This window comes from Variovorax boronicumulans (assembly GCF_030812215.1).
Taxonomy (GTDB): Bacteria; Pseudomonadota; Gammaproteobacteria; order Burkholderiales; family Burkholderiaceae_C; genus Variovorax; species Variovorax boronicumulans_C.
In genome coordinates this window covers 388,507-443,568 of record NZ_JAUSSG010000002.1, presented here as the reverse complement: position 1 = coordinate 443,568, position 55,062 = coordinate 388,507, and the positions used below count along the sequence as shown (strand labels likewise).

Here is a 55,062-nt window from a genome sequence, read left to right as displayed (position 1 = left end):
CAGCCGGTCATTTCGACACGAAAGGTCCGTGTCGCGCAGATTATTTTTTACGTGATTGCCGTTTGGCGCAACGGTTGCGCTACCTACGTCTTTTGGCTGGTACGCCTTTAGGCTGCCTTCGTTCGGACGGACGCCGAGAACATGTTTTCCATCTCGCTGCGCAGCTTGTAGGCCGCGGTCGAGGTGTCGATCGCCACGTCGGCCCAGCTCAGGCTCTGGCCCTTCTTCACGGGGCGCACGAGCTTGACGTTGTGCGCCAACCCGAGGGGCAGGCCGCCCAGTCGCAGCGACCGCTCGGCCGGCAAGAGCTTGCCCCACACGGTGTAGCCGCCTTCGCCATCGAGCATCTCGCCCGCGGCGAGGTCGCGCTTGGCGGTGGCGACGACATCGGCGTTCCAGCAGGTGGCCACGCCGGTGGCTTCGCCCCGCAGCGCGACGCTGGCGACCGACATGCCGACCTCCAGGCCGATGAGATGCCAGCGCTTGTAGAGCGTGAAGTAGCGCCCGCTCGGGTCGGTGTGGGCGTTGTATTCCTCGAAGCAGTTCTTGATGTAGTCGGTCTCGGCCTCGACGGTGACCCACACGCCCATGCGGATGTCGTAGGGGATTTTTCGGCCGTCGGCTTCGAGCGAGGAGATCACCTCGACCATGCCCTTGCGTTCCAGCACGCCGCCTTCGCTCTTGGGGCGGGTGACGAAGGGAATGTCTTCCACGCTCGCGGGCGGGTAGAGGAGGCCGTCCGACGGCACGGTGAGCCCGGTGGCGTTGGCCACCGCCGAGCTTTCTATCGACGGCTTGGAGCCGTCGAGAAAACTGTTGAACATCTTCGGGTTGAGCCCGCCGCGCAGCGCCTGCTCGGGCGTGAGGCCGTAGTTGCCCCACACGGTCTCGGGCGTCGATTCGGTGAAGTGCGGCAGCCACTTGTGGCCGCGCCCGGCCGCCACCACCGGAAAACCGCAGGTGCGCGCCCAGTCGACCAGGTCGCAGATGAGCGCGGGCTGGTCGCCGAAAGCCAGCGAATAGATCACGCCCGCCTGCTGCGCCTTGTGCGCCAGCAGCGGGCCGCAGAAGGCGTCGGCCTCGACCGTCACGTTGACCACGTGCTTGCCGTGCGCGAAGGCATCGAGGCAGTGATCGACGGCGGCGACCGGGTGGCCGGTGCACTCGACCACGATGTCGATGGCGGGCTCGCGCGTCACGGCCTGCCAATCGTCGGTGATCCAGGTGTTGCCGGTCTTCAGGGCCTCCTGCACCGAGCCCGCGGCGGTGCGCTCGGGCTTCCAGCCGACGCGCCCGAGGTTGACGCGCGCCGCATCGGGCGAGAGGTCGGCAATCGCCACCAATTGCACGCCGGGCGTGCGCGGAATCTGCGCGAGGTACATCGAGCCGAACTTGCCGGCGCCGATCAGGCCGATGCGGATGGGGCGGCCTTCGGCGGCGCGCTGCTGCAGGCGGGTGTGAAGGCTCATGGGGTCAGGCCTCCGCGGTGTCCAGCACTTCGAGCGAGGTCTTCAGCGCGCTTTCGGGCAGGCCGTTCTTCCATGGCAGGTCCACGGGGTAGGGCTTCCGCAGACAGTCGTCGGGCAGCATTTCGATGGGCGTGAAGTCGCGATGCGCGATGTACTCGGGCCGCTTGTGGCGGCGGATGTGGTTGCTGACGGCGCACAGGCTCAGGTACACCGCCACGCGGTTGAAGGGCGAGAGGTTGCTGCCCGAGGCATGCACAAGGCAGCTGTGGAAGAGGATCATCGAACCGGCCGGCCCCTTGGGAGAGACGATGCCGCCATCCTTGCCGCCGGCGCGCTCGACCAGTTGCGCGATCAGGTCGTTGTCCACGGTCCAGAGCGGGTAGCTGGTGGTCGTGAGGTCGTGCTTGGCATCGACCACGCCCTTGCGGTGGCTGCCCGGAATGAACATCAGCGGGCCGTTGTGCTCGTTCACGTCATCCAGAAAGATCGCGACGTTCATCGCGCGCTCGGTCGGCATCAGGTCGTCGTTGAGCCAGGTGCCATAGTCCTGGTGCCACTGCCACACCTGGCCTTCGAAGGCCATCTTTCCGTTGATCTTGAACTGGTGCATGTAGACCTCTTCCTCGAAGAGGTCCATCACCGGGCCGACCATGCGCGGGTGGCGCGCGAGCTTGGCGAAGGGCTCGCTGATGAGATGCGCGGCGAAGTTCGTGCGCACGGCGTCCGAGCCTTTCTCGCGCACGTTGAAGGCTTCGCGCTTGCTGTAGAGATCGGGCACGGCATCGGTCAGTGCCTTCGTTTCTTCGGGCGAGAAATGGCCGGGGAAGAACAGGTAGCCGTCGCGCTCGAATTGCGCGCGTTGCTCGGGGGGCAGCTTCATGCCTTGTCTCCTTTGTGGATGCGGGTGGGTGCGTTGCGGGCCTGCTGTTCGGTGAGGCGCCGGGCCAGTGCTTCGCTGGCCTGTGCGACATGCTCTTCGCTCAAACGCGCGGCGCGGTCGGCATTGCCTGCGGCAATTGCGTTGGCGATGGCTTCGTGCTCGTCCCACAGCGACTCGCGCTGGGGCTCGGCCTGGAGCACCGCACCCATCGCGCGGCGCAGGTGGCGCCAGTGCGGGTCGGCGCTCTGGCCGATCAGCGGATTGCCCGAGGCGTCGTAGATGGCGCGGTGAAAGGCCACGTCGGCATCGATCATGGCTTCGACATTGCGCCCGCGCGCCGCACGCCGGCCGCGTTCGATGAGCTTGGGGTCGATGCGAAAACGCTGCTGCGCGGCGAGCCGCGCGGCCAGCACGTCGAGCACGCCGCGCACCTGGTAAATCTGGCGCATGCCCTCGGCATCGAGCGGCGCCACCAGCACGCCGCGGCCGGGCGCGTCGTGCACGAAGCCGTCTTTCTTCAAAAGGCGAAGCGCCTGCAGCACCGGCTGGCGCGACACCGAGAGGCGCTGCGCGATGTCTTCCTGCGTGATGCGTTCGCCCGGTGCGAGCGAGCCGCTGCTGATGGCGCCGAGCAGGGCGCGGTAGACCTGGTCGACGAGGTCCGGGGCGACTTCGATGCTGACGAGCTGGGCGGGCATGGGCGGCTTTCTTTGAACTCTGTATACAGAGTACGAATTTCCGGGCCGACGTACATACCGGGTTTTTACCGACGAGGGCTGCAAAAGAACGTAAGCCTTCGCTAAGCTCGACCCATGCAACTCCCTACCTACGACGACGTCACCGCCGCGGCCGCGCGGCTCGAAGGCCATGCCCACCGCACGCCGGTGCTGCAATCGACCACCGCCAACGCGCGCTGGGGCGCGCAGTTCTTCTTCAAGTGCGAGAACTTCCAGCGCATGGGCGCGTTCAAGTTCCGCGGTGCGTTCAACGCGCTCTCCAGGTTCGATGCGGCGCAGCGCAAGGGCGGCGTGATCGCCTTTTCGTCGGGCAACCATGCGCAGGCCATCGCGTTGTCGGCGCGGCTCCTGTCGATGCCTGCCGTGATCGTCATGCCCAAGGACGCGCCCGCCGCCAAGGTCGCGGCCACGAAGGGCTACGGCGCCGAAGTGGTGATGTACGACCGCTTCACCGAAGACCGCGAGGCGGTGACGAAGCAGCTCGCGCAGGAGCGCGGCATGACGATGATTCCGCCGTACGACCACTCGGACGTGCTCTCGGGGCAGGGCACGGCGGTGAAGGAACTGATCGAGGAGACCGGGCCGCTCGATCACCTGTTCGTGTGTCTTGGCGGCGGCGGGCTGCTGTCGGGTTCGGCGCTGTCGGCGCGTGCGCTGTCGCCCGATTGCAGGATCTACGGCGTGGAGCCCGAGGCGGGCAACGACGGGCAGCAGTCGTTCCGCAGCGGGAAGATCGTGCACATCGAAACGCCCAAGACCATCGCCGATGGCGCGCAGACGCAGCACCTGGGCCAGTACACGTTCGGGATCATCCAGCGCGATGTGAACGACATCTTCACCGTGACCGACGATCAGCTCGTCGAGGCGATGCGCTTCTTCGCCGAGCGCATGAAGATGGTGGTGGAGCCGACGGGTTGCCTCGCGTTCGCGGGCGCCATTGCGGCGGGCAAGGCTATCGCGGGCCAGCGCGTGGGCATCGTGATCAGCGGCGGCAACGTCGATCTGTCGCGCTACGCAGCGCTGCTCGCGTAGGCCGCTTTCAGGCGCGGATGCCTGCTGCCGTCAGATGCAGCAGGCGATCCGCACGGGCGGCCGCGCTTTCAGAATGCGTCACCAGCACCAGCGAGGCGCCGTGCTCGCGTGTCTGGCCGACCAGCAGTTCCATCACCTTCGCCGCCGTGGTCGGGTCGAGGTTGCCGGTGGGCTCGTCGGCGAGCAGCAGGGCGGGCCGGTGCACCAGCGCGCGTGCAATCGCCACGCGCTGCAACTGGCCGCCCGAGAGCGTCTGCGGCAGCCGCGCACCCATGCCGGGCAGTCCGACCGCATCGAGCATGTGCGCGACGCGGCCGTCGTCTTTTTTCTTCTCGCCCAGCAGCATCAGCGGCAGCGACACGTTCTGCGCCACGTCCAGGTGCGGCAGAACGTGGAAGGCCTGGAACACGAAGCCGACGTGCTTGCGACGCCAGAGCGCGCAGGCTTCGCCGTCGAGCGCGCCGATGTCGGTGCCGTCGTGCGTCACCGTGCCCTGGTCCCAGCTGTCGAGCCCGGCCATGCAGTTGAGCAGCGTCGACTTGCCGACGCCCGATTCGCCCACGATGGCGACGAACTCGCCGGGCTGGACTTCCAGCGTCACGTGCTCGAAGACCGGCGCTTCACCGTAATGCTTGCCGAGGTTGGAAATGCGCAGCGTCATCCGGCTTGGGTGGTCTTTGAAATCAGTTGGACAGCGGTCTGCACCGCGTCGGGCGCGTCGCAGGCGATCACGGTGCGCTGCGGCATGCTGCGCAGCCAGGTGATCTGCCGCTTGGCGAGTTGGCGCGTGGCGGCGATGCCGCGCTCGCGCAGGTCTTGCATGGCCCTGGCGTCGGGTGCGGCGGTGCCGCAGGCGTCGAGCATTTCCCACGCCTGCCGGTAGCCGACGCAGCGCATCGAAGGCAGTTCGGTCGAGAGATCGCCGCGCGCGCGCAGCGCCTTCACCTCATCGAGAAAGCCCGCGGCGAGCATCGCGTCGAAGCGATCGGCGATGCGCGCATGCAGCCAGGCGCGGTCATTGGGTTCGAGCGAGAAGAGCACACCGCCGTCCACGGCCTTCGCGGTCTTGTTGTCGCTGGCGTGAAAGCTGGAGAGCGGCTGGCCGCTGCTCTCCCACACTTCGAGCGCGCGCTGGATGCGCTGGCTGTCTTGCGGGGCGAGGCGCGCGGCTGTCACGGGGTCGACCTCGGCGAGCCGTGCATGCATCGCGGGCCAGCCCAACGCGGCGGCTTGCGCGTCGATGCGCGCGCGCACCGTGGCGTCGGCTGCGGGCATGGCGTCGATGCCATCGAACAGCGCCTTGAAATACAACATCGTGCCGCCCACCAGCAGCGGCAATGCGCCGCGCGCGCGAATCTCGTCGATGAGCCGCGTCGCATCGGCCACGAAGGCGGCGGCGCTGTAGCTTTCGCGCGCATCGAGGATGTCGATCAGGTGGTGCGGCACGGCGGCCTGCTCGGCCGCGGTGGGCTTGGCCGTGCCGATGTCCATGCCGCGGTAGACCAGCGCGGAATCGACCGAGATGATTTCCACCGGCTGCACCCGCGCGAGCGCCAGCGCGGCGGCCGTCTTGCCCGATGCGGTGGGGCCTGCGAGCGCCACGTAGCGGGGCGAATCGGGAAGCGCAGCGGCAGGCGATGCCGAAGGAGCCGGAGTTGGGGCCTCGGCGGCCGGTGCGGAACGGGGAAACATGGTGCGCCGAGGGTAGCAAATGGCGCGTGCCGGCCTGGCGTACGGGGCGAATCGGCCCCGGCGGCTCAAGTCGTTTCGCGCATCCGCCGGATGTCGCGCAGCGGCGGCGCCCCGAACAGCCGCGCGTATTCGCGGCTGAACTGCGAGGCGCTCTCGTAGCCCACGCGTACGCCCGCGGTGCCGGCGTCGATGCCCTGGTTCAGCATCAGCTGCCGCGCCTCCTGCAGGCGCAACTGCTTCAGGTACTGCATCGGGCTCATGCCCGCCACGGCACGAAAGTGCTGCCTGAAGGTCGAGGGGCTCATGTGCACGGAGGCGGCCAGGTCGTCCGCCAGCACGGGCTGCGTGAAATTCATCTTGAGCCAGGCCATGCTCTGCACCACCTGCTGGCTCGGCGAGCCGACCGCCACGAGGCGCTGCAACTGCGGGCCATGGCGTCCGGCCAGCAGCCGCACGAGGATTTCGCGCTGCAAGAGCGGCGCGAGTTGCGGCAGCAGCAGGGGCTCCTCGAGCAGTTCGACGAGCCGCGTCACCGCGCCCAGCAGCGTCGTATCGAGGGCGCCGAGCGACATGGCGCGGTAGCTGGAGTCCTTGCCCGGCGGCGGCAAGGCCATTTCGGTGGCCACCTGCACCACGGTGCGCGGGTCGAGCCGGAGCATGAGGCCCATGAAAGGCTGCGCGGGGCTCGCGTGGGTGATATGCGTCACCACGGGCAGGTCGGCGGTCGTCAGCAGCGATTGGCCCGCCGAAAAATCGAACACCTCCTCGCCGAGCGCCACGCGCTTCTGTCCGCTCACGGTGATGCCCACGCCGAAGCCGTAGAGGCAATGCATCGGATCGGTCGTGGCGCTGCGGCGGTGCAGCGAGAGCTCGGGAATGGCCGTGAGGCAGTCGCCGTCGCTTTGCGCAATTCGTGCGACCGCCCGGGTCAGGTCGCCAAGGACGCCCGATCCTTCCGTTTGCCTCGCCGGCTGTGCCGCTTCCATCTGAATCCTTTCGAATGACTCCAGCGAAAAAGTCTAGCTGGCGCATCTCGTGCGCCACGCGTTTTCGGTGCAGTTTCGTTGTTTCAGGCAAGAACACGCGCGGATTGGGCAAACGGCGGACGGGTCTTCCCCCGACACTGGCCCGCGATGTGCCTGCGTGCGTGCGGTGTCATGCGCCGAGAGCCATCCGTTGATTCAGACAACTCTCTTTCTCACGAAGCCACGATGAAAACAGAAACGAACCACTCCCCGCGAAACCAGCCGCGCTCTCTCGTCGCCTCCCTGGCCATGGTCCTGGGGCTTGGCGCGAGCGCCATGTGGCCCCTGCACGCCGGCGCGAGCCTGGCGCTGGCACAGAAGTATTCATGCGTCGCCTGCCACCAGCCCGCCACCAAGGTGGTGGGCCCGTCGTGGAAGGACATCGGCGCGAAGTACGGCGACGGCAAGGGCACGGCCGCGCAGCTCGCCGCCAGCATCAAGGCCGGCAGCTCGGGCAAATGGGGCGCGATGCCGATGCCCCCGCAGGCCCAGGTCCCCGATGCCGACCTGCAGGCGCTCGCGCAGTGGCTGCTCGACGGCGCCAAGTAAACAGAGAGACAGAGATAGATCCCATCCAACTCACCCACCCACGGAGAAAAAGAAGATGACTGCGCTCCACGTCAATGGCCGTGACCACACGGTCGATGCCGATCCCGGCACCCCCATCCTCTGGGCCCTGCGCGACACGCTGGGCATGACCGGCACCAAGTTCGGCTGCGGCGCCGCGCTGTGCGGCGCCTGCACCGTGCACCTGGACGGCCAGGCGATCCGCTCGTGCATCACGCCGATTTCCGCCGCAGAGGGCAAGAAGATCACCACCATCGAAGCCGCCACCGATGGCAGCGACCCCGTCGGCGCATCCGTGCACGCCGCGTGGGTCAAGCATGACGTCGCGCAGTGCGGCTATTGCCAGAGCGGCCAGATCATGAGCGCGACCGCGTTCCTGAAGTCGCTGCCCAAGGGCAAGCAGCCGAGCGTGGACGAGATCGATTCGGCCATGGCCGGCAACATCTGCCGCTGCGGCACCTACGTGCGCATCCGCGCCGCCGTGGCCGATGCGGCCCGGAACCTCGCTTAAGGAGCCGCCACCATGTTGCCCAACATCGACTACAACGACCTGCCGCGTGCGCTGCAGCGCCTGATGGTCCAGCCTTCGACCGACGAGGCGAACGAAGCCGCCACGCTGCCCCGCCGCAGCTTCCTGAAGATGGCCGGCGCCGGGGGCCTCGTGCTCGGCGCCTTTCCCCATCTGGCCATGGCACAGGCCGATGGCGCGAAGCCGGCGGCCGGCGGCCTGAAGCCGACGCAGCAGCCCTCGGCCTTCGTGCAGATCGCGCCCAATGGCGAGGTCACGGTGACCATCAACCGCCTGGAGTTCGGCCAGGGCGTGCAGACCGGCCTGCCGATGATCCTGGCCGAGGAACTGGACGCCGACTGGGCGCTGGTGCGCAGCCGCAGCGGCACCAACGATGCCGCGTATGCCGACCCGCTCTTCGGCATTCACCTGACCGGCGGCTCCAACACGATCAAGAACAGCTTCACGCAGTACCGCGAGCTGGGCGCGCGCGCCCGGGCCATGCTGATGTCGGCCGCGGCGGCGCGTTGGAAGGTCGACGTGGCCACGCTGCGCACGCAGGCAGGCACGGTGATCGGCCCTGGTGGCCGCAAGCTGGGCTACGGCGAGCTGGCCGAGGCGGCCATGGCCCTGCCGGTGCCCGAGAAGGTCGTGCTGAAAGACCCGAAGAACTTCCGGATCATCGGCCGCGCAACCACGCGCCTGGACGCGCGCGCCAAGAGCAGCGGGCGGCAGGACTTCGGCATCGACGTGAAGCATCCCGGCCAGTTGACGGCGGTGGTCGCGCACCCACCGGTGTTCGGCGCGCGCCTGTCCTCGGTGGACGACAGCGCCGCGCGCGCCGTCAAGGGCGTGAAGGCCGTGGTACGCATCCCGCTGGACCGCGGCGCCGAAGGCGTGGCGGTGGTGGCCGATGGCTACTGGCCGGCCAAGCTGGGCCGCGATGCGCTGAAGCTGCAATGGAACACGGCCGCGGTGGAAAAGGTGGACAGCGACAAGCAGCTGGTCCAGTACCGCGAGCTGGCCGGCCGCCCCGGCAACCGCAAGTTCGACGCCGACATGGCACCGCTGGCCAATGCGCCGCGCAAGCTCGAGGCCGAGTTCGTGTTTCCGTACCTGGCGCATGCGCCGATGGAGCCGATGAACTGCACAGTGAAGCTGTCGGACGGCCGCGCCGAGCTGTGGATCGGCACCCAGTCCGCCGACTCCGACGGGCAGGCTGCGGCGCGCACGCTGAAGCTCGATCCCGCCCAGGTGAAGGTGAACGTGCAGATGGCGGGTGGCGGCTTCGGCCGGCGCTTCGCACCCAGCAGCGACTTCGTGGTCGAGGCCTGCGAGATCGCCAAGGCCACGCGCGCCGCCGGCCTCGATGCACCCGTGCGCCTGCTGTGGAGCCGCGAGGACGACATGAAGGGCGGCTACTACCGTCCGATGCACCTGCACCGCGCAAGCATCGGCTTCGACGAGCGCGGCAAGATCCTCGCGTGGGACCACGTCATCGTCGGCCAGTCGATCACCGCGGGCACGGTGTTCGCCGGCATGATGGTGAAGGACGGCATCGACGCCACGGCGGTGGAGGGCATGCGCGACCCGTACCCGGTGCCGATGCGCCTGACGGTGCATCACCCGCAGGTCAACGTGCCGGTGTTGTGGTGGCGCAGCGTGGGCTCGACCCACACCGCCTTCGTGATGGAGACGCTGATCGACGAGATCGCCCGCAGCACGAAGCAGGACCCGGTGGCCTACCGCATGCAGCTCTTCGGCGACAAGCACCCGCGCCATCGCGCCGCGCTGCAACTGGCCGTGGACAAGAGCGGCTACGGCAAGAAGAAGCTGGCGGACGGCCGCGCCTGGGGCGTGGCGGTGCACGAGTCCTTCGAGTCGGTGGTGGCCTATGTGGTGGAAGCCTCGGTCAAGGACGGCCAGCCGGTGCTGCACCGCGTGACCAGCGGCGTGCACTGCAACCTGGCCGTCAATCCGCGCAGCGTGGAAGCGCAGGTGCAGGGCGCGGCGGTGATGGGGCTGTCGACCTGCCTTTCCGGCAGTGCGATCACGCTGAAGGACGGCGTTGTGCAGCAGGGCAACTTCGGCGATTTCACGGTCGCCCGCATCACGCAGGTGCCGGAGTTCGACATCCACATCGTGCCCAGCGCCGATGCGCCCAAGGGGATGGGGGAGCCGGGGCTGCCGCCGCTGGCGCCCGCGTTCGCCAATGCGGTGGCGCAGATCACCGGCAAGCCTTTGCGGCAGTTGCCTTTCAACCTCGCTTGAACAACCGTTCGGGCCGAGCTCGTCGAAGCCTCGCGCAGCGCTTCGACAGGCTCAGCCCGAACGGATCGGGTTTCAGATCGCCGCGGGCACGCTGTTCGCGCGCGCCTCGTCGCGCACGTCCTGCGGTGCCATCGCAGGCGGCAGCGGCAGGGCCAGCGTGGGCGGCGACAGCTTCGGCTGGTTGCGCGCCACCATGTTGTCGGGCTTCATGCGGAACAGCTGCGTCAGCGCCGCGCGGTACTGCGCCTCGCCCACCGAGTTGGTGTTGTGGTGCGAGCCGCCCTCGACCAGCACGAACAGCTTGGGCACCGTGGCCGCGTCATAGAGCTTGCGGCCCAGCGTCGGATTGATCAGGCTGTCGGCCGTGCCATGCACCACCAGCAGCGGTGCGCCGATGTCCTTGACGGTGTTGATGGCCTCGAAGCGCTGTGTGATGAAGGGGCCCAGCGGCAGCCAGCCCCACTTGAAGCTGCTGACCACGTCGGCGATGGAGCTGAAGGTGCTCTCCACGATGGTGCCGCTCTCGTCGTTCACATGCGCCGCCAGGTCGATGCCGATGGCGCCGCCCAGCGAGTGGCCGAAGATGTAACGGTGTTGCCTGGGGTGGCGCGCGGCCAGCCAGGTCCAGGCGGCGCGGGCGTCTTCACGGGCCGATTCTTCCGAGGGCAGGCCCTTGGAGCTCTTGCCGAAGCCGCGGTAGTCGATGGCCAGCACCGAGAAGCCCAACTCGTGCATGCGCTGGATGCGCGGCGCCGAGCCGGCCACGTTGTAGCGCGCGCCGTGCAGGTACAGCAGCACGGGGGTTTCGGTGGTCTCGGGGGCACCGCCCAGCCACAGGCCGTGCAGTCGCGCGGGTTCGCCGGTGATGGAGGATTGGAAATCGATCCAGACGTCCTCCATGCCCTGCGTCATGGTGGCGGTGTTGCCCCAGCTGCGGTCGCTGGGCTGAAAGATCCATTCGCGCTGTTGTTCGTCGAACGTGGAGCAACCGGCGGCGAGCAGAGCGCAAAGCGAGAGGACAGACGCGAGGAGGGTCCAGCGTTTCATCATGGGGTTGAGGGACAGCGATACCGGCCGAAAGTTTCATCCGCTTTCACCACGGCGCGCCGGCGTTGCGCCCTGGTAACCCCCTGAAACAGCGCTCGACGGCGCTTTGGCTAGACCATGCAACGTGCGTGCCCGGTCCCCGGATGACCCCCGGAAACCCTCGAAAACCCTGAAAAAAGTGCCGATTCGGCTATCGGCCGCGCATGAACAGCGTGTCGAGCTCGCGGATCGACAGCTGCCGCCAGGTCGGCCGGCCGTGGTTGCACTGGTCCGAACGCTCGGTGGCTTCCATCTGGCGTAACAGTGCGTTCATCTCGTCGATGGTGAGCTTGCGGTTCGCCCGCACGGCGCCGTGGCAGGCCATGGTGGACAGCAATTCGTTCTGTGCGCGCTGCACCACGGTGCTGGCGTCGTGCTGGCCCAGTTCGGCCAGCACGCTGCGCGCCAGCTCGACCGGATCGCCATCGGCCAGCGTTCCGGGCACGGCGCGCACCGCGAGCGTGCGTGCCGAGAACGCGGTGATTTCCAGCCCCAGCGTGGGCAGCACCTCGGCGCAGGCCTCGGCCGTGGCCACTTCCTGCGGCGTGGCCGCGAAGGTCGCGGGAATCAAGAGCGGTTGGCTGGTGATGGCGGCGCCGTCGAGCTGCGTCTTGAGCCGTTCGTAGACGATGCGCTCGTGGGCCGCATGCATGTCGACCACCACCAGGCCCTGGGTGTTCTCGGCCAGGATGTAGATGCCTTGCAGCTGAGCCAGCGCGCGGCCGAGGGGCCAGGCTTGCTCGTTGGTGGCGGCGGAGGAAGCGGGATCTTCTTCGGGGCTCGAGGGCAGCCCCACGGGTGCCCTGAAGGTCATCGGCGCCGCGTCGGTCAGGGGCCAGTGCGAGGGCGTGGAATCGGGTGCATGCCCGAGTTCGTCGGTGCGGCGCGGCCACATCGCCTCGAAATCGCCGGCACCGCGCTCCCGTGCCACGAAGTTCATGGCCGGCTGCGACCAGCTCGCGCTCTCAGGCAGCGGGGTCTCCTTGAAGAAGGGCTGCGGCGCACCGCTGGGGGCCACTGCATCGCCAGCGCGCGGCGCGGCCAGTGCGTCCTCGATGGCGTGGCGCACCGCCTGGTGCACCTCGCGGCCATCGCGAAAGCGCACCTCGATCTTGGTCGGGTGCACGTTCACGTCGACGCGCGACGGATCGATCTCCAGGTACAGCGCATAGATCGGCTGGCGCTGGCCGTGCAGCACGTCTTCATAGGCGCTGCGCACCGCGTGCGAGAGCACCTTGTCGCGCACGAAGCGGCCGTTGACATAGAAGAACTGCTGGTCGCCGCGCGAGCGCGCCGCATCGGGAATGCCGGCGCGGCCGACCACGCGCACCACGCCGCCCACGTGCTCGACGGCCACGCTCTTGGCCACGAAGTCGTCGCTGAGCGCATCGGCCAGCCGCTGCTCGCGTGCGTCGGCCGCGCGCCATTGCTCGACCAGCTTGCCGTCGTGCCAGACCGAGAAGCCGACCTCGGGCCGGGCCAGCGCGTGGCGGCGCACCGCCTCGATGCAATGGGCCAGCTCGGTGGCATCGGTCTTGAGGAACTTGCGGCGCGCGGGCGTCGCAAAAAAGAGTTCGCGCACTTCGACCGTGGTGCCGACCGAACGCGCCACCGGGCGCAGTTCGCCGGTGCGGCCGTCGAGCGCGAAGGCGCTGTCGGCACCGGTGAAGCGCGAGAGGATGCTGAGCTCGGCAATCGCATTGATCGCCGCGAGCGCCTCGCCGCGAAAGCCCATGGTGCCGACCGTCTCCAGGTCGTCCAGGCTCGCGATCTTGCTGGTGGCATGGCGGCGCAGGGCCACCGTGAGTTCTTCGCGCGGAATGCCCAGGCCGTCGTCTTCCACAGAGATCAACCGCACGCCGCCCGAGGCAAGCCGCACCGTGATCTGGCTCGCGCCCGCATCGAGGGCGTTGTCGAGCAGTTCGCGCACCACCGAGGCCGGCCGCTCGACCACTTCGCCGGCGGCGATCTGGCTGATCAGCTCATCGGGAAGCTCGCGGATCGGGCGGCGGGGGGAGGGGGGAATGGAGGAGGGTAGTGCGCTCACCGGAAACATTCTAAAAGCGGGCCCAAAACCCGGTCTTGCATGGGTACGCCGGTGTGCCGGTGTATTTGCCGCGCTTATACAGCCCCTCAACCGATCTCATTGGCGCCCGCGAAGGCCTTTGCCTAAGCTTGCGCCGCACCACAAGAACGCACCGGAGACACCCGAACGAATCGCGATGGCGAAGCCATCTCGCGAGGGGTCGTCTCGCGCGCTCTTTCCGCTCACCCCACTGAACAGAGACGCCATGACAACAACCCGCCCCCTCCGCTCCGCCGCGTGGTTCAACAACCCCGAGCACAGCGAACTCTCGGTCCTGCACCTGGCCTGGTACCTGAACTACGGCCTCACGCGCGAAGAACTGCAATCCGGCAAGCCCATCATCGGCATCGCGCAGAGCGGCTCCGACCTCACGCCCTGCAACCGCCACCACCGCGAGCTGGCGCAGCGCGTGCGCGACGGCATCCGCGAGATGGGCGGCATCGCGATGGAGTTCCCGATGCACCCGATCCAGGAGAACGGCCGCCGCCCCACCGCCGCGCTGGACCGCAACCTCGCATACCTGGGGCTTGTGGAAATCCTCACGGGCTATCCGATCGACGGCGTCGTGCTCACCACCGGCTGCGACAAGACCACGCCCGCCGCGCTCATGGCCGCGGCCACCGCCAACATTCCCGCGATCATCCTGTCGGGCGGGCCGATGCTCAACGGCTGGCACGACGGGCAGCGCACGGGCACCGGCACCACGCTGTTCAAGGCGCGCGAACTGTTCGCCAAGGGCAGCATCGACTTTCCCGGCTACATCGACCTGGTCGCCTCCACGGTGCCCTCTGCCGGCCATTGCAACGTGATGGGCACGGCCTCGACGATGAATGCGCTGGCCGAAGCCCTCGGCATGAGCCTGCCCGGCTGCGCGGCCATTCCGGCGCCTTACCGCGAGCGTGGGCAGATGGCCTACGAAACGGGGCGCCGCATCGTCGAGATGGTGCGCGAGGACCTGAAGCCCTCGGACATCCTCACGCGCTCTGCCTTCGAGAACGCGATCGTCGTCAACTCGGCCATCGGCGGCTCGACCAACGCGCCGATCCACCTGGTGGCCGTTGCCAAGCACGCGGGTGTCGACCTGACTGTGCAGGACTGGGAGACGGTCGGGCTCGAGGTGCCGCTCATCCTCGATATGCAACCGGCCGGCAAATACCTCGGCGAGGAGTTCTACCGCGCGGGCGGCGTGCCCGCTGTGGTCGCGGAGCTGCATCGCCACGGCCTCATCCGCGAAGACGCGCTCACCGTCAACGGCAAGACCCTGGCCGTCAACTGCGTCGATGCGCCGGTGAAGGACGCCGATGTGATCCGCTCCTTCGGCAATGCGCTGAAGGAGAACGCGGGCTTCCTCGTCATGTCGGGCAACCTGTTCGACAGCGCGATCATGAAGACCAGCGTGATCTCCGACGAGTTCAGGGCGCGCTACCTCAGCACGCCGGGCGATACCGACGCCTTCGTCGGGCGCGCCATCGTGTTTGACGGGCCGGAGGATTTCGAGCGCCGCATCGAAGACCCGACGCTCGACATCGACGCGCGCTGCATCCTGTTCATGCGCGGCGTCGGGCCCATCGGGCATCCGGGCTCGTCCGAGGTGGTCAACATGCGGGCGCCCGCGCACCTGCTCAAGAGCGGCGTGTCGGCACTGCCGTGCATCGGCGACGGGCGGCAGTCGGGCACCTCGGGGTCGCCCTCGATCCTGAATGCCTCGCCGGAGGCGGCCGCGGGCGCGGGTCTCGCGCTGCTGCAGACCGGCGATGCGGTGCGCGTCGATCTCAAGCACCGCACGGTGAACATGCTCGTGAGCGACGAGGTGCTGCAGGCGCGTGCGCGCGCGCTCGAGGCGAGCGGCGGCTACCCGATTCCCGCGAGCCAGACGCCCTGGCAGGAAATCCAGCGCGCCATGGTGGACACCCTCTCCGAAGGGATGGTGCTCAAGCCCGCCACCAAGTACCAGCGCGTGGCGCAGACCGCGGGCATTCCCCGCCGCAACCACTGACGCAATCACCGGCACGAACAAGCCAGATTTTTTCAACCATCGGAGTCGAGCAATGAAGTGGATGACGGTTCGAGCGCAGGACGGCCTGCGCGTGGGGTATGTGAAGGAGGGCGCGCTGCAACTCGTGGATGCGCGCGACATGCAGGCCATCGTGGAGGGCGCGGCCTGGCGCGATGACGGCGAGCCCGTGCCGCTCGCGAGCCTGGAGCCCGCGGCCCCGCTGGTGCCGCGCAACATCGTCTGCGTGGGCGCGAACTACCGCGACCACTGCATCGAGACCGGCCTCGCCATCCCCGAGAAGCCGGTCATCTTCGCCAAGTTCGGCAACACGCTGGCCGCGCATGGCGACCCGATCGCGTGGCCCGAAGGCTTCACCGAGAAGGTCGACTGGGAGGCCGAGCTGGGCGTGGTCATCGGCCGCCGTGCGCGCGGCGTGCGCGAGGCCGATGCGCTCTCGCACGTTTTCGGCTACGTGGCGACCAACGACGTGAGCGCGCGCGACGTGCAGCTGGGCGAGGCGCAATGGGTGCGCGGCAAGTCGCTCGACGGCTTCTGCCCGCTGGCGCCCACGATGGTCACGCGCGACGAGATTGCCGATGTGCAGTCGCTGGGCATCTATTGCCGCGTCAATGGCGAGGCGGTGCAGTCGTCGAACACGCGCGAGATGATTTTTTCGGTCGCCTACCTCATCGCCTACCTCTCGCGCGCAATGACGCTGGAGCCCGGCGACCTGATCCTCACCGGCACGCCCGCGGGCGTGGGCCTCGGGCTCAAGCCGCCGCGCTTCTTGAAGCGCGGCGATGTGGTGACGGTCGAGATCGACGGCCTGGGTGCGGTCACGAACCCGGTGGCGGGTGCCGTCGCGCGCGGCTGACGCACCGGCGCATCCCCACAGACACAACAACCATCCGGAGACAACAACAATGACAACGAGTCCCTACAGCGACCTGGTGAGCGGCGCGATCCGCAAGGCCCGCTGGCGCCTTCTTCCGATGCTGATCGTCATGTACATCATGTCGATTCTCGACCGGGTGAACGTCGGCTTCGCCAAGAGCGCGCTGCAGATCGACACCGGCATCAGCGACAGCGCCTTCGCGCTGGGCGCGGGAATCTTCTTCGTGAGCTACGCGATCTTCGAGGTACCGAGCAACGTGATCCTCTCGCGCGTCGGCCCGCGCATCTGGCTGTGCCGGATCATGGTGACCTGGGGGCTCGTGGCGTCGGCCATGATGTTCGCCACCAGCGAGATGTCGTTCTACGTGCTGCGCTTCTTGCTGGGCATCGCGGAGGCGGGCTTCTATCCCGGCGTGCTGCTGACGCTGACCTACTGGTTCCCCGCGAAGGTCAGGGCGCAGGCCAACGGCATCCTCCTGTTCGGCTTTGCGGGTGCGCTGGTCATCGGCGGACCGGTTTCCGGCGCGCTGCTCGACATGCACGGCATCGGCGGCCTGAAGGGATGGGAATGGATGTTCCTGATCGAGGGCGCGATGGCGGTGGTGGTGGGCATCGTCGCGTTCTTCGTGATCGTCGACCGGCCGCATGCCGCCCCGTGGCTCACGCGGCCCCAGCAGGACGCCCTGCAGGCGGTGCTCGACCAGGAGGCGGCCGAGAAATCCGTCGACAGTCCGCACACGGTGATGCAGACGCTGCGCAATCCGAAGGTGATGTTCTTCGCGGTGAACTTCTTCATCGTGCAGATCGCCGCCTACGGCTTGATCTTCTACCTGCCGAGCCAGGTGGCGCAGATCCTCGGCCAGAAGATCGGGTTGATGGTGGGCTTCGTCACCAGCATTCCGTGGGTGCTGGCGCTGTTCGTCGTGTACTTCGTCACGCGCTGGTCGGACCGCCACCATGACCGGCGGCGCATCACCGTGGCCACGCTGTACACGATCTTCGGCGTGTGCGTGTGCCTGTCGGCGCATGGTTCTCCGATCTTCGCGATCGCGGCGCTGTCGATCGGTGCATCGACGTACCTCTCGGGCACGCCCATCTTCTATGCCTTCCTGTCGGAGCGGCTCTCGGGGCTGGGCATCGCCACGGGCATTGCGCTGGTGAACTCCATCGGCAACCTCGGCGGCTTCGTGGCGCCGAGCTTGAGGACCTATGTGGAGCAGCACCACGGCGGCTCGGCGGCCGGGCTGTACGCGCTCGGAAGCGCGGCACTGCTCGCGGCGCTGATGCTGGCCTGCATGCCAAAGGGCTGGCGCAAGGTTGCGGCCACACCGGTGCGCGGTGCGATGCGGCCCGACGCCGCGCTCAGCGCGATGGCGCAGCGCCGGGTCTGAAGCCGGCGCAGTTCAGAACGCGCGCCGCCATGCGCGCGACAGGGCCTGCCACGCGCAGGCCACTTCCGGGCGCTTGAGCGATCCGGCCAGGCAGACGAAGCGCAGGTCGCAGCCGATGCTCACCCGGTCGGCGATCACCAGTCCGTCACGCTGGCTGGCGCGCAACGCCACCGCATCGCGCGCCAGCGAAATGCCCACGCCCGCACGCACCAGCGCGAGCATCGAGGTTTCCTGGTCGGCTTGCGCCGCCTTCTTCAACACCAGCCGGTGTTGTTGCAGCACGGGGGCCAAGAGGCGCGAATGCGAGGAGGTCGGTGGCGCGAGCACCCACGGCAGGCAGGCCAGGTCCGGCCATTCGCGTCCCAGCACCTGCGGCGCCCAGCCGCTCGGGCCGATCACCTGGTAGTCGAAGCGGGTCAGCACCTCCGAATGGAAGGTCTTGCCGTCGCCGCGCCGCGCGGCCGAGCTGGCCTGCGGCAGATCGCTTGCATCGGGGTCGCCCAGGTAGAAGCCGATGTCCAGTTCCTTGTTGAGGAGTCGGGCCAGCACTTCGCCGCTCGTGCCGTGGTGCAGTTCGGTCTCCAGTTCGGGCGCGAGCGTGACCAACTCTTTCAGGAGCGGGCTGAGCCGCGTGAACTCCGGGTCGAGGATGGTGCCGATGCGCAGCGATCCGCGCACGCCGCCCTTGAGCCGGTCCGCGGCCACCGCGAAATCGTTCAGCCCTTCGAGCGCGTGCTCGGCATGGTTCAGCAGCGCCGCACCGTCGCGCGTCAGCAGGAGACCGGTGGGGGTGCGCTGGAACAACTCCAGCTCGACCAGCGCGCCGAGTTCCTTGAGTTGCAGGCTCACCGCCGGTTGCGTGAGGAAGAGGCGCTGCGCACCGCGCGAGACCGAGCCCTCGCGCGCGACGGCCACGAAAGCCTGCAGGAGCCGCGGATCGATCTTCTTCATGCCGAGCCGCGGGTCGCGAAATTTTGCAACTGCTTGTACATGACGAAGGCATCCACGAAGCCGTGCTGCGGATGCCTGAACGCACCGGGCAGCGTGCCGACGATGGCGAAGCCCATCCGTTGCCAGAGCCGCACCGCGCGCGCGTTGGTGGACACGACGAAGTTGAACTGCATCGCCAGAAAGCCCATGCGCAGGGCCTGCTGCTGCGAGTGTTCGCACAGCGCCGAGGCCACGCCCAGGCCGCGCGCGGCCTCGGACACCACGTAGCCGCAGTTGCTCACGTGCGCGCCCTGGCCGGGCTGATTGGGGCGTATGACGTAGGTACCGAGCACCGTGCCCTCTTCGTTGCAGGCCACGAACGTATGGGTGGGTACTTTCGTCCACGAATGGCGGGCCGTTTCCTCGCTCACGTCGGGCGGATAGGTGTAGGTGTCGCCGCGGCGGAACGTCGGTTCGAGCACGGACCAGATGGCGGGCCAGTCCGCATCGAGGGCTTCGCGTATGTGAATCATGGGGGAATTCGAAAGAGGCGCAGAACGTCAACAAGGATAATCCGCGGCCATGGAAATCATCAGCTTTCTCGTCGACTTCATCCTTCACGTCGACAAACACCTCGAAGCATTCGTCATTGCCTACGGGCCCTGGGTGTATGCGCTGCTCTTCCTGATCGTCTTCGTGGAGACCGGCGCGGTGGTGATGCCGTTCCTGCCGGGCGACTCGCTGCTCTTCATCGTCGGCGCGCTGTGCGGCGCGGGGCTCATGAACTTCCCGCTGGCCTGCGGCATCCTGATCGCCGCGGCCATCCTCGGCGACCAGACCAACTATTCCATCGGCCGCTACTTCGGACCGAAGGTCTTCCAGTGGGAGAACTCGCGCTTCTTCAACCGCAAGGCCTTCGACCAGGCCCACAGCTTCTACGAGCGCTACGGCGGCATCACCATCATCCTTGCGCGCTTCATGCCGTTCATTCGCACCTTCGCGCCGTTCGTGGCGGGCGTGGCGGAGATGAGTCGCGCGAAGTTCACCATGTACAACGTGGTGGGCGCGCTGATCTGGGTGCTGGGCATCGCGACCGCCGGCTACTTCTTCGGCAACCTGCCGTTCGTGAAGCAGCACCTGGACAAGATCATCTGGGCACTGATCTTCGTGCCGGGGCTGCTGGCCATCTTCGGTGCGTGGCGCGCGTCGAAGGCCGAAAAGGCGCGGGCCGCTGCCCAGGCCTGAGGCGTTTCAGCGGACGTGAAAAAGCGCGCCGAGGCGCGCTTTTTCATTCAGCCAACGGCTTGGGTCCGCTCAATAGCGCGGACCGTTGCTCGGGTAGTAGTTGCTGCCCTGCGGATAGCGCTGCTGGTTGTAGTAGTTGCGCTCGTCGGCATTGCGGCCGACCTGGTTCCCGATGAGGCCGCCGATGGCGGCACCACCCACCGTGCTGGCGGTGTTGCCGCCGATGGCATTGCCCACCAGCGCACCGCCGACCGCGCCCACACCGGTACCCAGGTTCTGGTTGGGACCGCTTGCGCAGCCCGCGATTGCCATGACCGAAGTGGCTGCAGCTGCAGCGATCCAGAGACGTGTCTTCATGATGTCCACCTTTCGAGGAGTGATGGATTCATCATCTGCAAAAGTGCCGCCCGCCACGTGTAGGAGCCTGCCGCGCCTGCCTGTGCGGTGTGATGGGCCGGCCTGCGTGGGACAGAAGGCGTGCTTTGGCTTTACAAAGGGGCCGTGCATGCGCCTTTTCGCGGGACACCGCGGAACCGGCTTTGCCGGGCCGCTGGTGTCGTCCCCGGTAGGGAAAGGAGAAGCGATACGAAGTGCGCGAAGCCGGGGGCGAGCCTAAGGTCTAGAGCTGCCGGCTGCGCGCGAGCGGCGGATTCTGCGCAAAGTAACGCTGGATGCCGCGCATCAGCGCATCGGCCAGGTTCTCCTGGTAGTCGACGCGGCGCAGGTTGGCTTCTTCCTCGGGGTTGCTGATGAAGGCCGTCTCCACCAGCACGCTTGGAATGTCCGGCGCCTTCAGCACCGCGAAGCCGGCCTGCTCGACCTGGCCCTTGTGCAGCCGCGCACCGATGCCCTTGATCTCGCCGAGCATCGCGCCGCCGAGCTTCAGGCTGTCGTTGATCTGCGCCGTCGTGCTCATGTCGAGCAGTGCGCGCTGCACCTGCGCCTCGTGATTGCCGACGTTCACGCCGCCGACCTTGTCGGCATCGTTTTCCTTGTTGGCCAACCAGCGCGCCGCGCTGCTCGATGCGCCGCTCTGGCTCAGTGCGAAGACGCTGGCGCCGCGCGCGGCGGGCGTGGTGAAGGCATCGGCATGGATGCTCACGAACAGGTCGGCCTGCACGCGCCGCGCCTTCTGCACGCGCACGCCCAGTGGCACGAAGAAGTCGGCATCGCGGGTGAGAAAGGCGCGCATCGGGTTGCCGTTGACGCTGCCCGCGTTGATGCGGTCGCGCAGGCGAAAGGCGATCTGCAGCACGATGTCTTTCTCGCGCGTGCCGCTGGGGCCGGTGGCGCCGGGGTCTTCGCCGCCGTGGCCGGGGTCGAGCGCCACGATGATGATGCGGTCGGTGCGGCTCGCGGTGGCGCCGCCGCGTGCGACCGCGACGGGCGGCGGCACGGGCTTTACCGGCGCGGTGCCCACCACGGGCGGCAGCGGTGCCGGCGCCACGAGCACGGGCGGAGCGGAAGGCCGGTCGGCGCCCGCCACGACCGGCGGCGCGGGCGCTGCGGGGCCGGGGCGCATCGATTGCTGCGCCATGAGATCGCCCAGCGGATCGCCCGCGGGCATTGCGGGACGCACCGGCGCTGCGGGCGCGGAGGGCGCAATGCCGGCCACCGACGAGCCATTGTTGGTGCCGCTGCCTGGCTTGGGCGCATCGCGCAGCCGCTCGGCAATCAGCGCCTCCATCGGATCGATGGCCTGCTCGGGATACAGGTCGAGCACCAGCCGGTGCTTGTACGCCGCCACCGGCGCGAGGGAGAACACCTGCGGCCGCACCGTCTGCTTCAGGTCGAACACGATGCGCACGACCGTCGGCGCGTTCTGCCCGACGCGCAGGCCGTTGATGTACGGATCGCCCGGCTTGATCTTGCCGACCAGTTCGCGCAGTTCGCTGTTGAGCTCGATGCCTTCGATGTCCACGGCCAGCCGCGGCGGGCTGCCCACCACCAGTTGCTGCGAGGTGAGCCGCGCATCGGACTCGATGGTCACGCGGGTGTAGTCGGCTGCGGGCCAGACGCGAACCGCAAGGATGGTGGCGCCGCGTGCGATCTGGTGCACGCCGAGCATCAGCGCGATGCTGCCGCCCTGCAGCAGCACGCGCCGTTTCAGTCCACCCGCCTTCATGCGGCGATGCGCGCCAGCAGATCGCTGCCGCGAGGGGTGTTCGCGAGGAGGGTCACGCTGCGTGTGTCGTCGGTCATTGCTTCTATTTTAATAGCGAGGTCGGCAATCGGTGTGCGGCCCGCGGCGTTTTCTGGCCATTCGGCCAGCTTGAGGCCCGGGCCCGCGAAGATGTCGCGGAAACCGGCGTCGTCCCATTCGCGCGGGTCGGCGAAGCGATAGAAGTCGAAATGGAAGATCTGCAGGCCGTCGGGCGCCTCGTGGGGCTCGACCACCGCATAGGTGGGGCTCTTGATGCGCCCCGTGATGCCGAGTGCGCGCAGCAGGTGGCGAACGAAGGTGGTCTTGCCGGCGCCCAGGTCGCCTTCGAGGGCGATGAAGGCATCGCGCAAGGCGGGCGAGGCGGCGAGCGATTGCGCGAAGGCGTCGGTGTCGGCTTCGCTGCCCCAGCGCAGGACGCGGGTGCGTGGGGTGCCCTTGGGCGTTTCTACAATCGGCAAGTGATCGTCAGCCATCCACTCGTTGTTCGTATTCAGGCTTTGGCCCGGGAACTCGGATTCTCCCAAATCGGAATCGCGGGCGTCGATTTATCGAGCGCCGAGGACGGTCTGATGCAGTGGCTGGCCCATGGGTTCCATGGCGAAATGCAATACATGGAAACGCACGGCACACGCCGAGCGCGCCCCGCCGAGCTGGTGCCGGGCACCGTGAGCGTGATCACCGCGCGCATGGACTACCTGCCGCGCGATACGCCCCCCGACTGGCAGGCCATCGAGTTCGATCGCCTCGCGCGGCCCGGCGAGGCCATCGTGTCCGTCTATGCGCGGGGGCGCGACTATCACAAGGTGCTGCGCAATCGCCTCGCGAAACTGGCCGAGAAGATCGCCGAAGAGGTCGGTCCGTTCGGCCACCGTGCATTCACCGATTCGGCGCCCGTGCTCGAAGCCGAGCTTGCTTCGCGCAGCGGCCAGGGCTGGCGCGGCAAGCACACGCTGGTGCTGGACCGCGACGCGGGCTCGATGTTCTTTCTCGGCGAGATCTATGTGGACATGGCGCTGCCCGAGAGCGAGCCCGTTACCGCGCACTGCGGCAGCTGCAGCGCCTGCATCGACGTGTGCCCGACGCAGGCGATCGTCGCGCCGCGGCGGCTCGACGCGCGGCGCTGCATCTCGTACCTCACCATCGAGCATGGCGGGCCGATCCCGGAGGAACTGCGGCCGCTGATGGCCAACCGCATCTACGGCTGCGACGACTGCCAGCTGATCTGCCCCTGGAACAAGTTCGCGAAGAAAAGCGCATTGCCCGATTTCGACGCGCGCGAAGGCCTCACGGGGCGCACGCTGGCCGAGCTCTTCGCATGGACCGAAGACGACTTCCTTCGCCGTACCGAGGGCAGCCCGATACGCCGCATCGGGCACGAGCGGTGGTTGCGCAACATCGCGGTGGCGCTGGGCAACGCGGCGAGGACGGGCGAGGACGGCGCGAAGGAAGCGCTGGCAACGCGCGCCGCGCATTCGAGCGAACTCGTGCGCGAGCATGTCGCGTGGGGCCTGGCGCAGCAGGCCGCGGATCAACAACGGCTTTAAGCGGGGAGTATTTCCCGCACGCGCTCCCACGGCCGGCACATCAACGTGCCGCGGGGTGAGACGACGATCGGACGCTGCAGGAGGATCGGGTTCTCCACGATCGCATCGAACAACTGGTCGTCGCTCCACTTCGAGTCGGCGAGCTTCAGTTCTTCGTACGGCGCTTCCTTCGTGCGCAGCAGGTCGCGCGCGGTCATGCCCATGGCCTTGGCGAGTTCGCGCAGCTTCTTCTTCGAAGGCGGCGTTTCCAGGTACAGGACGATCGTCGGTTCGACGCCGCTTTCGCGGATCAAGCCCAGCACGTTGCGCGACGTGCTGCAGTTGGGCTTGTGATAGATCGTCATCGGGTAATCGGTGGTGGGGGTGCGTGCGGTCATGGCGTCGATTATCGGAAGCGCGGGTGTCAGTCAGTTCTTCTTGGCTTCCTCGTCCATCGAGAACGGAAAGCGCGCGGCCCAGAATTCGGCCAGCCTCGGATCGGCATCCACGAGCCGCACCACGCGTGCCATGCGGGGGGCCACGCGGTAGAAGCGCCGGCGCTGCGGCGTCCAGCGCGACAGCACCGTCACGTACAGGTCGAGCATGCTGATCTTCTCGCCGAGCAGGTAGGGCGCGGGCTCGTCGATCTGCGTGTCCATCAGGTGCCAGCATTGCGCAATGCGCTCTGCGCTGCGCTCGAGCATCACGGCCTGCGCCGCGGGATCGGGTGTGAGGCGCGTGGGCTCGTCGCGCACCCAGAAGAGCGAGTAGATGGCCGCCGGCAGGTAGACCATCCAGCGCAGGTAGCGCGCACGCAGCGGGTCGCCGGGCGCGGGGCAGAGCCCGGCTTCGGGGTAGCGGTCGCCGAGCCAGATGAGGATGGCTGCGCTCTCGGTCATTACCTCGCCCGAGGGCAGCACCAGCGCGGGCACTTGCCGCATCGGGTTGACCTTGGACATGCGCTCGCGCTCGGCGTCGCTCTCCCAGGTGGCGACGTCGACGGTCTCGACCTGCGCGCCGATCAGCGTCAGCGCCGCATGGACCGGCGTGGCACCCGAGCCGGGCGCGCCGTAGAGGATGTAGCGGTCTTCGGAAGCGGGTGAAGAAGCCATCCGCGCAGATTACTGCGGACGCCCCTCCGTTGTCACGCAGCCAGTGCCGCGTCCACCTTCTTCAGCGCTTCGAGCGTCTTGAAGCAGGCCTCGGCCACTTCAGTGCCCTTGATCGCGAAATGGCGATGGAAGTACTTGCGGTGCTCCACATGCTCGTGGAAGTGGTGCGGCGTGAGCACGGCCGAGAAGATCGGCACGTCGGTCTCCAGCTGCAGCGACATCAGCGTGCTGACCACCGTGTTCGCGACGAACTCATGGCGGTAGATGCCGCCGTCGACCACCAGCGCGCAGCCGATGATGGCCGCGTACTTGCCCGAGTTGGCCAGGCGCTTGGCGTGCAGCGGAATCTCGAAGGCGCCCGGCACGTCGAAGATGTCGATGAGCTCGCGCGCCACGCCCAGGCGCGCCATCTCTTCGAGAAAGGCGTCGCGTGCCTGGTGGACGATGTCGGAATGCCACTGCGCCTCGACGAAAGCGATGCGCTCGCCGCGTGACGAATTCGACGCGGTGATGGCGGAGAGGGGAAGGTCGTTGATCTGACTCATGGTGTGCCTCTGAAAAGCAGGTTTCCTGAATCAGGGCGCACGAAACCGCAAAGCTCGCCGCGCGCTCATGCATGGCAGAACGCGCGGGCGTGCCCGCATTTCGCGCTCTCTTTCATCCGGACTGTGACCGTCGGCTTCGGAATCGCACCGAAATCTGCTGACCCCGCCGCCTGCTTGCGCAGGCCTTGGGCGCTCGCGGGCTTGTGCAACCTTTCGGTCGCCATCACCGCCGGTGGGGAATTGCACCCCGCCCTGAGAACGCTTGCCGCCCGGCGAACCGGACAACGGCGCGATTCTAGAAGCCCCCTTTGGCATGGGGTTGTCGCCCGCGCGCCAGACCTTCCGGCGCGCGGGGATTTTCTTCAGAAGCGATACGTCGCGTTCGCAGTCACGGTACGGCGCTGGCCGTAGAAGCAGTCGCCGCGCGCGAGGCAGGTGGTGATCTGCACCTTGTCCGCGAGGTTGGCCACGTTGAGCGACAGGCGCAGCGGGCCGTTGTCCCACGCGAACATCGCATCGAGCAAGGTGGCTGAAGGCGTGCGGATGCCGTCCATGCCATCCCACGATTCGCCCAGGTAGCGGATGCCGCCGCCGACAGTGAAGCCCGGCACGCCGCCGATGGAGAAGCGCCGCGTCACCCAGGCCGAGGCCGTGTGCTTGGGCACGCCCGAGATGCGCTTGCCTAGGTCCGAGCCGTTGCTGCGCGAGACGCGCGCGTCGGTGTAGGCGTAGGAGGCGATCCAGTCCCAGTCGCGCGCGATGCTGCCCTTGTATTCGAGCTCCAGTCCCTTCACGTGCACCTCGCCCATCTGCACGCTGTTGCGCGGATTGGCCGGGTCGGTGGTCTTGCGGTTGGTGTCGCGCAGGTCATACACCGCAGCCATGAACGAGGTGCGTTGGCCCACGGGTTCCCACTTCACGCCCGCTTCCCATTGCTTGCCGCGCTGCGGCTTGAAGGGCGTGTTGTTCAGGTCGACGCCGCCCAGCGGCAGGAACGATTCGGCATAGCTCAGGTACGGTGCCCAGCCGCCGTCGGCCAGGTACACGAGGCCCGCGCGCTTGGTGGTCGCCCTGTCGTCGACGGTGGGGGTGGGGCTGCCTTCGGTGCTGGTGGTGGCCTTGTCGTGACGCAGGCCCAGGAGGCCGATCCAGCGGCCGTACTTCACCTGGTCCTGCAGGTAGAGGCCGGCCTGTTTTTGCACCACCTCGGGCGCACGCGTGAGGCTGGTCGGAGGTGTGTAGTTGCCGTAGACAGGTGCATAGATATCGATTGCGCCGGCGCGCCCGCGCCCCGAGAGCTTGGAGGTCGTGTTGCGCTGGAAGTCGGCGCCGACCAGCAGCGTATGCTCGACCGCGCCTGTCTTGAAATGCGCCTCGGCCTGGTTGTCTATGAGCAGCATCTTGCCGCCGTTGATGTCGATGCTCAGGTCGCGCTCGATGGTGCGCGCATCGGCATTGAAGACGGGGCGCGCGGGCCGGCCGGTCGCGCGGTTGGCCGCGAAGCTGGTGTACGAGGTGTAGTAGTCGACCTTGGTCTCGGTCGAGCGCAGGTTCTGGCGGAAAGTCCAGGTGTCGTTCAGGCGGTGGCTGAAGAGATAGCCCAGCGAGGTGTTGCGCGAATTGAAGCGATCGAACCCCGGCTCGCCGGCGAAGGCCGAGGTCGGGATCTGTCCGTAGAGCGAAGGCAGCAGCGTGCCCTGCCACGGGAAAAAGCCGATCAGCGAGCCGCTCTTGTCCTTCTGGTAGAGCGCCTGCAGCGTGAGCGAGGTGTCGGCGCTCGGGCGCCAGGTGAGCGAGGGTGCGATGACGATGCGGTCGTCGGGAACGTGGTCGACCTGCGTGGCGCTGTCGCGGTTGACGGTCACGAGGCGATACATCCACTTGCTCTCGGGGTCGAGCGAACCGGTGAAATCGGCCGCGATCTGCTTTCGGTTGAAGCTGCCGTACTGCAGTTGCACCTCGCGTTGCGTCTCGGCCTGCGGCCGCTTCGACACGAGGTTCAGCACGCCGCCGACACCTCCCTGGCCGTACAGCACCGACGACGGGCCGCGCAGCAGCTCGACGCGTTCGAGCGTGTAGGGGTCGGGTTTGGTGCTGTTGTAGGTGCCATACGTGCGTTGCAGGCCGTCGAGGTACTGGATCGCGTCGCCGCCGCGCACCTTGAACGAGTCACCACGGCTGTCGAAGTAGCTCGACACCACGCCGGCCGTGTAGTTGGTGACTTCGCGCAGCGTGAGCGCGCCCTGGGCCTCGATCTGGTCGCGCGTGATGACAGAGATGGCCTGCGGCGTCTCGATCAACGGGGTGTCGGTCTTGGTGGCGGTGGCGCCGCGCTTGGCGACGAAGCCACTCACCGGGCCGGTCGCGCTTTCCTCGGCGTCGCTCGTGACGGTCACGGTGGGCAGGGCCTTGCCGCGCTCCGCGGCTTCGTCCCTTTCCTCTGCATAGGCGGGGGCTGTCGCACCCAATGCCACGGCAGCAGCGGCGATGGCGATGCGGCGGTGGCGATGTGCATGGCGCGGTTTCTGGCGGTTCTTCGAATGGGTCATGTGCAGCTTCTCCGGTGTCTTGCTGTCAAGCGATGGGGAGTGGCTGCGGCACGCGGCGGGGCGTGCCATGGCTTCTCGGGTCAGTGTGTGGAAATACGAGCGCAGCCGGCCGCGCGCCCATGGCAGGCGACCGGCTGGTGTTGTCTGTGTGTTCTGGCGTCGCAGGGGTGGCAACCGACGGTTTCGACAGCGACATGGCGTCGGTCCGGGGCGGTTGCCGTCTCCGTTCCTTCGGAGACAGCTGGCAGGCCCTTGTCGGGCGGCTGGCTGAGGAGCGAAATTATAGAAGCGGCTTTTGGGGGAAACCCAAGCGGATCAACGGCCCGAGAGGAAGAGCGTCATGCGATGCAGCTCTTCGTCGAGGCCCGTGCGAAACGCCGCATCGCGCGGCTTCTTTCCGGCGTAGCCGAAGGCGGGTTGCAGCCGGCCTGCGGGGGCGCTCACGTTGGCCCAGCCGATCACGCGGTCATGCCACAGCAGCGGCAGCGCGTAGTAGCCGAACTGGCGCTTGGGCGCGGGCGTGTAGGCCTCGAACTTGTACGTCCAGCCCCACAGCAGCTCGAAGCGGCGGCGGTCCCACACGACTGGATCGAAGGGCGCGAGCAGGCGCACCGCATCGTCGGGCACATGGCGCTTCGAGGCCGGGGTCTCGTCGGCGGGCCAGTACCAGGTCGTGCCGTCGATGCGGCAGCTCGCGAGTTCTTCGCGCGCGAGAAGCAGCGCCGCCCGCGTCTGCGCCGCGAGATGCGGTGCGCCGTAGCCGAGGAGGCGCACGAGATAGGTGAGGCTCGCTGCGGGCAGCGGCGCGTACTTGCGCACGATCAACTCGATGAGCGCAGCGGCGCGTTGCGCGCGGCCGGCGGGACTGTCGTCGGCGGGCATGTGCGTCACGGCTTCATAGACGCGCGTGCCGCTGTCGCGCCGCACCACGCGCAGCATGCCGCGGTAGTGCATGCCGTCGAGCAGGTGCGTGGTCGCGTTGCTCGAACCGCCCCAGTAGTTCTGGATGCGGCCGTGCGCGAAGTGCTGCTCGACCTGGCGCGGATGCACCGGGCCGTGCTCGCGCACATAGGCCAGCACGTCGGCCGCCTTGCGTCGCGTGTCGGCGTTCCAGGCTTGCTTGGCTTCGCGCGGATGCATGAGCGCCAGGTGCTCGCGCGGAAGGAACCCGTAGTTGACGAGACAGTCTTCCTCGATGGCAAGGCGCGCGTAGCGGCTTTCGAGATCGCCCGCGCGGTAGTCCTTCACGCGGTGGCGGAGCGTCAGGTCTTGCGCGCGCGCCGGTGCGCGGATCGGGTCGGCCTGCACGAAGCCGAGCTGGCGGATCGCGCCGGGCAACGTCGTCGGCCTGAAGAGGGTGCGCGCCACCGCGTAGCGGCGCAGGTCGTCGAGGGTCGGGTCAGCCATGGGGCGAATTGCAGCACAAGCGGCTGCAGTTCGCCCAAGCCCAAGCGCACGCCCAAGCCTGTCTGCCGTGCGGTGCCAATCTCGGCGAGGTGGTGCTGGAGGTGCGAGCGAACGCCAGCCGCTACGCCCGATTAGCCTTGAACGCACCCAGCCGCGCTTGTCGCTCGGCATCGAACGACCCACTCAGCTTCGCGGAAAGCTCCTCCCTGCGCATTTCCTTTCCACACGACTGGCAGGTGGGGCCCAATCCAGGGTCCTGCCCGCATGGGATGTGGATGTACTGAATGGCGACTTCCTCGTGCTCGGACTTGCACCATCTTTCGCCCCAGGCGCGCAGCGCGAGGAACACCGGATGGAAGGAGATCCCCATCTCTGTGAGGTGGTACTCATGCCGTGGGGGTCTCTCGCTGTAGAGCCGGCGCTCGATCAGCCCTTCCGATTCGAGCTTCTTGAGGCGGCTCGCCACCATCTGCGGCGTGGCTTGCGTCTGCACCTGGATCTCCTCGAAGCGACGATTTCCAAGGAACAGCTCCCGAAGCACCAGCACGGTCCAACGGTCGCCAACAATGTCTTGCGCGCGCGCAATCGGACAAAGGGTCGCGCTGGAATGTGCGTCCGTCGACGCGTGCGCCGTGGATGAATACTTGGGCATCTTGGTCATTCCGGGCATCATACCGCTTGTCACTATGAAAATCATAGGTATAGTCGGCAGCGTTCGCGAGGCGGCTTGCAACCCTCCTCGCGCACCGCGGAATCGATAGGACTTCCGCGAATGCAATCGCACCACATCGAAAGGCTTCTCATGTCTGAACCTGTCAATCTGGATCTCGCCGCCATCGCCGATCGCTATGCCGCGGCATGGCTTTCCCACGATCCCCAAGCCATCGTCGCGCTGCACGCCCCGGACTCGACCTTCCAGGCGCACGGCCGTGGCACTGAGGCGCGGGGCCATGCCGCGTTGCTGCAGGAGTTCGCGGGCGTCTTCGAGCGCTATCCCGACTTCGGCGTGGAGACCCGGCGCCTGCTGCTGGGCGACCGGCACTGGACGCTCGACTGGACCTTGACCTTTCAGCCTCCAGGCAAGGAGCGCCGCGGGTTCCATGCACTCGACGTGGTCGAGGTGGATGGCGCCGGACTTGTCACGCGGAAGGACACGTTCTTCGACTACGCGGAAGTCAAGGCTGCCTTGAGCTGACCCCATGAGCGCAATCCTCGACAAGCAAGCACTCTTCGAGCAGCCGCTGCTCGAAGCCATGCCGGTCCGGCATCTTTGCGATCTGCGGGTCGATCTCGAGACGCCGATCGTCGTCCCCACGCCGCGAGGCACGCTGGTGCCCTACATCGGAAAAGGCGGCCGGCTCGATGGCCCGAAGCTGCGCGGCGAGTTCCTGCCGGGCAGCGTCGACTGGGTCGCGATCGGTGCAGACGGCATCAGCCGGCTCGATATCCGCGGAGCGATGCGCACCCATGACGGCGCGCTCGTTTACTTCGAAAGCAAAGGCGTTGCGAAACTTCCGGCGGACGGCAGAGCGCGTTTGGCCAAGGGAGAGCGCCTTGCGTTCAGCGAGACCTACTTGAGAACCACACCCAAGCTCGAGACGTCGGACGAGCGCTACGCGTGGTTGAACGGCCTCGTGCTCATCGGCTACAACGAACTGTCGGCAGGGCGGATCGACTTCCGCATCTATCAGGTTCTTTGAAGCCGATGGGCCAGGCGTCTACACCGCGTTGCGATGCCGCTCGATGCAGACATCGAGCGTCTCGGCCCCGGGCCGCCGCCACCAATCGAGGTTCGAGAAGATCTCGACCTCGCTGAAACCCGCGAAGCCCGCGTCTTCGACCCAACCGCGGATCTTCTTCAACTCGACCACGCCGTCGCCCATCATCCCGCGGTCGCTCAGCAGGTCGCGCGTGGGCGTGAGCCAGTCGCAGACGTGGTATGCCAGCACGCGCTCGCGGCCGGCGCGGGCGATCTGCTGCTGCAGCTTCGGGTCCCACCAGACGTGATAGATGTCCAGCGCCACGCCGAGCATGCCGCTCTTGCCTGCGTCGAGTTCGTCGCAGAGATCGAGTGCGTGTTCCAGCGTGTTGATGCAGGCGCGGTCGGCGGCCTGCATCGGGTGCAGCGGTTCGATGGCGAGCGGCATGCCGACCTTGCGGGCGTATTCGAGCGACGCGGCGATGCCGTCGCGCACTTCGCTGCGCGCGCGGGCGATGTCCTTGTACGCAGGCTTGCCTTCGAGCGCACCGGGGAGGGCGCCGACCACCAGCACGAGGCAGGGTGCGTCGAGCGTCTTCGCCTCGTCGATGGCGCGGCGGTTGTCGTCGAGCGCAGCCTTCAGGCCTGCCGCATCGGGCGCGGGGAAGAACCCGCCGCGGCAGTAGCCCGACAGGCCGACGCCGTGCGCCTTCAGCTGCCGGGCCACCTTGTCGAGACCGACGGCAGCGACCTGGTCGCGCCAGGGGCTGATCGCGCGGATACCGCGCTCGGCGCACTGGTCGATGATGCGGTCCAGCGGCACCTCGGCGCCCGACTGCTTGCGCACCGTCGCGGTGTTGATCGAGAGCCAGTCGTGGTTCTGCGAGAAATCGCGCATGGGTTCGCTCAACCTTCCACGCCGTGCAGGGCCAGCAGCGTCTTCATGCGTCGAACTGCCAGCTCCGGTTGCTCCAGCAGGTTCGCCGCATCGGCCAGGCGGAACAGCTCCGCGAAGTGCGGCAGCGAGCGCGTGCTCTGCTGGCCACCGACCATCGTGAAGTGCTTCTGGTGACCGTTGAGCCAGGCCATGAACACCACGCCGGTCTTGTAGAAGCGCGTGGGCGCCGCGAAGATGTGGCGCGACAGCGGCACCGTAGGGCCGAGGATGGCGTGGAACTTCTCGGTGTTGCCTTGCGCCAGTGCGCCCAGTGCGGCACTCGCCGCGGGCGCAATCGCGTCGAAGATGCCGAGCAGCGCATCGCTCTTGCCGTGCGTCGGTTCATCCCCGAAGCCGTCGCCGGCGATAAGCTCGGCGTAGTTGAAGTCGTCCCCCGTGTACATGCGAACGCCCTTGGGCAGGCGGCGCCGCATCGCGATTTCCTTGTCCTTGTCAAGCAGGGAAATCTTGATGCCATCGACCTTGTCCGGGTGCGCCGCGATGATGCCCACGGCGGTGTCCATCGCCGCATCGACGTCCTTCGTGCCCCAGTAGCCCACGAGCGCCGGGTCGAACATGTCGCCCAGCCAGTGCAGCACCACGGGTTGTTTGGCCTGGCTCAGGATGCGGTCGTACACGCGCTCGTAGTCGGCGGGGCTCTTCGCCACGCGGGCGAGTGCGCGGCTCGCCATCACGATCAGCTTGCCGCCGAGCGCTTCGATGGCGGCCATCTGCTCTTCGTAGCCGCGGATCACATCGTCGACGCTCTTCACGTCGTCGATGTTCAGGTGGTCGGTGCCGCAGCCCGAGGCGACCAGCGCGCCCGGCACGTCCTTGGCGGCATCGAGCGAGCGGCGGATCAGTTCGAGCGAAGTGGGCCAATCGAGGCCCATGCCGCGCTGTGCGGTGTCCATGGCCTCGGCCACGCCCAGGCCCAGCGAGAACAGGTGGCGGCGGTAGGCGATGGTGGTGTCCCAGTCGACGGCTGCTTGCAGCCACGGGTCGACAGCCGCGAGCGGGTCGGCCACGACGTGTGCGGCCGAGTAGGCGATGCGGTTGAACTTCACGCCCGCATCGGGCTTGACGGGCGTGGTGCCGCGCAGGGCGTAAGGCGCGAGCGCGCCGTTCGCGGTGGGGAGAGTCAGCGAGAGGGTCATGGCTTCAGACTTTCAGCGCGGGCACGTCGACCCAGCGGCGGTCCTTCCACGATTCGAGCGCGGCCTCGACCAGCTGCACGCCCTTGGCGCCTTCGGGCAGCGTCCACTTGTAGGGCTCGTTCTCCACCACATGGCGAATGAAGTGCTCCCACTGGATCTTGAAGCCGTTGTCGTAGACCTGCGAATCAGGAATCTCCTGCCACTGGTCGAAGAAATTCATCATCTGCTTCTCGTCCGGGTTCCACACCGGACGAGGCGTGGCCACGCGCGACTGGGCGCGGCAACTCGACAGGCCCGCGACGGCCGAGCCGTCGGTGCCGTCCACGTGGAAGGTCACGAGGTCGTCGCGGCGCACGCGCGTGACCCAGCTCATGTTGATCTGCGCGATCACCGGCTCGCCGTTGTGGCCCGTGAGTTCGCAGGTGGCGTAGGCCGCGTCGTCGGCTGTGGCTTCGTACGGCTTGCCGGCTTCGTCCCAGCGCTTGGGGATGTGCGTCGCGCCGATGCACGAGACCGACTTCACTTCGCCGAACAGGTTGTCCAGCACATAGCGCCAGTGGCACATCATGTCCAGGATCATGCCGCCGCCGTCTTCCTTGCGGTAGTTCCAGCTCGGGCGCTGGATGGGCTGCAGGTCGCCCTCGAACACCCAGTAGCCGAACTCCAGGCGCACGCTGAGCATGCGGCCGAAGAAGCCGGCGCGGCGCAGCATGTCGAGCTTGCGCAGGCCCGGGAGAAAGAGCTTGTCCTGCACAGCGCCGTGCTTCAGGCCCGAGCCTTCGGCCAGGCGAGCGATTTCGACGGCTTCGTTCAGGTTGGTCGCAATCGGCTTCTCGCAATACACATGCTTGCCGGCGCGGATGGCCTTGGCCAGCAGCGTGGGGCGCATCTGCGTGGTGCCGGCGTCGAAGAAGATGGTGTCGTCCTTGTTCTCCAGCGCCTTGTCGAGGTCGGTGCCCCAGCGCGCGATGTTGTGGGCCTTGGCGAGCGCTTCCATCTTCTCGGCATTGCGGCCGATGAGGATCGGGTCGGGCATCACCTTGTCGCCGTTCGACAGCGTGACGCCGCCTTGCGCGCGGATCGCGCAGATCGAGCGGATCAGGTGCTGGTTCATGCCCATGCGGCCGGTGACGCCGTGCATGATGATTCCGAGACGTTGGGTTGCCATCGTTTTCTTCCTTGGGATGCGAGAGGGGGGCTTCAGTAGACGGAACGCATGGCGTCCCACGAGATGCCGGCGCCGGGCTTGCCTGTGGCGAAGCCGGGCGCGGCGGCGAGCGACGACAGGTCGAGCTGTCCGCCGCGGATCGCGAGGCGCGTGGCGCCGTCGCTGGTTTCGTAGAGGCCGGGGTGCAGCTTCAACAGGGCTTGCTGTTCGGCCTCGGGCACGGCCGCGAGGCCGTTGACGTAGTGGTGGCCGTTGCGCTCGACGTGCGAGAGCCCGAGCCAGCCGACGAGCGCGAGGTCTTGTTGCACGCCGATGCCGGCCTGCATGGTGAGGTCTTCGCCGGAGAGGAAATAGCGTCCGCCGCCATCGATCGCGTTCCAGTGCGCGCAGCGTGCCGCGTTGACGACCGACTTGTAGAAGCCCTTGCAGCTCTTGCTCGAGACGCCCGTGTAGCCGAGTGCGCGGGCCTGCACGAAGGCATCGAGCGTGGCGTCGGATTCGTCGATCAGCAGCGGGATGCGTTTGCCGAGCGCGGATACATCGCGCTGCAGGGCGGCGTCGCGGCGGATCGGCTGTTCGACGAAGACGGTCTTCTGCGCGAGCTTCCACAGCACGGGCGTCGAGAGCATGCGGTCGAGGAAGACCGCGAAGTCGTCCGCATCGGCGTACTGTTCGTTCCCGTCGAGCGTCACGAGCTGCGCGTGGCCATCGATCACGCGGGCGATGCGCTGGAGCCGGTCGATGTCCTGCGCGGTGTTGCCGCAGAGCTTGAGCTTGAAGTGGGTGAGGCCGTAGCGTGTCACCGCTGCGGCAAGCGTGGTGGGCAGGCCGTCGGCCGGCGCATCCGGCAGCGCGTCGCTGTCGTCGATGGCATCGGCCAGGCCGACCGTGTGGCGCGCCGCGATGCTCGCGCGCGGCGATTGGCTGGCCAGGAAGGCAGGCATGTCGAAGCCCGCGAGATCGTCGGCGAGGCCGCTGCCTGCGATGTCGATGCCGCAGAGGTTGGCACTCATCGCCGTCGCGAAGCTCGTGCCGGTGTGCAGGCACAGCGCGTCCATCACGGCACGGTCGATCAGCGCGGGGCCGTAGCTTGCCACCAGCGCCTGCAGGCCCTTTGCTTTCGCGCGGGCCTGCAGTCCGGCGTAGTTCGAGGCGAAGTGTGTCCACGCGGTGTGCGCATCGTCTTCCGCGACATACGCGTCACGCGCATCGCGCAGCGCGAAGCGCAGCTGCTCGAAGTTCTGCTCGTTGTTGAGAGCCGGGTTCTTGTCGAACCACTTGGGCACCATCATCTCGGCCGCGCAGCCTTCGGCGGTGCCACCGTTCTCGAAGCGGATACGGGCTCGCACGTACACCTGCGGGCATGCGGTGACGGTGGCGGCGCCGAAGCGGAACGGCAGCCTGAGCGCCACGTCGCGCTCGGCGAAGCGGATCTCTTCGATGTGAAAGCGGGGCGCGTCCATGGCAGGCGTTCAGTGGTCCAGGATGCCCTGCGAGAAGAAATGCGCGCGCACCAGCTTCGTGTACTGGCCGAACTCGGGCGAGGCCATCATGTCGAGCGTGCGGGGGCGCGGCAGGTCGATGTCGTACACGGCGGCGATCGAGCCGGGGCGTTCGCTCATCACGATCACGCGGTCCGACAGGAAGATCGCTTCGGGGATGCTGTGGGTGATGAGCATCACGGTCTTCTTCGAGGCCATCCAGATGCGCTGCAGTTCCAGGTTCATCTTCTCGCGCGTCATCGCGTCGAGCGCGCCGAAGGGCTCGTCCATGAGCAGCACCGAGGGGTCGTGCAGCAGCGCGCGGCAGATCGAGGCGCGTTGCTGCATGCCCCCGGAAAGCTGCCACGGGTACTTGCCTTCGAAGCCCTTGAGGCCGGCCATCTCCATGAGCTCGCGCGCCCGCGCTTGCGAAGCGGCCTTGGGCAGGTGGCGCATTTCGGCCTGCAGCAGGATGTTGTCTTCCACGCTGCGCCAGGGCAGCAGCACCGCGCTTTGGAACACGATGCCCACGTCCTTCTGCGGCCCTTTGATGGGCTTGCCGGCCAGCGTGAGTTCGCCGCCGCTGATGGGCAGCAGGCCCGCGACCATCTTGAGCAGCGTGCTCTTGCCGCAGCCCGAGGGGCCGACGACGGAGACGAATTCGCCTTCCTGGATGGCGAAGTCCAGCGGCTTGAGCGATTCGACCGGGCCGTCCTTGCTTTGGTACGTTTTCGAGACGCCGCGCGCTTCGATCAGGTTGACTTGGGACATGGAGTGCGTGAGAGGTGGCAAACAGCGAGCGCGCAGAAGGGGATCAGTTCGGCAGGAAATCGAGCGTCACGTAGTCTTCAGGCTTGCCGCGCGTTGACGGGTCCATGCCGCCGTACTGCACCAGCAGGTCGAGCGAGTCGTTCACGTTCTTCATCGCCACGCGGAACGGGCGCTGGTTCGCCGTTTCCTTCGTGTGATAGAGCGCCACGCTCTGCTTCATGCCCACGATCAGCGTGTCGCGCACGCCGGCCTTCGGGTTGGCCTTGAGCATGGCGTCGACCGCGGCCTCGGGGCTCTTTTCGGCGGCTTCGGCGGCCTTGGTGGAGGCGCGCATGAAACGCTTCACCAGGTCGGGGTTCTCGGTCAGCAGGTTCTTGTTGGTGATGATCCCGGAGCTGATCTGGTTCACGCCCGAGTCGGCAAAGCGGATCGGCGTCACGGGCTTGCCGGTGGCGTCCTGCAGCTTGATGGCCTGGTCCATCACGTAGCCCAGGAGCAGGTCGGCCTGGCCGTTGGTCACCGCATTGAGCTTGGTCTGGCCGTCGCCCGAGACGATCTTCACCTGGTCGGGCTTGATGTCGTTCACCTTGAGGAAGAGCGGCCACATCTGCGACATCGAGTCACCGGGCGTCACCGCCACGGTCTTGCCGATGATGTCCTTGGGCGTCTTGATGTTCTTCTCGCTGAAGCCCATGACCGACATCGGGCTCACCTGGAACAGCACGCCGGTCGACTTGAGCGGTGCGCCCTTGGCGGCTGCCTTGATCATCGTGGTGACGTCGATGTAGCCGAAGGTCGCCGACTTGGCGGCCACCGCCTGGGCGGTGACGGCGGAGCCGCGGCCTTCCTGGATGTCGAGGTCGATGCCTTCCTCGGCATAGAAGCCTTTCTCCTTGCCGAGGAAGAAGGGCGCGTGCTCGCTGTAGAGGTACCAGTTGAGCATCAGCGTGACCTTGTCCTTGGGCTTGTCCGCCTGGGCATGGGCGGGTGCGATGGCAAAGGTTGCGAGGGCCGTGACGGCGACGGCAAGCATCGAGGGAAGCAGTTTCTTCATGGCGTTGTCTCCGGGAGTTTTATGGATATGACGAAGGAACTCAGTGCGCGTGGCGCTGCGATGCGTGCCACGGAATCATCACGCGCTCGACCAGGTCGACGGCGACGAAAAGGATCACGCCGATGCTCGACAGCACGACGAGCGCGGCGAACATCAGGGGCAGATCGAAGTTGCCGTTGGCCACCTGCAGCACATAGCCGATGCCCGAGTTGGAGCCGACGAACTCGCCGACCACCGCGCCGACGACGGCCAGGGTGACCGAGACCTTCAGGCCGCTGAAGATCGCGGGCAGCGCCTGCGGAAGGCTGATCTTGAAGAAGGTCTGCAGGCGGCTCGCGCCCATCGAACGGGCAAGGTCCAGCATGTCGGGCTCCACCGACTTGAAGCCCATCACCGTGGACACCACCACCGGGAAGAAACCCAGCAGGAAGGCGCTGATCACCTTGGGCAGGATGCCGAAGCCGAACCACACCACGAACAGCGGCGCGATCGCCACCTTCGGGATGCTCTGCGAGAACACCAGCAGCGGGTACACATAAGACTCGACCAGCCGCGAGTAGGCGATGACCATCGCGATCGGAATGCCGATGACGATCGTGAGGCCGAAGCCGCCGAGCGTGGCGAGCGTGGTCTTCCAGCTTTCGCTGAGCAGGCGCGGCCACTCGGCCACGAGCTGCTTGACCACCTCCCACGGCGGCGGGATCAGGTACGCCGGAATCTTGAAGAGCCGGATCACGAGGTCCCACAGCACCAGCAGCAACAGGATCAGGAGGAACGGGCGCAGGGCCGGGGAGAGCAGGAGCTTGCGGAGCATGGAGGCGACTCGGATCTTTCTCGGCGCAGGCGTGCGTTTACTGCTGGACCTGCAGGCCCGCGGCCTTCACGAGTTGCGCGTTGCTCGCGATCTCTTCCTTGATGTAGGCGTCGAACTGCTCGGGCTTGAGCGTCCACGCGTCGGCGCCCAGCTTGAGGAAGCGCTCCTTCACCTCGGGCGTGGCCAGCGCCTTCGCCACCTCGTCGTGCAGGCGGTTGACGATGTCGCGCGGCGTCTTGGCGGGCGCCATCATCCCGATCCAGAAGTTGAATTCGGAGCCGGGCACGCCGGCCTCGGTGGTGGTGGGCACATCGGGCAGGGCGGCCGCGCGCTTGGGCGAACCGACGGCGAGTGCGAGCAGCTGGCCTTCCTTGATCTGGCCGATCACCGGGGCGATGGGCGAGAAGTAATAGTCGACGCGGCCCGAGAGCACTTCGGTGACCGCTTCGCCCGATCCCTTGAACGGGATGTTGGTGGCATCGATCTTCGCGGCCATCTTGAATTTCTCGGCGTTCAGGTGTGTGGCGCTTCCTTGGCCGGCCGAAGCGAAGTTCATGCTGCCGGGCTTGGCGCGCGCGGCGGCCAGGAGCTGCGGCAGCGTCTTGATGTTCTTCGCGGGCGAAATGACCAGCGCATTGGGCAGCGACGAGATCGGCGTGACGCCGGCGAAGTCGCCCACCGTGTCGAACGGCAGCTTGGCGAAGGTCGAGGGGCTCACCGTGTGCGACGACGAATGGATCATGACCGTGTAGCCGTCCGGCGCGGCCGTGGCCACGGCCTGCTGGCCGATGGTGCCGCTCGCGCCGCCGCGGTTGTCGATGACCAGCGTCTGGCCCATGCTCTGGCTCATCTTGTCGGCGATGGCGCGGGCAATGATGTCGGTGGTGCTGCCGGCCGCGAAGGGAACGATCACGCGGATCGGCTTGGTCGGGTAGCCGTTCTGCGCTGCCGCCAGGCCCGGCATCAGCGCGGCAAGGCCGGTGAGCGCAGCGAATGCGGTGGTGGCGGTGGTGCGTGCGAGTCGCTTCATGGTTGTCTGTCTCCGCGCGGTCGTGCCGCTGTCTTGAATCGGTTCAATTCACCAATAAGTGAATTAACGATTGTAGAAACGGCTGCGCCGCAGCGTCAACCGACGCTGCCTAGTGAATACCCGCAGGAGTTCTGTAAACGCCCGCGCTCAGCGCAGGACGTAGCCCAGGACCAGGTCGGTCATGTGCGAGAGGCGTTGCGCCATCGCCTTGGGCGCACGCAGGTCACGGCCGAAGATGGCCGAGAGCGTGTGGTTGTTCGAGAGGTAGAAGTAGCAGAGAGACGCGATCGAGATATACAGCTGCACTGGGTCCACGCCCGCATGGAACAGGTTCTCGCGGCGGCCGCGCTCGAGCACGGTGTCGAGCAACTGCACCAGTGGCGAATTCATTTCCTGGATGCGCTCGGAGCGCTTCAGGTGCGCCGCGCGGTGCAGGTTCTCGCTGTTGAGCAGCGTGATGAACTCGGGGTGCTCCAGGTAGTAGTGCCAGGTGAACGACACGAGCTGGCGGATCGCCTCGACCGGCTCGATTTCGTCCAGATGCAGTCGCTGCTCGGCTTCGCGGATGTCGGCGTAGGTGCGCTCGAGCACCGCGAGGAAGAGGTCGTCCTTGCTGCCGAAGTAGTAGTAGATGAGGCGTTTATTGAGGCCCGCGCGCGTCGCGATGCTGTCCATGCGCGCGCCGGCCAGGCCCAGCTGCGAGAACTCCTCGCGCGCCGCGGCGAGGATGGCGAGCTGCGAGCGGTCGGCATCGCGCGAGCGCGGTTCGAGCGTCTCGGTCGGGGAATCCTTCGGTGCCTTCATGGCGCGAATTTAACCATTTGGGGAATTAACGCAAGGCATGAGGAGCAGACGCACATAATTGCCGGAGACATTGCAGCTGAGGTTCGACTTCTCATGAGTACATCACAACCCGCAGGCCACCTGATCGTCGAGTGCCTGATTGCGCAGGGCATGGAGATCGCATTCGGCGTGCCGGGGGAAAGCTTTCTCGCGGTGCTCGACGGCTTTCATGCGTATGGCGACCGCGCACGTTTCATCGTGAACCGGCAGGAGGGCGGCGCAGCCTTCATGGCCGAGGCCCACGGCAAGCTGACAGGACGGCCAGGTGTGTGCTTCGTCACCCGCGGGCCGGGTGCCACCAACGCATCGATCGGCGTGCACAACGCCTTCCAGGATTCGACGCCGATGGTGCTGTTCGTGGGTGACGTCGGCAGCGACTTCCGCGACCGCGAGGCCTTCCAGGAGGTGGACTACGGCAGCTTCTTCGGGCCGAGCACGAAGGGGTTCGCCAAGCGCGTGGAGCGTATCGACGATGCGAACCGCATTCCGGAATATGTGGCGCGCGCCTTCGCCACGGCGATGAATGGGCGGCCGGGGCCGGTGGTGCTGGTGCTGCCAGAGGACATGCTGCGTACCGAAACCGCGTCAAGGCCTTTGCCACGCGTGGAGGCGGTGCAGCCTTGGAGCGACCCGGGTGCGCTGCGGACCTTGCGCCAACTGCTGCTGAAGTCCGAGCGGCCGCTGGTGATCGCTGGCGGCGGCGGCTGGACGACGCAGGCCGCGCAGGCGCTGCAGCGCTTTGCCGAGAACTGGCGCTTGCCGGTGGCCAACGCCTTCCGCTATCAGGACACTTTTGACAATCACCATCCGCTGTATGCGGGCGATGTCGGCATCGCCATCAACCCCAAGCTCGCGCAGCGCGTGAAGGATGCGGACCTGATCCTCGCGATCGGTCCGCGGCTGGGGGAGATGACGACCGGCGGCTATACGCTGCTCGAAGCGCCGAAGGCACAGCAGACGCTGGTGCATATCCATGCGAGCGCGGAAGAGCTCAACCGCGTCTACCAGGCGGACCTGGCGATCAACGCCGGCATGAACGCCGCGGCGCGCAGCCTCGAGGTGCTGAGCGCCCCACCGACCTTGCCGTGGGAAGAATGGACCGAACAGGCGCATGCGGATTACGAAGCCAACCTCGTGCCGCAGGCCCTGGCCGGCATGCCGGCCGAAACGCCGCGCGGCCCGGTCGACATGGCCGCGGTCGTCGCGCTGCTGCAGAAGCACCTGCCGCCGGATGCGGCCATCACCAATGGCGCTGGCAACTTCGCGAGCTGGGTGCATCGCTACTTCCGCTATCACGGGCTCGCCAAGGGCCACAAGACGCAGCTGGCACCGACCAGCGGGGCGATGGGCTACGGCGTGCCGGCCGGCATTGCCGCGAACCTGGCGACGGGGCGCGTGGCCTTCACGATCGCGGGCGACGGCGATTTCCTGATGACGGGGCAGGAGCTGGCGACGGCCGCGCAGCATGGCGGCAAGAGCATCGTCGTGCTGCTCAACAACGGGATGTTCGGCACGATCCGCATGCACCAGGAGCGCGAGTATCCCGAGCGCACCAGCGGGACCGCGCTGCGCAACCCCGATTTCTGCGGTCTTGCCCGCGCCTATGGCTATGCAGCCGAGCGGGTGACCGAAACCGGGCAGTTCGAAGCCGCGTTGCTGCGCGCGCTGGCGGCCGAGACCGGCACGCTGATCGAAATCCCGCTGGACCCCGAGGTGATCACCACGCGCGGGACGCTGGCGTCGATCAGGCGTGCGGCGCAGCAGCCGGCGCGGAGCTGATGAGCGCCGCGCGATGACGGGCCACCTCGTCGCGCAGCGCGGGCGAGCGCAACTCGAACACGTCGAAGAGGCCCAGTGCCTCGAGGGCAGGGAGCAGCGCGATCAGGTCGCGTTCGGCGGCCTGCTTCGCGTCCGCGCTGGCGTTCGGGTCCTGCAGCAACTGGGCGTTGACGAGGAAGGCGCCGACCGATCCCTTGCGCAGTTGAAGTCCGTTTCTGATGACGAAATCCTGGCCGTCGGGCAATACATCCTGGGCTTGCATGAGCGTTCCTTTGAAGGCGTTGTGAAGATGGACTCGATGCTAGGCAGCAGGGCGCTTCGCGGCTTGCGGCGCGGGGCCAATCGATACCTCCGGCGGGCCAGGCATGGCGGCTGAGGCGCCGGTCAGGCTCTGGATCAACGCCTACGAGGCGCCGCGCGTCACGGGCTATCACGCGCACGAGACGGGGCAGTTGTTCGCTTTGCGCGAGGGACTGCAAGTCATCGAGACACCTTCAGGGCGCTGGGTGCAGCCGCCGGGTTGGATCGGTTGGATCGCGCCGCGCTGCGCGCATGCGGCGCAGAGCTTCGGCGCCACCGCTGGCTGGCATCTACACATTGACCCGTCGATGTCGGCCGGCTTGCCCGACGGCCCGCATGTGTTCGCGGCGACGCCGCTGATGCAGTTGCTGGTCGACCGGCTGACGTCGCTCGGTGCATCGTCGACGGTCTTCGAGGAACGTCGTGTGCGGCTTGTCGCTGTGCTGCTCGACGAGCTTGTCGCGAGCGCGAGACCATCGCTCCATCTGCCGATGCCGCAGGACAAGCGCCTCGCGGTGATGGCCACCGCGTTGGCGAACGATCCCGCGATGCCCGACACCATCGACCAGTGGGCCGATCGCATCGGCATGGCGCGCAGGACGCTCACGCGCCGCTTTATTGTCGAGACCGGATTGAGCTTCGCACAGTGGCGGCAGCAGTCGCGCTTGCTGAAGGCCATCGAATTGCTGAGCCTTGGCGAGTCCGTCACGGCTGTGGCGTTGACGGTGGGCTACAGCTCGGTGAGTGCGTTCATCGAAACCTTTCGCAGGAACTTCGGCTGCACGCCGGCGCGTTTCTTCGAGGAGGGAATGGCCTTGCCGCAGGCGAAAAAAAAGCCGGCGTGAGCCGGCTTTTTGATTCAGGAGCGCGAGGCCCCCGAGCGCTTACTTGACGTGCTTGCCAATCAGCGCGGCCAGTTCGAACATCGACACTTGGGCCTTGCCGAAGATTTCCTTCAGCTTGGCGTCGGCGTTGATGTTGCGCTTGTTGGCCTTGTCTTGAAGGTTGTTCTTCTTGATGTAGTCCCACAGCTTGCTCACGACAGCGGTGCGCGGCAGAGGCGTCGAACCGACCACAGCGGCGAGTGCCGGGCTGGGGGTCAGGGCCTTCATGAACGCAGCGTTGGGGGTGCGCTTCTTGGCGGGAGCGGCCTTCTTTGCAGGAGCCTTCTTCGCCGGTGCAGCCTTCTTCGCAGGAGCAGCCTTCTTTGCGGGAGCGGCCTTCTTCGCCGGTGCAGCCTTCTTTGCAGGAGCCGCAGCCTTCTTTGCGGGAGCGGCCTTCTTTGCCGGAGCTTTCTTGGCCGGAGCCTTCTTTGCAGTTGCCATGGTTGATTTCCTTTTTTGGTTGAACATTCACCAATGAAAAACTTGCGTCTCCAGTGGCAATGCGGATGCTAAAGGAGAAAAAACGCGTTTCCAAGGGAAAAAACGGTTTTTTCATTGGGAGTTGTTGTTTTTTCAGAGGAGAGAAGCCTCGTTTTTCACGTTCGGCGCCCAGGCCAGGTCGCGAGCACCACGCCTGCGAGTGCAAGCGCGAATGCAATCAGCTGCGGCCCGGAGAGGTTTTCGCCGAGCACGAGGACGCCCACGAGGGCTGCGCTGACGGGCAGCAGCACCGCAAAAACACCGGCCTGCGCAGCGGGAACATGGCGCAGGCCCGTCATCCAGAGCCACACCGTCCAGATACTCGCGGCGAGCGCGTAGGCCACGAGCAAGACCCAGATGCCGCCACGCACTGCGCCAAAATCGAACGACAGCGCGAACCAGATGCCCAGGGGCGTCGAGAGCACGAAGCCCCAGAGGTTGATGAGCGACGCGATGCGCTTGGGTCCGACCCGCCCGGTGAGCGACTTGCCGATCACCACATACGCGGCCTCGCAGAGCACCGCGCAGAACACCAGCAGGTTGCCGAGCCACGGCATCGATGAATTGGCAGGGTCGGGCGAAGCCGAAGCATGCGCAGGGCTGAGCGCCAGCAGGCCGATGCCGAATGCAGCGCACGCGATGGCCAGGCCGATGCGCACCGTGATGCGCTCGCGCAGAAAGAGCCAGCTCGCCAAGGCAACGATCGCGGGGATCGACGCCATGATCACGCCCGCCGACACCGCGCTCGTCATGCTCACGCCGAAGAGCATGCAGATCGAGAACAGGAAGTTGCCGAGAAATGATTCGAGGAAAACGAGCCCACGGGTGCGCGCTGTCATCGGCGGTTCGTCCGCACCACGCTTGAGCCAGTGGGGCATCGCCAGCGCGGCGATGCCGAAACGCAGCCATGCAAGGAGCAACACCGGGAAGGCAGCAACGAGGGGTTTGGAGAGGGCGACGTAGGCGCCAACGAGCGACATGCTCAGGGCGAGGCAGCCGTAGGCCACGAGACGGCCGGATGCGGGGACAGCGGAGTTCAATAGACTGAAGCTTTGTTGTTGCGGAGAGCGGATCGATGATGCCCCACGTTTTTGTCTACGGCACGTTGCGCCGGGATGGACGCAACGACATCGCGCGCTATCGGCCTTCGCCCGTGTTCGTCGGCGAGGCTCGCATTGCCGGGACGCTGTACGACCTCGGCGCTTATCCGGGCATCGTTCTCGGCGGCGCCGGGCGGGTAAAGGGAGAGATCTATCGCGTGGACCCCGCAGTCGAGGCGGCGCTCGATTTGCTGGAAGAAGTGGCCGAGGACGATTCAGGCGAATACATCAAGCGCAGGGTGCGCGTGGCGGTTGGCGCGCAGTGGCTCGATTGCTTGGTTTATGAGATCCAGCCTTCGCGGATCGAGGGGCGTGCGGTGATCGGCGGCGGCGATTGGATTGCACATGCAGCGCAGAAATCGCGGGCGTTTTCACCACCGAAAGATTGATTTCGTATTGCGGAAGACAAGACTGCTGCGGCGCAATATTTTTTCTCGATATGAGAAAAATAATTTCGTATTGAGGGATATCTCTGTAAGTCGTTGATTTTGTTGATCGAAAAATATGTCTTCTATAAGACATAAGAGTCCGTGATCCGATTACAGTTGATCCCAAGGCCAAGCGCCCAACCCTCAATCAACCTCACGGAGTGACCATGCCCCAGACCCTCACCGAACAACTGAGCCGCGAACAACAGATTGCCGCCCTCGAAAAAGACTGGGCCACCAATCCGCGTTGGAAGGGCATCAAGCGCGGCTACAGTGCCGCCGACGTCGTGCGCCTTCGTGGCTCCTTCCCCATCGAGCACACGCTGGCTCGCCGTGGTGCGGAGAAGCTTTGGGACCTGGTGAACAACGAGCCCTACGTCAACTGCCTCGGCGCGCTCACCGGCGGCCAGGCGATGCAGCAGGTCAAGGCCGGCGTGAAGGCTATCTACCTGTCGGGCTGGCAAGTCGCCGCCGACAACAACAGCTACGCCTCGATGTACCCAGACCAGTCGCTGTACCCGGTGGACTCGGTGCCGACGGTGGTCGAGCGCATCAACAACACTTTCCGCCGCGCCGACGAGATTCAGTGGTCGAAGAACGTGAACCCTGGCGACAAGGGCTATGTCGACTACTTCGCACCCATCGTGGCCGATGCCGAAGCCGGTTTCGGCGGCGTGCTGAACGGTTTCGAACTGATGAAGGCCATGATCAAGGCCGGCGCTGGCGGCGTGCATTTCGAAGACCAGCTCGCCTCGGTCAAGAAGTGCGGCCACATGGGCGGCAAGGTGCTCGTGCCCACCACCGAGGCGGTGCAAAAGCTCATCGCGGCCCGCATGGCTGCCGACGTCTGCGGCACCCCGACGCTCGTGATTGCTCGCACCGATGCGGAAGCCGCTGACCTCATCACCAGCGACTACGATGAGAACGACAAGCCCTTCCTGACCGGCGAGCGTACCGCCGAAGGCTTCTACAAGACCAAGAAGGGCATGGACCAGGCCATCAGCCGTGCCGTCGCCTACGCCTACTACGCCGACCTGGTGTGGTGCGAAACCGGCACGCCCGATCTCGAGTTCGCCCGCAAGTTCGCCGAAGCCGTGCACAAGGTGCACCCGGGCAAGATGCTGGCCTACAACTGCTCGCCATCGTTCAACTGGAAAAAGAATCTCGACGACGCCACCATTGCCAAGTTTCAGAAGGAACTGGGCGCCATGGGCTACAAGTACCAGTTCATCACGCTGGCCGGCATCCATTCCATGTGGTTCAACATGTTCGACTTGGCGCAAGACTACGTGGCGCGCGGCATGTCGGCCTATGTCGAAAAGGTGCAGGAGCCCGAATTCGCGGCGCGCGACCGTGGCTACACCTTCGTGTCGCACCAGCAGGAAGTGGGCACGGGTTACTTCGACGAAGTGACCACCGTGATCCAGGGCGGCAAGTCCAGCGTCACCGCGCTGACCGGCTCGACCGAGGAAGAGCAGTTCCACTGATCTGCCGACACAGATCTTTCGCTGTCACTTTCAAGCCCGGCCATGTGCCGGGCTTTTTTGCGGGCGGCCCGGTGAGGCGCAGGGGCGAAAGAACGCGGGCTCACGGGTCGAGCGGGCAGAAGTTAGAATCGCCGCCTCTGCACTCAACAAGAGCGAGAAAGGCACCTTGGTTATGACACCGCGAACTACTCCGCAAGGATCGAGCGGCTTTTTCTTCTTCGACGCGGTCGAAGGAAAGAGCCGGTAGCCCGCGCTCGCTGGTTTCTTCCAGCTTCCAACCAAGCAAAGCGCGGCATCCACCGCGCTTTTTTTGTTTTTCTCCCGAGGTTTCACATGATCCAGATCACGCTCCCCGACAACTCGCGCCGCGAGTTCCCAGGCCCGGTTTCGGTGGCCGAAGTCGCTCAATCCATCGGCCCCGGCCTGGCCAAGATGACGGTGGCCGGCAAGGTCGACGGCCGGCTCGTCGATGCCAGTGACGTCATCGACCACGACGCCAAGCTCCAGATCATCACGCCCAGGGACGACGAGGGCCTGGAGATCATTCGTCACTCGACGGCCCACCTGGTCGGCCATGCGGTCAAGCAGCTCTACCCGACGGCCAAGATGGTGATCGGCCCGGTGATTGAGGAAGGCTTCTATTACGACATTTCCTACGAGCGCCCCTTCACGCCCGAGGACATGGCCGCGATCGAGGCGCGCATGCGCGAGCTGATCGCGCAGGACTACGACGTCGTCAAGAAGATGACGCCGCGCGCCGAGGTGATCGAGGTCTTCAAGTCGCGTGGTGAAGACTACAAGCTGCGCCTCGTCGAGGACATGCCCGACGAGCAAGCCATGGGCCTCTACTACCACCAGGAATACGTCGATATGTGCCGTGGCCCGCACGTGCCGAACACGCGTTTCCTGAAGGTCTTCAAGCTCACGAAGCTGGCCGGCGCCTACTGGCGCGGCGATGCCAAGAACGAGCAACTGCAACGCATCTACGGCACGGCCTGGGCCGACAAGAAGCAGCTCGACCAGTACATCCAGCGCATCGAGGAAGCCGAAAAGCGCGATCACCGCAGGCTCGGCAAGGAGCTCGACCTGTTCCACATCGACGAAGTGGCGCCGGGCGTGGTGTTCTGGCATCCCAAAGGGTGGGCGGTCTGGCAGGCAGTCGAGCAATACATGCGCGGCATCTACCGCGACACGGGCTACTGGGAGGTGAAGGGCCCGCAAATCCTCGACAAGAGCCTATGGGAGAAAACGGGCCACTGGCAGAACTACCGCGACAACATGTTCACGACGGAGTCGGAAAAGCGCGAGTACGCGCTGAAGCCGATGAACTGCCCGGGCCACGTGCTGATCTTCAAGTCGGACCTGCGCAGCTATCGCGACCTGCCGCTGCGCTACGGCGAGTTCGGTCAGTGCCACCGAAATGAACCCAGTGGCGCGCTGCACGGCATCATGCGCGTGCGCGGCTTCACGCAGGACGACGGGCACATTTTCTGTACAGAAGACCAAATCCTCGATGAGTGCATCGCCTACACGGAGCAATTGCAGAAGGTCTATGCCGACTTCGGCTTCACGGACATCCTCTACAAGGTTGCGACGCGACCGGAGAACCGTGTCGGTTCCGACGAGCTGTGGGACAAGGCGGAGCATGCGGTGATGGAATCGCTGCGGCGCTCGGGCGTCGACTTCATCATTTCGCCGGGCGATGGCGCCTTCTACGGTCCGAAGATCGAATACACGCTGCGCGATGCCATCGGCCGCCAGTGGCAATGCGGCACGATGCAGGTCGACTTCAACACGGCCGAGCGCCTGGGCGGCGAATACGTGACGGAATCGAGCGGCCGTGCGCACCCGGTGATGCTGCACCGTGCCATCGTGGGCAGCCTGGAGCGCTTCATCGGCATGCTGATCGAACACCATGCCGGAGCATTGCCCGCGTGGCTTGCTCCGGTGCAGGTCGCGGTGCTCAATATCAGCGAAGGACAAGCCGATTACGCTGCGCAAGTTGCGAAAACGCTGCAAAATCAAGGGCTTAGGGTCCAGCTGGATCTGCACAACGAGAAGATTACGTATAAAATACGGAAGCATTCGTTGCAAAAGCTCCCTTACATCCTCGTCGTGGGCGACAAGGAAAAGGAAGCAGGTGCCGTCGCAGTGCGCGCCCGGGGCAATCAAGACCTCGGAGCAATGTCCCTCGAATCGTTCGTGCAACGGCTCGTCCAGGATGTTGCCGACAAGCGTTGATTTGTCTCTGAAACACCCCATATGTTTCCCAGCCAAATCGTGCCGCTTGTCCGCGAGGACTGACCGGCGTTCGCTACAGATTTTGTAGCAAATTTTGAAGGATTCTGACCATCGCTACTGCATTTCGCGACCGCCGCCACCGCGAGGAACGCCAACACCGCCTGAACCGGGAAATCATGGCCCCGGAAGTCCGCCTTGTAGGCCCGGAAAACGAGCCATTGGGTGTTATGAGCCTCTCGGAGGCGTTGCGCCTCGCTGGCGAGGCCGATGTGGATCTGGTGGAGGTCGTCGCGGCGGCCAATCCGCCGGTTTGTCGCCTGATCGAGTACGGCAAGTTCAAGTACCACGAGCAGAAGAAGGCGGCCGAGGCGAAGTCAAAGCAGAAGGTCATCGAGGTCAAGGAAATCAAGTTCCGGCCCGGTACCGACGATGGTGACTACAACATCAAGATGCGCAACATCAAGCGCTTTCTTGATGAGGGCGACAAATGCAAGATCACGCTGCGCTTTCGCGGCCGCGAGATTACGCACCAGGAACTCGGCCTGGCGCTCTTGCAGCGTATTCGCGATGAGCTGGGCGACCTGATCATCGTCGAGCAATTCCCGAAGCTCGAGGGCCGGCAGATGATCATGATGATCGCGCCGGGCCGCAAGAAGCCGGGTGGCGGGGCGCCGAAGCCGGCGGCAGAAGCCGCACCGGCAGCGTCGCCCGCAACGGCCTGAGGCGCAAGCCGAGGGTTTCAGTCGCTAGGGGTTTGAAGAGATTTCGCCTTTGCCGGCGCTTCGCAAGAAGGGCGGCAGGGGCGAGATAAAGAAGTGTCTCGGGGCCAACAAGTTCATGGAGCATCCATGGCGCCTCACGAGCACAAACTAAAGGAGCATTCACATGCCCAAAATGAAGACCAAGAGCAGCGCGAAAAAACGTTTCCGCGTTCGTCCCGGTGGCACCGTCAAGCGCGGTCAAGCCTTCAAGCGTCACATCTTGACGAAGAAGACCACCAAGAACAAGCGTCACCTCCGTGGTGCAGTCGCAGTGCATGAGACCAACATGGTTTCTGTCGCCGCCATGCTGCCCGGCCGTGGCATTTAACTCAGACGAACAAGGAGTACACACATGCCTCGCGTCAAACGTGGTGTAACGGCTCGCGCCCGCCACAAGAAAGTTCTCGCACTCGCCAAGGGTTTCCGCGGTCGCCGCGGCAATGTCTTCCGCGTCGCCAAACAGGCGGTGATGAAGGCAGGCCAATACGCCTACCGTGACCGCCGTACCAAGAAGCGCGTGTTCCGTCAGCTGTGGATCGCGCGTATCAACGCCGCCTCGCGTGAACTGGGCCTGACCTACAGCCAGTTCGCCAATGGCATCCGCAAGGCCGGTATCGAGATCGACCGCAAGATGCTTGCGGACATCGCCGTGCACGACAAGGCCGCATTTGCCGGCATCGTGGAGCAGGTCAAGGCCAAGCTGGCTGCTTGATTCTGCACAGCAGGTGTGCTGCCCCCGGGCAGCCTCCTGCGCCCACGGCTCAAGGGCTGGCGCTTGAAAAGGCTCCAGCTCTTTTTTATTTCCCCCGAAGATTTTTGTTGCTATGAACGAGTTGGACTCCCTGGTCGACACCGCACGCGCCGCCTTCGCCCAAGCGAAGACGCCCGCCGAGCTCGAAAACGCCAAGGCCCTGTTTCTCGGCAAGTCGGGCCGCGTCACCGAGCTGATGAAGGGCATGGCCGCGCTGAGTGTCGAAGAGAAGAAGTCCCGCGGCGCCGCGATCAACGTGGGCAAGCAGGCCATCGAGGCCGCGCTGACCGATCGGCGCCAGCAATTGGCCGACGAAGAACTCTCCCAGCAGCTGCGCGCTGAAGCGCTCGACGTGAGCCTGCCCGGCCGCCGCCGCATCCCCGGCGGATTGCACCCCGTGAGCCGTACCCTCGAGCGCATCGAGGAGATCTTCTCGAGCATGGGTTTCGACGTGGCCGACGGCCCCGAGATCGAGAGCGACTGGCACAGCTTCACCTCGCTCAACAATCCGCCGAACCATCCTGCGCGCTCGATGCAGGACACCTTCTATGTCGACCTGAACGGCGACGACGGCATCCCCTACAACCTGCGTCCGCACACCAGCCCGATGCAGGTGCGCTACGCACACCAGCACATCAAGAAGTACGCGGCCGAATTCGCCGCTGCTGCAGCTGACACCACCGGCACCGTGAAGGCGCCCGAGATCCGCGTGATCGCCCCCGGCCGAACCTACCGCGTCGACAGCGACGCCACCCACTCGCCGATGTTCCATCAGTGCGAAGGCCTGTGGCTCGGCGAGAACGTGAGCTTCAAGGACCTGAAGGTCGTCTTCACCGACTTCTGCCGCACCTTCTTCGAACGCGACGACCTCGTGCTGCGTTTCCGCCCGAGCTTCTTTCCGTTCACCGAGCCGAGCGCCGAGATCGACATCCAGTTCGCGAGCGGCCCGCTGGCCGGCCGCTGGCTCGAGGTGTCGGGCTCGGGCCAGGTGCATCCGAATGTCGTGCGCAACATGGGGCTCGATCCCGAGCGCTACATCGGCTTCGCCTTCGGCATGGGCCCTGATCGGCTCACGATGCTGCGCTACGGCGTGAACGACCTGCGCCTCTTCTTCGACGGCGACCTGCGTTTTCTCTCGCAGTTCCAATAAGCCCTTATCCCCAGAAAAACCAGATCGAGATCGAAGAGATGCAATTCCCGGAATCCTGGCTGCGCGAGTTCTGCAACCCGCCCCTCGACAGCGCCACATTGGCCGAAACGCTCACCATGGGCGGTTTCGAGGTCGAAGAGCGCCGACCGGTGGCGCCGCCTTTCACGCGCATCGTCGTCGGCGAAATCAAGGAAGCGGTTCAACACCCGAATGCGGATCGCCTTCGCGTGTGCCAGGTCGATGCGGGGCAGGGCGAGTTGCTCAACATCGTGTGCGGCGCGCCCAATGCGCGTGTTGGCATCAAGGTGCCTTGCGCGCTCGTGGGCGCAGAGCTGCCGCCCGGTGAAGACGGCAAGCCGTTTCTCATCAAGCTGGGCAAGCTCCGCGGCGTCGAGAGCCAGGGCATGCTGTGCTCGGCACGCGAACTGAAGCTGAGCGAAGACCACGGCGGCCTCCTCGAGCTCGACGCCGATGCGCCCATCGGTGCCGACGTGCGCGACGTGCTCAAGCTCGACGACGCGCTGCTGACCCTTAAGCTCACGCCCAACCTTGCGCACGGCCTCAGCGTTTACGGTGTCGCGCGCGAACTCGCGGCGCTCACCGGTACGCCGCTCAAGACGCCGACGATCACGCCCGTGGGCACCTCGTTCAACGACGTGCTGCCCGTCAAGGTCGAAGCGCCCGAACTCTGCGGCCGCTTCTCCGGACGCATCGTGCGTGGCGTGAACACCAAGGTCGCCACGCCCGCCTGGATGGTCGAGCGCCTCGCGCGCTGCGGCCAACGCAGCGTGACGCCGTTGGTCGACATCTCGAACTACGTGATGTTCGAGTACGGTCAACCCAGCCACATCTTCGACCTCGACAAGATCCACGGCGGCCTCACGGTGCGCTGGGGCAAGGCGGGCGAACAGCTCAAGCTGCTGAACGGCACCACGATCACCGTAGACGACAAGGTCGGCGTGATCGCCGACGACCGCGAGGTCGAATCGCTGGCCGGCATCATGGGCGGCGACGCGACCTCGGTCTCGGACGACACCCGCAATATCTATGTCGAGGCCGCGTTCTGGTGGCCCGAAGCCGTGCAGGGGCGTTCGCGCCGCTTCAACTTCTCCACCGATGCGGGTCACCGCTACGAGCGCGGCGTGGATCCGAGCCGCAGCGTCGAGATCATCGAGCGCATCACGCAATTGATCATCGATATCTGCGGCGGCGAAGCCGGCAAGATGGACGACCAGACGCTGCACGTGCCTGCGGCCGTGCCCGTCACGCTGCGTGTGGCGCGCGCCGCGCGCGTGATCGGCATGCCGCTCACGCAGGCGCAATGTGCTGATGCGCTGAATCGCCTCGGTTTCGCAATCACCGAAGGCGAGGGCACGTTGACCGTGACCCCGCCGCCGCATCGCTTCGACCTGCTGATCGAAGAAGACCTGATCGAAGAAGTCGCGCGCTTGATCGGCTTCAACAACCTGCCGACCATCGCACCGCTTGCACCGATCACCGCCCGTGTGCGGCCTGAAGCGCAGCGCAGCCGCTTCGCCGTGCGTCGCAGCATCGCCGCGCTCGGTTACCAGGAAACCATCAACTTCAGCTTTGTCGAAGCGCATTGGGAGCAAGACCTTGCCGGCAACGCCAACCCCGTCAAGCTGCTGAACCCCATTGCCAGCCAGATGAGTGTGATGCGCTCGTCGCTGATGGGCTCGCTGCTGCAGGTGCTGAAGTTCAACCTTGATCGCAAGGCACCGCGCGTGCGCGTTTTTGAACTGGGCCGCGTGTTCATGCGCGACGACAGCGTCGTCACCACCGACAGCACCGTGCGCGGTGTGAACCAGCCGATGCGCGTGGCGGGTCTCGCCTGGGGCGATGCCGATGAAGCGCGCTGGGACGGCAAGCCGCAGCGCATCGATTTCTACGACGTCAAGGGCGATGTCGAGGCGCTGCTCGCGCCGCTGGTGCCGAGCTTCGAGCCGGCCGAGCATCCCGCGCTGCACCCCGGCCGTTCGGCCCGCGTTTCGGTTGACGGCAAGGCCATCGGTTTCGTCGGAGAGCTGCATCCGCGCTGGCGCCAGAAGTGGGACTTCGCACAGGCACCCGTGCTGTTCGAACTCGACCTCGATGCCGTCACCGCGCGCCCCGTGCCGGTGGCGCAGCCGGTGCCCAAGCACCAGGCTGTCGAGCGCGACATCGCGGTCGTGGTCGCCGAGGCCGTTACGCACGACGCCCTGATGCAAGCGATCCGCGCCACCACGGCTGCGCAGGGGCTGCTGCGCGATGCGACGCTGTTCGACATCTACCGTCCGCAGCCGCTGCGGGACGGAGCGGTCGCAGCACCCGGCGCTCTGGCACAAGGGGAGAAGAGCATGGCGGTGCGCCTGAGTTTCCAGAGCGACAGCGCCACCCTCACGGACGAGCAGGTCGAGCCCGCGGTCCGTGCCATCGTCGAACAACTGGGCGCCAAGGTCGGCGGCCGCTTGAGAGGATGAAGATGAACGCTGCCGAATTCACGCTCGAGGCCCTCGAAACGCCGGCGCTCACCAAGGCGCACCTGGCCGACCTGCTGTTCGAGCAGATCGGCCTCAACAAGCGCGAGTCCAAAGACATGGTCGAGGCGTTCTTCGAGCTCGTGGCCAACAGCCTGATCGAAGGCACGGACGTGAAGATCTCCGGCTTCGGCAACTTCCAGATCCGCGTGAAGGCGCCGCGGCCCGGCCGCAATCCGCGCACCGGCGAGGCCATTCCGATCGGCGAACGCCGCGTTGCCACGTTCCATGCGAGCGCCAAGCTGAAGGAGCAGATCCACGGAAGTATCGAGCAGGGCGGTGCATCCGAAGTCGAGTGGAGCCTGGGCTCCGAATAGTGCTTGGTGCTCGGCGGTTGCGTAGAGTAATCTCTCAGGTTTCCCGCGCACCGTCTTGATTTCAATGGAAATAATGGAGAAAGCGCTCCCGCCGATTCCTGTCAAACGCTACTTCACCATCGGTGAAGTCGGTGAACTCTGCGGCGTCAAGCCGCATGTGCTGCGCTACTGGGAACAAGAGTTCACGCAGCTGCGGCCCATGAAGCGCCGCGGCAACCGCCGCTACTACCAGCACCACGAGGTGCTCATGATTCGCCGCATCCGCGACCTGCTCTATGACCAGGGCTTCACGATCAGCGGTGCACGCAACAAGCTGCAAGAACTCGTGCAAGGCGAGCGCGATCGCCGCAAGGCCGGGGAAGTGCCGCTCGAAGGCATGGAAGCGATTGAGATCGACCAAGAAGAATTCGACGCTGCCGTGGTGCAGGACAGCCCCGACCAGACCGCGCCGCGCACCGTTGATCTGTCGCAGTTGTTGCACCTTCGCCGTGAGCTTTTTGAAATTCGTGAGCTTCTGACCGTCGGACGCTGATTTCAGCCGGCTATAATCGCAGGCTTCGGTGTGTGGCGCAGCCTGGTAGCGCACTTGCATGGGGTGCAAGGGGTCGAAGGTTCGAATCCTTTCACACCGACCAAAAACGTTAGTCAGATCAACGGGTTAGAGCCACAAGCTCTGACCCGTTTTTCTTTGGTTTTGACAAACCCGTGGATTCCTGACAAACGCGACTGGTTCAGCTGTTTCCGCGACCCCGATTGCCGTTGGCAAGGGGCCGGTGGGCGACCG

Annotated in this window: 54 protein-coding genes, 1 tRNA gene and 1 riboswitch; of the genes, 24 read left to right on the top strand and 31 right to left on the bottom strand. The window is 66.2% G+C overall.

The features are described 5' to 3' along the window. Positions 1-107 precede the first annotated feature (107 nt). The 3 genes from J2W23_RS08365 to J2W23_RS08355 are packed head-to-tail and all read right to left on the bottom strand — an operon-like array spanning position 108 to position 3,047. On the bottom strand, positions 108-1,469 hold the full coding sequence (locus tag J2W23_RS08365) for an NAD(P)H-dependent oxidoreductase (protein ID WP_307648372.1): 1,362 nt from the start codon (positions 1,467-1,469) through the stop codon (positions 108-110). 4 nt (positions 1,470-1,473) lie between these two features. Next, positions 1,474-2,349, bottom strand: coding sequence for a phytanoyl-CoA dioxygenase family protein (locus J2W23_RS08360; RefSeq protein ID WP_307648371.1), 876 nt, complete (start codon positions 2,347-2,349; stop codon positions 1,474-1,476). Next, the gene (locus J2W23_RS08355) at positions 2,346-3,047 is read right to left on the bottom strand and encodes a GntR family transcriptional regulator (RefSeq protein ID WP_307648370.1); all 702 of its coding nucleotides are present in this window, start codon (positions 3,045-3,047) and stop codon (positions 2,346-2,348) included. Before J2W23_RS08355 ends, J2W23_RS08360 begins: the two co-directional genes overlap by 4 nt. Positions 3,048-3,161: 114 nt before the next feature. Between J2W23_RS08355 and J2W23_RS08350 the strand changes: the two genes are divergently transcribed. Continuing rightward, the gene (locus J2W23_RS08350; protein WP_307648369.1) at positions 3,162-4,118 is read left to right on the top strand and encodes a threo-3-hydroxy-L-aspartate ammonia-lyase; all 957 of its coding nucleotides are present in this window, start codon (positions 3,162-3,164) and stop codon (positions 4,116-4,118) included. 7 nt (positions 4,119-4,125) lie between these two features. On the opposite strand, the gene J2W23_RS08345 is transcribed toward J2W23_RS08350, so the two are convergent. The 3 genes from J2W23_RS08345 to J2W23_RS08335 form a co-directional block, all read right to left on the bottom strand. Then, on the bottom strand, positions 4,126-4,779 hold the full coding sequence (locus J2W23_RS08345) for an ABC transporter ATP-binding protein (RefSeq protein WP_307648368.1): 654 nt from the start codon (positions 4,777-4,779) through the stop codon (positions 4,126-4,128). Next, positions 4,776-5,810 carry a tRNA (adenosine(37)-N6)-dimethylallyltransferase MiaA gene (gene miaA / locus J2W23_RS08340; RefSeq protein ID WP_307648367.1) on the bottom strand — a complete coding sequence of 345 codons (1,035 nt, stop codon included), beginning with the start codon at positions 5,808-5,810 and terminating at the stop codon, positions 4,776-4,778. Before miaA ends, J2W23_RS08345 begins: the two co-directional genes overlap by 4 nt. Before the next feature lie 65 nt (positions 5,811-5,875). Continuing rightward, positions 5,876-6,796, bottom strand: coding sequence for an AraC family transcriptional regulator (locus tag J2W23_RS08335; protein WP_176656482.1), 921 nt, complete (start codon positions 6,794-6,796; stop codon positions 5,876-5,878). 225 nt (positions 6,797-7,021) lie between these two features. Between J2W23_RS08335 and J2W23_RS08330 the strand changes: the two genes are divergently transcribed. Genes J2W23_RS08330 through J2W23_RS08320 form a run of 3 tightly spaced genes read left to right on the top strand, consistent with a single transcriptional unit; the run spans position 7,022 to position 10,181 of the window. Continuing rightward, positions 7,022-7,384 carry a c-type cytochrome gene (locus J2W23_RS08330; RefSeq protein ID WP_307648365.1) on the top strand — a complete coding sequence of 121 codons (363 nt, stop codon included), beginning with the start codon at positions 7,022-7,024 and terminating at the stop codon, positions 7,382-7,384. A gap of 55 nt (positions 7,385-7,439) precedes the next feature. Beyond that, complete coding sequence (locus tag J2W23_RS08325) at positions 7,440-7,913, top strand: (2Fe-2S)-binding protein (protein WP_176656484.1); 474 nt, start codon at positions 7,440-7,442, stop codon at positions 7,911-7,913. Positions 7,914-7,925: 12 nt separating this feature from the next. After that, on the top strand, positions 7,926-10,181 hold the full coding sequence (locus J2W23_RS08320; protein WP_176656485.1) for a xanthine dehydrogenase family protein molybdopterin-binding subunit: 2,256 nt from the start codon (positions 7,926-7,928) through the stop codon (positions 10,179-10,181). A gap of 72 nt (positions 10,182-10,253) precedes the next feature. Here J2W23_RS08320 and J2W23_RS08315 read toward each other — a convergent pair whose 3' ends face one another. Continuing rightward, entirely contained in the window at positions 10,254-11,231 is a 978-nt protein-coding gene (locus tag J2W23_RS08315) for an alpha/beta hydrolase (protein ID WP_307648364.1), read from the bottom strand. Between the two features lie 187 nt (positions 11,232-11,418). After that, complete coding sequence (gene mutL / locus J2W23_RS08310; RefSeq protein ID WP_373423900.1) at positions 11,419-13,323, bottom strand: DNA mismatch repair endonuclease MutL; 1,905 nt, start codon at positions 13,321-13,323, stop codon at positions 11,419-11,421. 235 nt (positions 13,324-13,558) lie between these two features. Here mutL and J2W23_RS08305 point away from each other — a divergent pair, with 235 nt between their 5' ends. The 3 genes from J2W23_RS08305 to J2W23_RS08295 are packed head-to-tail and all read left to right on the top strand — an operon-like array spanning position 13,559 to position 17,634. Continuing rightward, positions 13,559-15,349, top strand: a complete 1,791-nt coding sequence (locus J2W23_RS08305; RefSeq protein WP_307648362.1) for an IlvD/Edd family dehydratase — start codon at positions 13,559-13,561, stop codon at positions 15,347-15,349. 52 nt (positions 15,350-15,401) lie between these two features. Further along, positions 15,402-16,223, top strand: a complete 822-nt coding sequence (locus J2W23_RS08300) for a fumarylacetoacetate hydrolase family protein (protein ID WP_307648361.1) — start codon at positions 15,402-15,404, stop codon at positions 16,221-16,223. Between the two features lie 49 nt (positions 16,224-16,272). Next, entirely contained in the window at positions 16,273-17,634 is a 1,362-nt protein-coding gene (locus J2W23_RS08295; RefSeq protein ID WP_307648360.1) for an MFS transporter, read from the top strand. Between the two features lie 12 nt (positions 17,635-17,646). Here the strand turns inward: J2W23_RS08295 and J2W23_RS08290 are convergent, their stop codons facing one another. Both J2W23_RS08290 and J2W23_RS08285 read right to left on the bottom strand, forming a co-directional pair. Further along, on the bottom strand, positions 17,647-18,585 hold the full coding sequence (locus tag J2W23_RS08290) for a LysR family transcriptional regulator (RefSeq protein ID WP_176656491.1): 939 nt from the start codon (positions 18,583-18,585) through the stop codon (positions 17,647-17,649). Next, complete coding sequence (locus J2W23_RS08285; protein ID WP_307648359.1) at positions 18,582-19,097, bottom strand: GNAT family N-acetyltransferase; 516 nt, start codon at positions 19,095-19,097, stop codon at positions 18,582-18,584. Before J2W23_RS08285 ends, J2W23_RS08290 begins: the two co-directional genes overlap by 4 nt. A 49-nt stretch (positions 19,098-19,146) precedes the next feature. Here J2W23_RS08285 and J2W23_RS08280 point away from each other — a divergent pair, with 49 nt between their 5' ends. Then, positions 19,147-19,809, top strand: a complete 663-nt coding sequence (locus tag J2W23_RS08280; protein WP_176656493.1) for a DedA family protein — start codon at positions 19,147-19,149, stop codon at positions 19,807-19,809. A gap of 69 nt (positions 19,810-19,878) precedes the next feature. Here J2W23_RS08280 and J2W23_RS08275 read toward each other — a convergent pair whose 3' ends face one another. From J2W23_RS08275 to tsaE, 3 genes are all read right to left on the bottom strand, one after another. Further along, positions 19,879-20,166, bottom strand: coding sequence for a glycine zipper domain-containing protein (locus J2W23_RS08275; protein WP_176656494.1), 288 nt, complete (start codon positions 20,164-20,166; stop codon positions 19,879-19,881). 262 nt (positions 20,167-20,428) lie between these two features. Further along, entirely contained in the window at positions 20,429-21,934 is a 1,506-nt protein-coding gene (locus J2W23_RS08270) for an N-acetylmuramoyl-L-alanine amidase (protein ID WP_176656495.1), read from the bottom strand. Next, positions 21,931-22,446, bottom strand: a complete 516-nt coding sequence (gene tsaE / locus J2W23_RS08265; RefSeq protein WP_307648358.1) for a tRNA (adenosine(37)-N6)-threonylcarbamoyltransferase complex ATPase subunit type 1 TsaE — start codon at positions 22,444-22,446, stop codon at positions 21,931-21,933. Before tsaE ends, J2W23_RS08270 begins: the two co-directional genes overlap by 4 nt. Positions 22,447-22,461: 15 nt before the next feature. On the opposite strand from tsaE, the gene queG reads away from it, so the two are divergent. Beyond that, entirely contained in the window at positions 22,462-23,517 is a 1,056-nt protein-coding gene (gene queG / locus J2W23_RS08260) for a tRNA epoxyqueuosine(34) reductase QueG (RefSeq protein WP_373423908.1), read from the top strand. On the opposite strand, the gene arsC is transcribed toward queG, so the two are convergent. The 6 genes from arsC to J2W23_RS08230 form a co-directional block, all read right to left on the bottom strand. Beyond that, complete coding sequence (gene arsC, locus J2W23_RS08255) at positions 23,514-23,894, bottom strand: arsenate reductase (glutaredoxin) (protein WP_307648357.1); 381 nt, start codon at positions 23,892-23,894, stop codon at positions 23,514-23,516. The two genes, queG and arsC, sit on opposite strands and share 4 nt — an antisense overlap. Positions 23,895-23,924: 30 nt before the next feature. Then, complete coding sequence (locus tag J2W23_RS08250) at positions 23,925-24,608, bottom strand: glutathione S-transferase family protein (RefSeq protein ID WP_307648356.1); 684 nt, start codon at positions 24,606-24,608, stop codon at positions 23,925-23,927. 32 nt (positions 24,609-24,640) lie between these two features. Continuing rightward, complete coding sequence (locus tag J2W23_RS08245) at positions 24,641-25,153, bottom strand: 6,7-dimethyl-8-ribityllumazine synthase (RefSeq protein WP_176656500.1); 513 nt, start codon at positions 25,151-25,153, stop codon at positions 24,641-24,643. Between the two features lie 100 nt (positions 25,154-25,253). Continuing rightward, a riboswitch (FMN riboswitch) is annotated at positions 25,254-25,417 on the bottom strand. A 98-nt stretch (positions 25,418-25,515) separates the two neighbouring features. After that, the gene (locus J2W23_RS08240; protein ID WP_307648355.1) at positions 25,516-27,702 is read right to left on the bottom strand and encodes a TonB-dependent siderophore receptor; all 2,187 of its coding nucleotides are present in this window, start codon (positions 27,700-27,702) and stop codon (positions 25,516-25,518) included. A gap of 315 nt (positions 27,703-28,017) precedes the next feature. After that, a complete protein-coding gene (locus tag J2W23_RS08235; protein ID WP_307648354.1) occupies positions 28,018-29,109 on the bottom strand; it encodes a DNA glycosylase AlkZ-like family protein in 1,092 nt (363 codons plus the stop codon). A 121-nt stretch (positions 29,110-29,230) separates the two neighbouring features. Beyond that, complete coding sequence (locus tag J2W23_RS08230) at positions 29,231-29,770, bottom strand: winged helix-turn-helix transcriptional regulator (protein WP_307648353.1); 540 nt, start codon at positions 29,768-29,770, stop codon at positions 29,231-29,233. A gap of 141 nt (positions 29,771-29,911) precedes the next feature. Between J2W23_RS08230 and J2W23_RS08225 the strand changes: the two genes are divergently transcribed. Together J2W23_RS08225 and J2W23_RS08220 are read left to right on the top strand one after the other, a co-directional pair. Continuing rightward, complete coding sequence (locus tag J2W23_RS08225) at positions 29,912-30,304, top strand: nuclear transport factor 2 family protein (protein ID WP_307648352.1); 393 nt, start codon at positions 29,912-29,914, stop codon at positions 30,302-30,304. Positions 30,305-30,308: 4 nt separating this feature from the next. Then, positions 30,309-30,809 (top strand): DUF3237 domain-containing protein, encoded by a 501-nt coding sequence (locus J2W23_RS08220; RefSeq protein ID WP_176656504.1) that lies wholly within the window; start codon positions 30,309-30,311, stop codon positions 30,807-30,809. 18 nt (positions 30,810-30,827) lie between these two features. On the opposite strand, the gene J2W23_RS08215 is transcribed toward J2W23_RS08220, so the two are convergent. The 9 genes from J2W23_RS08215 to J2W23_RS08175 all read right to left on the bottom strand — a co-directional run bounded on the left by J2W23_RS08215 (position 30,828) and on the right by J2W23_RS08175 (position 40,024). Further along, positions 30,828-31,706 (bottom strand): sugar phosphate isomerase/epimerase family protein, encoded by an 879-nt coding sequence (locus J2W23_RS08215; protein WP_307648351.1) that lies wholly within the window; start codon positions 31,704-31,706, stop codon positions 30,828-30,830. A gap of 8 nt (positions 31,707-31,714) precedes the next feature. Beyond that, positions 31,715-32,902: a dihydrodipicolinate synthase family protein gene (locus tag J2W23_RS08210; RefSeq protein ID WP_307648350.1), complete on the bottom strand. Its 1,188-nt coding sequence runs from the start codon at positions 32,900-32,902 to the stop codon at positions 31,715-31,717. A 4-nt stretch (positions 32,903-32,906) separates the two neighbouring features. Next, positions 32,907-34,070 carry a Gfo/Idh/MocA family protein gene (locus J2W23_RS08205; RefSeq protein WP_206174280.1) on the bottom strand — a complete coding sequence of 388 codons (1,164 nt, stop codon included), beginning with the start codon at positions 34,068-34,070 and terminating at the stop codon, positions 32,907-32,909. A gap of 32 nt (positions 34,071-34,102) precedes the next feature. Beyond that, positions 34,103-35,533 (bottom strand): enolase C-terminal domain-like protein, encoded by a 1,431-nt coding sequence (locus J2W23_RS08200; RefSeq protein ID WP_307648349.1) that lies wholly within the window; start codon positions 35,531-35,533, stop codon positions 34,103-34,105. 9 nt (positions 35,534-35,542) lie between these two features. Continuing rightward, entirely contained in the window at positions 35,543-36,322 is a 780-nt protein-coding gene (locus J2W23_RS08195; RefSeq protein WP_176656508.1) for an ABC transporter ATP-binding protein, read from the bottom strand. 43 nt (positions 36,323-36,365) lie between these two features. Next, positions 36,366-37,376: an ABC transporter substrate-binding protein gene (locus J2W23_RS08190; RefSeq protein WP_307648348.1), complete on the bottom strand. Its 1,011-nt coding sequence runs from the start codon at positions 37,374-37,376 to the stop codon at positions 36,366-36,368. Between the two features lie 40 nt (positions 37,377-37,416). Continuing rightward, positions 37,417-38,190 carry an ABC transporter permease gene (locus J2W23_RS08185; RefSeq protein ID WP_176656510.1) on the bottom strand — a complete coding sequence of 258 codons (774 nt, stop codon included), beginning with the start codon at positions 38,188-38,190 and terminating at the stop codon, positions 37,417-37,419. Between the two features lie 37 nt (positions 38,191-38,227). Continuing rightward, positions 38,228-39,220: a tripartite tricarboxylate transporter substrate binding protein gene (locus J2W23_RS08180; protein WP_307648347.1), complete on the bottom strand. Its 993-nt coding sequence runs from the start codon at positions 39,218-39,220 to the stop codon at positions 38,228-38,230. A gap of 147 nt (positions 39,221-39,367) precedes the next feature. Further along, positions 39,368-40,024 carry a TetR/AcrR family transcriptional regulator gene (locus tag J2W23_RS08175; protein ID WP_206174270.1) on the bottom strand — a complete coding sequence of 219 codons (657 nt, stop codon included), beginning with the start codon at positions 40,022-40,024 and terminating at the stop codon, positions 39,368-39,370. A gap of 93 nt (positions 40,025-40,117) precedes the next feature. On the opposite strand from J2W23_RS08175, the gene J2W23_RS08170 reads away from it, so the two are divergent. Further along, positions 40,118-41,842, top strand: a complete 1,725-nt coding sequence (locus tag J2W23_RS08170) for a thiamine pyrophosphate-binding protein (protein ID WP_307648346.1) — start codon at positions 40,118-40,120, stop codon at positions 41,840-41,842. On the opposite strand, the gene J2W23_RS08165 is transcribed toward J2W23_RS08170, so the two are convergent. Then, the gene (locus J2W23_RS08165) at positions 41,808-42,104 is read right to left on the bottom strand and encodes a hypothetical protein (protein WP_176656513.1); all 297 of its coding nucleotides are present in this window, start codon (positions 42,102-42,104) and stop codon (positions 41,808-41,810) included. The genes J2W23_RS08170 and J2W23_RS08165 overlap by 35 nt on opposite strands. A 103-nt stretch (positions 42,105-42,207) precedes the next feature. Here J2W23_RS08165 and J2W23_RS08160 point away from each other — a divergent pair, with 103 nt between their 5' ends. Then, complete coding sequence (locus J2W23_RS08160; protein WP_307648345.1) at positions 42,208-42,987, top strand: AraC family transcriptional regulator; 780 nt, start codon at positions 42,208-42,210, stop codon at positions 42,985-42,987. A gap of 39 nt (positions 42,988-43,026) precedes the next feature. On the opposite strand, the gene J2W23_RS08155 is transcribed toward J2W23_RS08160, so the two are convergent. Both J2W23_RS08155 and J2W23_RS08150 read right to left on the bottom strand, forming a co-directional pair. Further along, positions 43,027-43,467 (bottom strand): SWIB/MDM2 domain-containing protein, encoded by a 441-nt coding sequence (locus J2W23_RS08155; RefSeq protein ID WP_176656515.1) that lies wholly within the window; start codon positions 43,465-43,467, stop codon positions 43,027-43,029. 155 nt (positions 43,468-43,622) lie between these two features. Continuing rightward, a complete protein-coding gene (locus J2W23_RS08150; protein ID WP_307648344.1) occupies positions 43,623-44,546 on the bottom strand; it encodes a DMT family transporter in 924 nt (307 codons plus the stop codon). A 35-nt stretch (positions 44,547-44,581) separates the two neighbouring features. Between J2W23_RS08150 and J2W23_RS08145 the strand changes: the two genes are divergently transcribed. The 11 genes from J2W23_RS08145 (at position 44,582) to J2W23_RS08095 (ending at position 54,913) form a co-directional block, all read left to right on the top strand. Further along, positions 44,582-44,995, top strand: coding sequence for a gamma-glutamylcyclotransferase family protein (locus J2W23_RS08145; RefSeq protein ID WP_307648343.1), 414 nt, complete (start codon positions 44,582-44,584; stop codon positions 44,993-44,995). A gap of 206 nt (positions 44,996-45,201) precedes the next feature. Then, positions 45,202-46,521 (top strand): isocitrate lyase, encoded by a 1,320-nt coding sequence (gene aceA / locus J2W23_RS08140; protein ID WP_176656518.1) that lies wholly within the window; start codon positions 45,202-45,204, stop codon positions 46,519-46,521. A 333-nt stretch (positions 46,522-46,854) separates the two neighbouring features. Next, entirely contained in the window at positions 46,855-48,762 is a 1,908-nt protein-coding gene (gene thrS, locus J2W23_RS08135) for a threonine--tRNA ligase (protein ID WP_307648342.1), read from the top strand. 101 nt (positions 48,763-48,863) lie between these two features. Next, the gene (infC, locus tag J2W23_RS08130) at positions 48,864-49,484 is read left to right on the top strand and encodes a translation initiation factor IF-3 (protein ID WP_176657626.1); all 621 of its coding nucleotides are present in this window, start codon (positions 48,864-48,866) and stop codon (positions 49,482-49,484) included. A 163-nt stretch (positions 49,485-49,647) separates the two neighbouring features. Continuing rightward, positions 49,648-49,851 (top strand): 50S ribosomal protein L35, encoded by a 204-nt coding sequence (gene rpmI / locus J2W23_RS08125; RefSeq protein WP_007832497.1) that lies wholly within the window; start codon positions 49,648-49,650, stop codon positions 49,849-49,851. Between the two features lie 24 nt (positions 49,852-49,875). After that, complete coding sequence (gene rplT / locus J2W23_RS08120) at positions 49,876-50,235, top strand: 50S ribosomal protein L20 (RefSeq protein ID WP_007832499.1); 360 nt, start codon at positions 49,876-49,878, stop codon at positions 50,233-50,235. Positions 50,236-50,347: 112 nt separating this feature from the next. Next, the gene (gene pheS, locus J2W23_RS08115) at positions 50,348-51,424 is read left to right on the top strand and encodes a phenylalanine--tRNA ligase subunit alpha (protein ID WP_176656520.1); all 1,077 of its coding nucleotides are present in this window, start codon (positions 50,348-50,350) and stop codon (positions 51,422-51,424) included. 38 nt (positions 51,425-51,462) lie between these two features. After that, a complete protein-coding gene (pheT, locus tag J2W23_RS08110) occupies positions 51,463-53,904 on the top strand; it encodes a phenylalanine--tRNA ligase subunit beta (protein ID WP_307648341.1) in 2,442 nt (813 codons plus the stop codon). Between the two features lie 2 nt (positions 53,905-53,906). Continuing rightward, positions 53,907-54,278 carry an integration host factor subunit alpha gene (locus tag J2W23_RS08105; RefSeq protein ID WP_307648340.1) on the top strand — a complete coding sequence of 124 codons (372 nt, stop codon included), beginning with the start codon at positions 53,907-53,909 and terminating at the stop codon, positions 54,276-54,278. Positions 54,279-54,351: 73 nt separating this feature from the next. Beyond that, on the top strand, positions 54,352-54,810 hold the full coding sequence (locus J2W23_RS08100; RefSeq protein WP_206179605.1) for a MerR family transcriptional regulator: 459 nt from the start codon (positions 54,352-54,354) through the stop codon (positions 54,808-54,810). A 26-nt stretch (positions 54,811-54,836) separates the two neighbouring features. After that, positions 54,837-54,913 (top strand) — tRNA-Pro (locus tag J2W23_RS08095). Positions 54,914-55,062 lie beyond the last annotated feature (149 nt).

Coding starts and splice junctions, on each gene's coding strand:
- J2W23_RS08365 (WP_307648372.1), bottom strand. CDS start 1,469: ATGAGCCTTCACACCCGCCTGCAGCAGCGCGCCGCCGAAGGCCGCCCC.
- J2W23_RS08360 (WP_307648371.1), bottom strand. CDS start 2,349: ATGAAGCTGCCCCCCGAGCAACGCGCGCAATTCGAGCGCGACGGCTAC.
- J2W23_RS08355 (WP_307648370.1), bottom strand. CDS start 3,047: ATGCCCGCCCAGCTCGTCAGCATCGAAGTCGCCCCGGACCTCGTCGAC.
- J2W23_RS08350 (WP_307648369.1), top strand. CDS start 3,162: ATGCAACTCCCTACCTACGACGACGTCACCGCCGCGGCCGCGCGGCTC.
- J2W23_RS08345 (WP_307648368.1), bottom strand. CDS start 4,779: ATGACGCTGCGCATTTCCAACCTCGGCAAGCATTACGGTGAAGCGCCG.
- miaA (WP_307648367.1), bottom strand. CDS start 5,810: ATGTTTCCCCGTTCCGCACCGGCCGCCGAGGCCCCAACTCCGGCTCCT.
- J2W23_RS08335 (WP_176656482.1), bottom strand. CDS start 6,796: ATGGAAGCGGCACAGCCGGCGAGGCAAACGGAAGGATCGGGCGTCCTT.
- J2W23_RS08330 (WP_307648365.1), top strand. CDS start 7,022: ATGAAAACAGAAACGAACCACTCCCCGCGAAACCAGCCGCGCTCTCTC.
- J2W23_RS08325 (WP_176656484.1), top strand. CDS start 7,440: ATGACTGCGCTCCACGTCAATGGCCGTGACCACACGGTCGATGCCGAT.
- J2W23_RS08320 (WP_176656485.1), top strand. CDS start 7,926: ATGTTGCCCAACATCGACTACAACGACCTGCCGCGTGCGCTGCAGCGC.
- J2W23_RS08315 (WP_307648364.1), bottom strand. CDS start 11,231: ATGATGAAACGCTGGACCCTCCTCGCGTCTGTCCTCTCGCTTTGCGCT.
- mutL (WP_373423900.1), bottom strand. CDS start 13,323: ATGTTTCCGGTGAGCGCACTACCCTCCTCCATTCCCCCCTCCCCCCGC.
- J2W23_RS08305 (WP_307648362.1), top strand. CDS start 13,559: ATGACAACAACCCGCCCCCTCCGCTCCGCCGCGTGGTTCAACAACCCC.
- J2W23_RS08300 (WP_307648361.1), top strand. CDS start 15,402: ATGAAGTGGATGACGGTTCGAGCGCAGGACGGCCTGCGCGTGGGGTAT.
- J2W23_RS08295 (WP_307648360.1), top strand. CDS start 16,273: ATGACAACGAGTCCCTACAGCGACCTGGTGAGCGGCGCGATCCGCAAG.
- J2W23_RS08290 (WP_176656491.1), bottom strand. CDS start 18,585: ATGAAGAAGATCGATCCGCGGCTCCTGCAGGCTTTCGTGGCCGTCGCG.
- J2W23_RS08285 (WP_307648359.1), bottom strand. CDS start 19,097: ATGATTCACATACGCGAAGCCCTCGATGCGGACTGGCCCGCCATCTGG.
- J2W23_RS08280 (WP_176656493.1), top strand. CDS start 19,147: ATGGAAATCATCAGCTTTCTCGTCGACTTCATCCTTCACGTCGACAAA.
- J2W23_RS08275 (WP_176656494.1), bottom strand. CDS start 20,166: ATGAAGACACGTCTCTGGATCGCTGCAGCTGCAGCCACTTCGGTCATG.
- J2W23_RS08270 (WP_176656495.1), bottom strand. CDS start 21,934: ATGAAGGCGGGTGGACTGAAACGGCGCGTGCTGCTGCAGGGCGGCAGC.
- tsaE (WP_307648358.1), bottom strand. CDS start 22,446: ATGGCTGACGATCACTTGCCGATTGTAGAAACGCCCAAGGGCACCCCA.
- arsC (WP_307648357.1), bottom strand. CDS start 23,894: ATGACCGCACGCACCCCCACCACCGATTACCCGATGACGATCTATCAC.
- J2W23_RS08250 (WP_307648356.1), bottom strand. CDS start 24,608: ATGGCTTCTTCACCCGCTTCCGAAGACCGCTACATCCTCTACGGCGCG.
- J2W23_RS08245 (WP_176656500.1), bottom strand. CDS start 25,153: ATGAGTCAGATCAACGACCTTCCCCTCTCCGCCATCACCGCGTCGAAT.
- J2W23_RS08240 (WP_307648355.1), bottom strand. CDS start 27,702: ATGACCCATTCGAAGAACCGCCAGAAACCGCGCCATGCACATCGCCAC.
- J2W23_RS08235 (WP_307648354.1), bottom strand. CDS start 29,109: ATGGCTGACCCGACCCTCGACGACCTGCGCCGCTACGCGGTGGCGCGC.
- J2W23_RS08230 (WP_307648353.1), bottom strand. CDS start 29,770: ATGACCAAGATGCCCAAGTATTCATCCACGGCGCACGCGTCGACGGAC.
- J2W23_RS08225 (WP_307648352.1), top strand. CDS start 29,912: ATGTCTGAACCTGTCAATCTGGATCTCGCCGCCATCGCCGATCGCTAT.
- J2W23_RS08220 (WP_176656504.1), top strand. CDS start 30,309: ATGAGCGCAATCCTCGACAAGCAAGCACTCTTCGAGCAGCCGCTGCTC.
- J2W23_RS08215 (WP_307648351.1), bottom strand. CDS start 31,706: ATGCGCGATTTCTCGCAGAACCACGACTGGCTCTCGATCAACACCGCG.
- J2W23_RS08210 (WP_307648350.1), bottom strand. CDS start 32,902: ATGACCCTCTCGCTGACTCTCCCCACCGCGAACGGCGCGCTCGCGCCT.
- J2W23_RS08205 (WP_206174280.1), bottom strand. CDS start 34,070: ATGGCAACCCAACGTCTCGGAATCATCATGCACGGCGTCACCGGCCGC.
- J2W23_RS08200 (WP_307648349.1), bottom strand. CDS start 35,533: ATGGACGCGCCCCGCTTTCACATCGAAGAGATCCGCTTCGCCGAGCGC.
- J2W23_RS08195 (WP_176656508.1), bottom strand. CDS start 36,322: ATGTCCCAAGTCAACCTGATCGAAGCGCGCGGCGTCTCGAAAACGTAC.
- J2W23_RS08190 (WP_307648348.1), bottom strand. CDS start 37,376: ATGAAGAAACTGCTTCCCTCGATGCTTGCCGTCGCCGTCACGGCCCTC.
- J2W23_RS08185 (WP_176656510.1), bottom strand. CDS start 38,190: ATGCTCCGCAAGCTCCTGCTCTCCCCGGCCCTGCGCCCGTTCCTCCTG.
- J2W23_RS08180 (WP_307648347.1), bottom strand. CDS start 39,220: ATGAAGCGACTCGCACGCACCACCGCCACCACCGCATTCGCTGCGCTC.
- J2W23_RS08175 (WP_206174270.1), bottom strand. CDS start 40,024: ATGAAGGCACCGAAGGATTCCCCGACCGAGACGCTCGAACCGCGCTCG.
- J2W23_RS08170 (WP_307648346.1), top strand. CDS start 40,118: ATGAGTACATCACAACCCGCAGGCCACCTGATCGTCGAGTGCCTGATT.
- J2W23_RS08165 (WP_176656513.1), bottom strand. CDS start 42,104: ATGCAAGCCCAGGATGTATTGCCCGACGGCCAGGATTTCGTCATCAGA.
- J2W23_RS08160 (WP_307648345.1), top strand. CDS start 42,208: ATGGCGGCTGAGGCGCCGGTCAGGCTCTGGATCAACGCCTACGAGGCG.
- J2W23_RS08155 (WP_176656515.1), bottom strand. CDS start 43,467: ATGGCAACTGCAAAGAAGGCTCCGGCCAAGAAAGCTCCGGCAAAGAAG.
- J2W23_RS08145 (WP_307648343.1), top strand. CDS start 44,582: ATGATGCCCCACGTTTTTGTCTACGGCACGTTGCGCCGGGATGGACGC.
- aceA (WP_176656518.1), top strand. CDS start 45,202: ATGCCCCAGACCCTCACCGAACAACTGAGCCGCGAACAACAGATTGCC.
- thrS (WP_307648342.1), top strand. CDS start 46,855: ATGATCCAGATCACGCTCCCCGACAACTCGCGCCGCGAGTTCCCAGGC.
- rpmI (WP_007832497.1), top strand. CDS start 49,648: ATGCCCAAAATGAAGACCAAGAGCAGCGCGAAAAAACGTTTCCGCGTT.
- rplT (WP_007832499.1), top strand. CDS start 49,876: ATGCCTCGCGTCAAACGTGGTGTAACGGCTCGCGCCCGCCACAAGAAA.
- pheS (WP_176656520.1), top strand. CDS start 50,348: ATGAACGAGTTGGACTCCCTGGTCGACACCGCACGCGCCGCCTTCGCC.
- pheT (WP_307648341.1), top strand. CDS start 51,463: ATGCAATTCCCGGAATCCTGGCTGCGCGAGTTCTGCAACCCGCCCCTC.
- J2W23_RS08105 (WP_307648340.1), top strand. CDS start 53,907: ATGAACGCTGCCGAATTCACGCTCGAGGCCCTCGAAACGCCGGCGCTC.
- J2W23_RS08100 (WP_206179605.1), top strand. CDS start 54,352: ATGGAGAAAGCGCTCCCGCCGATTCCTGTCAAACGCTACTTCACCATC.